We start from the raw sequence: 56,834 nt of genomic DNA, 5'->3' as shown, positions 1-56,834 counted from the left end.
CTAGCGATTAACGCTCCGACATTTTCTGATTTTGGGTCAAACCAACAGGCAATGCCTCTGTATCGAGTAGAACCTCGTTACCCAGCTAAAGCGCTGAAGCGTGGCGCTGAAGGCCATGTCATTATGTCTTTTACCATCGACGAAACGGGACGCCCAATTGACATTCAAGTCACTGACGCAAACCCACGTCGTATGTTTGAACGTGAAGCGATGAGAGCACTTAAAAAATGGAAATATCAACCAAAAGTCGTCGATGGAAAAGCGATAGCTCAGGTTGGTCAAACCGTGAAACTAGAGTTTAAGTTGGCAAAATGATGAAACAGATATGGATATTAGTGGGCTTGTTGTTAATGCCCCTTACAACACAAGCGCAAGAGCTATCTCAATATACTGCCATTCGTGTTCAAAAGGCGCATAAGCTTGCTCAAGATGAACATGTTAAACAGGCAATTGATGTACTTGCAAGTTTGGAGCTTTCTAAAGGTTACGACAAAGCATACGTAGCTCGTATGTTGGGTGTGTTTTACTGGCAAGATGGCAAAACTGACGTGGCGATTAAGCAGCTAACTTATGCCGTTGATACGAATTTGTTAGTCGATGAGCAGGCTTGGATAACCAAGCGAATGCTGGCTGATTTATTGTTGAACGATCAGCAGTTTAAAAACGCGCTTCCACACTACTACGAGTTAGTTAAAACAGCGCCAGAAAAAGAAAAGAAAGACACGCTTTGGATGCGAATTGCACAAGCTGAATACCAAATTGAAAACTGGTCGAAAGTCCTAGTGGCCATCGGTAATCACGACAAGTTCAATTCAAAACAAGAGTTATCACCTCTATCGCTAAAACTGGGCGCACAGCTTCAGTTAAAGCAGTGGAAACAGTCGATTCCTACACTGGAAAGCCTCATTGAACTCCAACCAGAAAAAGACAACTGGTGGCGTCAACTTGTGGGTATTCAGTTAAGACTAGAACGTAACCGCGATGCATTGAACACGCTAGCGCTAGCTGATCTACAAGGTGTTGATTTGAAGAACTCAGATCGCCGCTTGCTTGCACAGCTTTACGCGAAACGTGGTATTCCAGAGCGCGCAGCACAAGAAATTAGTAAGCTAGATGATGCGAGCAGCGACGTTCAACTTCTAGCAGAGCAAGCAACCTACTGGCAGCTAGCGAAAGAGTGGGACAATGCGATTGAAGTGTGGACGTTAGCGTCTAAAAAAGACACTCAGTATCATTGGAATGTGGCTCAGCTATTGGTTCAGCAAGGTTACTACGACCGAGCTCTGGTTGTTTTAGATAAAGTGAAAGACAAAAACAAACAAGCCGACGTTGCGTTAGCGAAAGTGCGTTCATGGTACAAGTTAAAGAATCTTGATAACGCCCTTGCTCAAGCCAAGCGTGCGAACAACATTGAGCCATCTTCTGAGGCAAAAGGCTGGATTAAATACCTGACTCAGCTTAGAACGGTAAGCGACAACGGAAACGTTTAACCGCTCATCGCAAACAGAAGACAAGAACAGCACATAAGAACCAACACAAGCAAAAGGGTGTCATTTGATCGTTCAAATGACACCCTTTTTAATTCTAGCGACTTAAGCTCATCTAGCGTTATTGCTCGGTTGGACTGGATTGACTAAGGCTCGCACATCGTGCCACTAAGCGTTGCACTTTGAATTGCGCCACTGGTGTTAGCGACCCAGTTAATGGTGCAGTCACGATAAGGGTTCTTAAAGGCATGTAAAGTGTAACCATTGTCTAGTGGTTTCTTCGTCTCAACCCAAGCATAGTTTCGAGATGCCCAAAAGCTAATAGGGCGTGAGCGTTCGGTTAGATACTGCTCTTGTGCATCGGTTATGTTTGAACCGATGTATTCTTGGACGTGCTCTTCTGTGTTGCTCATTTGGCTACTGCACGCTGTTACGAGCGCGGTAAAAGCCAAAACAATAATACGCATTTCAAAATCCCTTTAAGCCTAATTAGCTATCGTTAAATCGGTTATTCGTCTGTATTTAACAAACCGCATCAACCGAAGAGTCCGCCGTTTGTGTATGATCTTCAAAATGATCCAATAGCCCCAAAGGTTAATAGTCACGAAGCTTAAATAGTCCCAACTTTCATTCCTTAAAGCCACAACTGCTAACTTAAACCAACCTCAATCAAGCATGTTGATATTGAGACTTTTTGAGGTTTGACCTTACTATCGATGACCTCAAATACAAGCTATCCATTCCCTTTAGTACAAGTTAGCAAGAATATGCATACAGTTCGATTACTTCCCATGTAATGTTATGTAAATTTCCTTACGCCGCTCGGCAAACGTAAACAATGTAAATTGAATGCCAATACGAATGATTATCAACTAAATTGACGCCATAAAATTTATAGGTATTGGTTTGTATGTCGTTAAAAAGTAGGGCGGTTCAATCATGGGCTCGTCGACTTCATGTTTATATTTCAATGGCACTTCTGTTCGTTGTTCTTTTCTTCTCAGTGACAGGTATCACCCTGAATCGACCTGAGTTATTTGAGTCAAGCCAACCTAATATCCAACGCTCTACTTTAGAGCTTCCTACGAGTTTGTTCACGATCCAAGACGGGCGATTAAAAGCCGATGAAAATGCCTTCGAAGCATTTCTGTTTGAAGAGGCTAATTTATCCGGTGTTCCTTCTGGTTTAGACATCTACGCCGAAATTGAAGACGGTGAGTTGCTGATCGGTGAAGTGTCTATGGACTTCAAAGGACCAGGTTACAACGCGTCTGTATTTGTTGATGTGACATCTGAAATGGTCGAGGTCGAAACCACGAACTACGGCGCGATTGCACTGTTGAACGACCTACATAAAGGCCGTAACAGCGGTGAGGTGTGGAAATGGTTCATCGATATCACTGCACTATTGATGGTCTTCTTTGTACTTACCGGCGTGTGCTTACTGTTACCTAAGAAAAAAACACTCAACACCTCCATTAAATGGACGGTATTTGGCTCTGCAATCTCACTTGCTATCTATTTTGTCGCCGTACCTTAACCCTTAATTAGCTTGATGAAGCGGTTTGATGAATCAGCTTGAAGAACGAATTAAAGGTTAAACGGATTTAAAAGGTTGTTAAACATGAAAAAAATGAACTGGAGCAAGGCGCTTCTTGCTTTATCACTTTTGCCAAGCCTAGGTATGGCACAAGCGATTCCTGATACGGCAAAACTTGATGTCAGCTTCGAGCTTCCAAAGATTGATACCTCTATGTATGCGCGTCCTTATGTGGCGGTGTGGGTAGAGAACAGCGAACGAAAGTCAGTGAAAACCATTGAGCTTTGGGTCGGTAAAGATGAATGGCTGAAAGATTTACGCAGCTGGTGGAGAAAAGTTGGACGTTACGACCGTGAGCTCGTTGACGCCGTGACATCCGCAACGCGTCCTGCTGGCAAGTACCGCTTTGTTTGGGATGGTAAGAGCGATGACGGTCAAGATCTAGAGCAAGGCGAATACACGGTTCATATCGAAGTTGTTCGTGAACACGGCGGCCGTAACTATCTTCGTCAAAAAGTATCACTCACAGATTCAAACGCTTCTTATGAGCTAAAGGCAACAGAAGAGACGGGTGAAATCACACTGAATTACATCGCTAAATAGTAAGTGCGAACAGTAAAACCAAGCAGAACAGAATAGACAGTGGTCATCGTAGGCTCAGATAGAGCGACACGGCTAACAATTATAAATAATGGAATTGAACATGATGAAACAGACAAAAATCAAAGCACTTGCTCTAGCGGGTGTGATGGCATTCGGCCTAGTAGCAACGACAACGGCACAAGCTCACCCACGTTGGATTTTGCCATCACACTTTACCGTATCGAAAGAAGGCGGTGATTGGCTAACGTTCGATGTGACTGCGTCTCACGGTACGTTTGTTTTTGATAAGCCTGCAGGCAGCGAAAATGCACATGTCATCATGCCTGATGGCCGTAGCGAGCGTCCTAACTTTGTTGTTCGCGGTAAACGTCGTTCAATCTTCGATTTCTACTTTGAAGAAGAAGGCACACACAAAGTTGCAATTAACAACCAGCCATCTTACTACACACAGTACAAAGCGGGCCGTCGTGACACTGTGAAATGGATCAAAGCAAACAAAGCGGAACGTGACTCTGTACTTCCTGAAAAATCACGTGACGTGGTAACACAAATCAGCTTCACTCGTGCTGAAAGCTACATCACAGTAGGTAAGCCAACGGATTCAGTATTCAAAATTGAAGGGAAGCTTCTAGAAATGAAGCCTGTGACACACCCTTCAGACATCGTTGAAGGCGAACCAGTCACGTTCCAATTCTTCTACAACGGTGAAATTCAAAAAGACGTGAAAGCTGAGATCACTCGTGAAGGCACGCTTTACCGCAACCACCAAGAACAGATTGATGTAGTGAGCGACGAGAACGGCGAAATCACGTTCACTCCAGATGTAGCGGGTCGTTACGTAATGAAAGCGAACTACAAAGGTGAGTTGATTGACAACCCACTGGCAGACAAAGCAAGCGCGAACGTTCACCTAACGTTCGAAGCACTGCTTCAATAGTCTGTGATGTCGGGGCTAGATCCCTGATTAAGCAACCAAAAAACTTAAGGGCTCATTTGAGCCCTTTATCGCTCAGTTTACTACTGAGAATTAGCACTGTGGCTAGGGTACGAACCATGACAATAAAAACAAAACTAAAATCGATAATCACTCCATGCTTGGCTCTGGGACTTGGTTTCGCTGCATTACCTGCGCAAGCACACTTTCCATTGATGAGCTGCTGGTTTGAAGGCAAAACTGTGGCTTGCGAAGCGGGCTATTCAGACGGTAGTAAAGCGATTGATTACGCGGTTGAGATGTATGACTACGAAGACAACTTGATTGCAAAAGAGATGACGGATAAGCGCTCTATTGTTGAGTTTCCAAACCCTGACACTGAGTTCTACCTTGTGTTTGATTCAGGCCACGAGTTTCCTGTTGAAGTAGACGTTGTTGAGATCAGAGAAAAATGATGATTCAAGGCGTACGTGCTGACACGGGCGGCAGAGAAGGCAAATGGGTAGGGCTGATCATTGTGTTCATTCTGAGCTTTGCCACGGTTGCTATCCCATTTCATCAAGCAGAATCGCATATCAAAGCGGTACTTGATCATCAAATCTTAGTGACCGATGTCGAGCAAGAAAACTTGGCGATGTTATCAGAGCTTCGCTTGGCTCATGAAGAGATTCGCGACCTTCATATGGACTCTGACGGCGAATGGCCAAGTGTTGCGTCACTTAAAGAAGAATGGGTCGCGCCATTTGTAGAAGACCAGAGTTGGAAGCGCAAAGGTTCTCATACTTGGTTATTAGACGCTCGTGGTTATTACTTTTCTGCACCAAGTGAACAAGCTACGCCAACCGAACACGGCTTCGCTGATTCCTTTATTTTGAACGCCAACAGCGTTTCTCCTGAAATCTGGATTTACCTGGGTGGCGTAGCAAGTCAACCGACTAATTTTGATGAGAACGCACTTGAATCTGCGGGCTGGAAAATGGTCGTCAATGAATCAGAAGTTGAGCAGCATGATGCTTCTTCTCATTAAACAATCCGGCTTATAAAAATGCTCACTAATAATAAGAGAATTACTATGCGAATTATGACTCTATTGATGTCGTTATTGACGGTGTTAATGACACCCAATGCATTGGCAAAAGAATACAAGGTCGACAGCGATAAGCTGACGATTGGCATAACCCTTCAGCCTTACTACAGCTACGTAAAAGCCGTGGTGGGTGACAAAGTGAACATCCTTCCTTTGGTTGATGCTGGCTTTAATCCGCATAACTACTTGCCACAACCGAACGACTTGAAGCGATTGAGCCAGATGGACGCCATCGTGGTAAACGGTATTGGCCATGACGACTTCGCACTAAAAGTAATCTCAGCTGCGCAACGTGATGACTTAGTGGTGATCGAAGCGAACAAAGAAGTGCCCTTACTTCCAGCATTAGGCCAGTCTGTGGGTCAAGGCGCGGTGAATCCGCACACGTTTGTTGGACTTTCGACAACAATTCAAAAGGTTTACACCATCGCGAGTGAAGTATCTAAGCTCGACCCTGACAACGCGGCTTTTTATCGTAAGAATGCACGTAAATACGCAAAGCAATTTCGCTTTATGAAGCGCGATGCGATGTTGTCATTAGGTGAGCTAGATACATCAGGTATGAAGGTAGCGACTACGCACAATGCGTATGGCTACATTCTTCAAGAGTTTGGTGTGGATGTCGCGGCGGTTATTGAGCCTGCACACGGTGTTGAGCCAAGTGCGAGTCAGCTGCAAGAGACGATCGAAAAGATCCGCGCATCGGGCATTGATGTACTGTTCTACGAGCTAAACATGCCAAACCGTTTTGTTGACACGATTGAAGCGGAAACTGGCGTTCAGCTTTACCGTTTTTCTCACATGACGCACGGCGAATATCAAGACGACAAAGTTGAAGTTGAGATGAAAAAGAACCTAGAGACGTTAATAGAAGCAATGAAATTTGCGGCTGCGAACCAAGCTAAAAGCGGGAACGCATAATGTTAGGTCCATCGATTTCAATCAATCAACTCGGTCTGCAATATGACAACAACGTCATTCTTGACGATATCTCACTAGAACTTAAATCGGGTGAGTGCCATGTAATCATGGGGCCAAACGGCGGTGGTAAAACCTCTTTGCTGCGCTCTGTTCTTGGATTGACGCCTTTCTCTGGGCAAATCAATATTCATTGGCCAGAAAAGCCAAGTATTGGTTACGTTCCACAAAAAGCGACTTTCGAATCGAGCTTACCCCTGACGGTAATGGATTTCGTACTGCTTAACCAAACTCGAATCCCGCTATTTTGGCGTCGTAAGTCTAAGCAGTTGGATCTCGCACTCGCGCAATTGGATCGTGTGGGTATGGCGACACGTAGCGATCGCCGAATGGGACAGTTATCGGGTGGTGAGCAGCAACGTGTGTTGTTTGCTCAAGCGCTATTGGATAACCCAAGTCTACTGGTGTTGGATGAACCAACGACCGGTATGGATGAACAAGGCGTTCGTTATCTTGAATCGCTGATTCGTGAATGTGTTGACGAGGGTCGCACGATCCTTGCGGTTCATCACGATGTAACCGCAGTACGTCGCCTTGAAGCCAATGTACATGTTGTGAATCGATTCTTGGTGGATAGTGGTCCACACGAACAGGTACTACACCCAAGTAAGATTGAAAGCTTATTCCAGCACTACAGCAGTGGTGCTGCGATGAACAAACCGAAGGAGGTTGCGTAATGGATTGGCTACGACAACTTGCCGTAAGTGGTGTTGAAGCGGGTTGGTTATCTGACAGCTTCATGTATGCGTTCATGGTCAATGCACTGGTTGCTGCATTGTTACTGGGCCCGTTACTAGGTGGCCTTGGTACTTTGGTGATTGCTAAGCGTCTGGCGTTCTTCTCTGAAGCGGTAGGCCACGCGGCATTAACCGGCATCGCCATTGGTGTGTTGCTTGGCGAGCCACCAGAAAACCCAATTATTGGTCTGTTTAGCTTCTGTATGATCTTCGCGCTGCTTCTTCACTTTGTAAGAAACAGAACCAATGTGCCATACGATACCTTAGTTGGCGTTTTCCTTGCTTTAGCACTGGCAGTGGGTGCGGCGTTACTGATGTACGTGGCGCGCAAGATCAACATTCACATGCTTGAGAACGTACTGTTTGGTTCGATTTTGACGGTAACAGACCAAGACTTAGCAATTCTCGCGGGCAGCTGCGCGATCATTATTTTGCTCTTGATACCGACGTTCAACCGTATTCTTTTGACCTGTATCAGCCCTGATATTGCCAAGGTTCGTGGTTATAACACCAGTTTCTACGACTACTTGTTTGTCATGATGATCACCTTAGTGACGATTGCAGCGGTGAAGATTGTGGGTGCGGTACTCGTTGGTGCGTTATTGCTGATCCCAGGTGCTACCGCTCGATTGCTAACTAAACGCATGGGAAGCTTCGTTTTGCTGTCGGCTTTACTGGCAACGGTCGCGTGTTTAGTTGGAACCGTCTTACCTATGGAATTGAAACTACCAGTACCTTCGGGCGCTTCAATCATCATCGTTTCTGCGACATTTTTCTTAGCGGCAACGCTATACCGAATTGTAAGAAAGGCATAATCATGACTTCTTTAATGAATCGTATCTCAAGTTCAGTGAAGGCAACGACTCAAGTAGGCGCACTAACTAGCTTATTGTTGGCTGGCTCAATGGTGTCTATCAGTGCTAATGCCGAGGATATCCTCACCAGTACGCCTGTGACTTATGCCTTGGCGACAGAGCTAACCAAAGGCACTGACATTACCACCGAATATCTGCCACCAAAACGCTACGGCATTGATCGTCTGCCAAATTGGTTTGGTACAAAGGGCGCAAGCAAAGTCCTTCAATCAGGAGAAAAGGCGACCGTAGCATTAACGTTGTCATCCATCTGGCAAGCTGACCCAACTTTTGTTTACGCAAGACAGGGCAATATCCGTTTGGTTGAAGTGGATGCTGCTCAAGCGATCACACCGCGTGCTCAAGGTGTTGCCGCGCTGACGTTATCAAATGGCGTTGTGTCTAAATACGCATGGTTAAACCCAACCAACTTAACGCGCATGGCGGTGATTGTTGCTGATGACTTTAAGTTATTGTGGCCAGCGCAAGCTGAGACCATTGATAGCAACCTACAGCGTGTAATGCTTGATGTGCGTGAACTGATTAACAAGCAACAAGCAGTCTTACTGGATAACGATGTAGATTCAGTATTGTTGCTTTCAGAAAGCTTGGAAGATTTCGCTTCAGGTACTCAACTGTTTGTTGAAGAACGTATGTTCAAAGCTGAACTGGAATGGACAGAACAAGACAAAGCTAAACTCAAAGCGATGTTTTCAGAAGACGATGCACTATGGTTAGTCACAGCGAAAAAGCCAACTAACTTAATTAAGTCTCTAGTACCTAACGAGCGTATCTTAGTGGTTGATTCCGTTGACCGTTGGGGACGAGCGGGGATTAATGCAAAATCGCCGTTTGCACGCTGGGAAGTTCAGCCTTTCAAAGGTAAAGTGGCTAAAATAAGTTAGCTAATAAACCACGTAATGAAAAAAGTACGATCAAAAAAGCAGCCCAATGAGAGGCTGCTTTTTTTGTTCTTGTCTGTTGGCTCGTGGAAGAGTGTCAGACAAGAGAACTGCGAGTTTACAACTTACTCTGCAGCTTTTGTCTCTTCGGCTTCAACAGTCGCTTCAACTGTGCCTTCGGCTTGCTCTTGAGCGGCTTTAGCTTGTTCTTCAGCTTCCATTTTTGCACGGTCAGCTTTAGAAATGTAGCGAGGCTTGTTGCTACTATGCAGTTTAGAATTCGCCTGTTTCTGCTTCTTTTTTAGAATTTGATTGATTTTTTTCTTACGGTTCATTGCTGCATAGCCTTGTATTTAGTTTAGGCGGTGGAGGATAATCATTTTAGCTTTAGAACTCAATATTTACATGGTATTCAGCAAGGAAAATATCACTATGCAGGCCGTCGAGACCGAACGTTTACGATTAAGAATGATCACGCCTCAAGATGCGGCGTTTATTCAGCGATTATACAGCTCAGAAGATTTCCTGCGTTACATTGGAGACAAGGAAATCAGCGAAACTAACAAGGCAGTTGAATACATCAAAAACAACATTCTTAAGATGCATGAAGAGAAGGGTGTTTGCCTATTGATGGTCGAAATGAAGGGCTCATTAACCCCAATTGGTATTTGCGGGTTAATTAAAAGAGATACCTTAGACTCGCATGATATTGGCTATGGCTTTGTTCCAGAGGTGTATGGTCAAGGTTTTGCTCAAGAAGCGGCACAAGCAATAATCGAACAAGCTAAGCAGAATGCTGATATCGATCATTTAGTTGCCATCACCACCTCTGATAACATTCGAAGTATCGCATTACTGACTAAGTTGGGTTTTGCGTTTGAGCGAGTCGAAGACGTATTAAGTGAAAGCGTCAATCTCAACCTGTACGGTTTTTCTCTGGGCAATTAATCATGTTTCAACATAACAACATTCTTCAAGGTGAACTCGCAACGGAGTACAAAACCGTGATTGCGATGGTGCACATCTACTGTAAAGATCACCACGGTGCAGTGCGTCAGAATGGCGCGTTATGTGAAGAGTGTGAGCAACTGTTACGCTATGCCGAAACGAGACTTGACCGTTGCCCTTATGGTGAAGCCAAACCGACCTGCAATAAGTGTCCGATCCATTGCTATAAGCCCGATCCTAAAGAGCAGATGCGTTTAGTGATGCGCTATGCTGGGCCAAGAATGTTACTCAAGCATCCGATTTTAGCGATCAGACATTTGATACATGAAAAGCGAAAAGTGCCTGAGAAGCCGCTGCCGAACGTATCTAATCGTCATATCCGAATGAACAAGAAGTAAGTGGCGCTTGAAAGTAATTTCTAAAGAAACGAAAAAGGTCTGATTTCTCAGACCTTTTTTGATGTAGATACGATTTATCTAAGCTTGAATATAGCCAGGTAACTGTAACTTACGCCGCTTGTGGTTCTTCATAAGTAACCGTTAGGTTGTTGATCCAGCGTCGGCTTAGGTAGCGATGAGAACAAATTGCCAGTTTCACCACTTCTTCTACCAACATCAAACCATAGATGTATTTGAAATCCCATCCAGCGACAAACGCGCCGTAAACACATACTGGAATACCCACCATCCACATCGCGATGAAGTCCATGCGAAGGCAGAACGCATTATCACCACCAGCGCGAATGATACCGTTGATGATCACCATGTTCAGCATACGAATCACCACAGCAAAACACATAATGGTCATTGCAGGTGAAGCGAGTGGGTAAAGTCCATCTGTAGAAAGATTCAGCCATGTTAGAACATGCTCTTTGCCCATAAACAGTAGCAATCCAACAACCGCGCCAAATCCAACGACGGCTTTAATGAAGGTCAGCCCCATACTCATTGCGTCATCAAACTCATCACGGCCTAATGAATGACCAAGCAACACTGAACACGCTACCGAGATACCAAAGAAAATCGAATAACACAACGATTCAAACGGTGCGAGCATAGAGAACACGGCAAGTTCCGTTGTGCCCATGTGGCCGAAGATCATTTGGTACGCCATAGTGCCCATTGCCCATAACACGGCATTCATCGTTAGTGGCAAAGCAATACGACGGTAAGACAACCATAATGATGGACGATGTGGTGAGCTAGGCGTGGTTAACAACCAGTGTTTACGCATGCGCATGTAGCTATACATCAAGCCGACTTGAATTGCGCGAGCGAGTGTCGTCGCCAATGCTGCACCTGCTACGCCCATAGCAGGAATACCAAAGGCACCTTTGATTAGAACGAAATTAAGCGCAATGTTGAGTGCAATGGTCACCGCGCCCAATAGTAGCGGAGTTACGGTGTCACCTGAAGAGCGCATGCTTGCTTCTACTACGACAACAATGTGAGTCAGTAGTAGAACAGGGAAGCCATACCATAGGTAAGTCGCGCCAAGTTCAATCACGGTTTGATCGCTGGTTTGCAACATCATTAAAAACTGAGATCCAAGAGTGATGATTGCAGTAACAGGCAACAGAACTTTTAAGCCAAACACCATAGCGATAGATGATACTGTTCGCGCGCTTTTTCGGTCGTTCTTTCCCCAGTATTGAGCGACTAATGTTCCGTTTGCTGAGGCCAACCCTGCCATAATCATAATAGCAACGAAGTGCCATTTTGATGCAATTCCCACAGCCGCAGCTGCTTCCATACCATAATCACTGACCATTAATACGTCAGCAAGGGCAAGAATAGCGACAAGTGCACTTTGCAAAGCAACAGGTAAACCTAGTTTAACGATACGAGGTAAGATGCTCTCTGGCTTGTTATTCATAGATGAGTTAGGGTTGATGTTAGTTGTCATAAGCTCTCCGATTTATGGCAGAACTATAGTGATTTGAGCGAAGTAACAACATGTTTAAAAAACAACAAAACCTGTGCGAATCCGTCATTGATTCAATGAGACCAAAATCAACTTGGCATGATGATGTTTTTCTCGCTGAACAGTGCAAAGAACGTTTTTTGACCGTTGAAGATATTCCAGAGATGAAAAGCTTTGGTGTCTATATGGGCGGTATGGCGAAGCTATATGATGGCTACTGGGTTGAGCGCGAATCCGTTAATGTTCATACGTTGATTTTCACTATGGAAGGTGGCGGCATTCTAACAACCGCAATATCGGTACAAGCGATTACGCCTTATACACTCGTGGTGCTTCCTGCTGAAACCCCATTTCGTTTTGAACTCGATCCTCAATATAATTATTGGAAAATGGCGTGGATGTTGACGCCTGACACTAAGCAGTGGCAACACATAGCAAGTTTAGGACAGGGGATTGTGCCTTTTGGAGAGTGTGAGCAGATCTGGTCATTAATGAACTTGGTTTACTTTGAGATAGGCGGCAGAGCCAGTTACCGTAAGTTACTCTTGAGTGAAATTATCCGAACCTTGACGGGGTTTGAGCCTAAGTCGACCAGTACCACTGCACGTGTTCAAGCGCTCTATAATGAGATTGAAAGTAGTCTGCACCAGCCATGGACAGTGGCAGGGATGGCCGAAAGAGTGTTCATCAGTGAAGAGCAACTCAATAGAGTCACCAAGACGCTATTCAACCTCTCACCACGCAGTAAATTGATTCAATTACGCATGGATAAAGCCACTAGTCTGCTGAAATATCAAGATTGGTCAGTCTCTATGATTGCTAATCGCTTAGGCTACAAAGATCCTTATAACTTTTCGCATCGTTTCAAAAAGCATTTCGGTTTGTCACCCAGTCAATATCGAAAGAGTTATCGACTTCCTGGTTAGCCTTGCATGTTTCCTCGATCAATTACGCAAGATCAAACTTTTCAGTAATATTACTGTATTGAGCTATCTATCAATTTAGTATTTTTGCTCTATTCGATAGTATTGGAAATATCTCAGAAGACGACTGCTTATGCAACATGAGGAATTAATGCAACAAGTTATCAGCGAGACGGATGATTTAGATCTCCCGTCAAAGCTCATTTTAAACAACAAAGAGTTTCGTTCAGGCACTAAAATCGTACGTAAGCAGGGCTGTGGTTCGATTGTAGGAACGCTTTCAGGGCCACACCGTAAGGTACTTTTTTATCTTTATCAGAACAAAGGCCAAGTAGTCAGTAAGCAAATTTTGAAGCGTGTAGGTTGGGCCGGTAAAGCGGTGACTTGTGCTTCTGTATTGGTGGCTATTTACGAGATCAGAAGAGTTCTTGATTGTCGTTGTATTCAAACCGTTTCTAACGAAGGGTATGTTATGGCGGACTAAATAATCCTATATTTATATCCTGTTAATATCTTAATAATAAAAATTTAATCTCTTTACCGTACGAATTCCATTGATTATCGTCAAATCTAAAACGTCCAGTTATAAGCGACGTTATATAAATACGACTGAATCTGACTTTGTCGCTGGCTATATAGTAAGGGAATGATATAAAAATGGACTCTTATCCTGTAATAGAAACGAACCACTCTGAAAACAACGTAATACTTGAATTAAACGGTAAAATTGTTGAACTCAACACCAAACTTATTCGCAATGTAGAGAATGGCTACGTACTGGCTACCATGCCTTTGGCGTACCGAAAAATCATTTTATTTATGAATCGACATCGAGGTGAATTGTTCAGTGTTGGTCAATTGAAGAAGATTGGCTGGGAAAGTGAGAAAGTGACTAACTCTTCTGTGATTGTTGCTATATCTGAAATAAGATCATTATTCGGAGATGGACTAATCATTACCATTACTGGTGAAGGTTACGTATTTCAACCTTAACGTTCAGAGGTAATAGATTTTATCTTCTGATCGTTGATGTTTATTGTCGTTCTTTCCTCCAGACGACATAAACAAAAAGGGCCCTTCGTTTAGACATAAAATCTTAACTCGGAGCCCTAATGACACGCATCTGGTGTCTGTCTATTTAAGCTTACTCGCCTGCAATCTGTAGGTGAGAGCGCTTTAGGCTAGCAATCAACATGTAGATCGTTGTAGCAAGCAGAGACGCGAACAGGTATGTAAACAATCCTGCTTGTGAATCCATAAAGCTGTCTGCAACGATTGGTCCCGCAACAGAACCGATGCTGTAGCAAAGTAGCATGATTTGAGTCACTGACACCAAGTAACTTGGGTCAAGGTTACGGCAACCCAAGTTAATCGCGATTGGGTATAGCGCAAATGTCGCCATGCCTAATACGAACAAGCTCATACCTAGTACGTAGAAATCGTGATTGATCGTCAGCACACCAATGCTTGCAACCCCTAGCAGGCAGAACAGAGCCATTAATAGCACTTGTCCTACGTGGTGAGATAACCAAGTTACCATCGGCTGTACAGCCATGCCACCCATGATAACCAAAGCCATCAAACCACCAATGTCTTCGTGTGCAATGTTACGTTGAGCAAGTTCAACTGGCATCAAGCCGTAAATCGCACCTAGCGTTAATCCAGACACAATGCAGCCAATTAGCGCGCTGTGGCTTAATTTGCTGATCTGCTTTAAAGACAAAGATTGCGCATCGTGGATCTGTGGTGGTGTTGCTTGTCCGTACATCAAAACAATGATCGCACCAAACAGAAGGGTGAACATTGCGATGAAAGGTACGCCACCAGTAATACCTAAGTAACCGATACCAAGCTGACCAACTGCTGAACCGCCGTAAAGTGAACACATGTAGATAGCGAGACGTTTTGCGCGTTGTGACTCGTCACCGCTCATTAGCCAAGACTCTACAATCACGAAGATACCTGCAACCGCCACACCAGCCACAAAGCGAGCTAACAGCCATACTGCTTGATGTGGGATCAATGGCAATACAAGGATCGTTGCGATGAACACACTCAATGCGATGACGAAAGCGTCTTTGTGACCAACACGCGCAATGGCACGTTCAATCAATAATGTACCAGCCAGTAGCCCTGCATAGAATGCACTCGCCAACCAACTCGATAGATTTTTGTCTAAGCCATACTCAGACAGCATTAATGGTAATGAACTCATTAAGTAGCCTGAAGCGATCGCGTAAAAAGACAATGCAATAACAGGAACAGTTATGCGAGTTGTTGGTTGGATGTTGTCCAATGCAGGAGCCTCTGATAGTAAAAGAAACGATGAATTTTCCGCGACTATGGGGGAGAAACTGAATTGGGTAAAACGAATAAAAATGGTCGTTAAGATAAAAGAAATTTATCGACTAACGAAACTAAAATACGGTTGCGATATTTGGTGGTTTGACGAGATTTTATGCGGTCAAAAAGTCGTTAAGCCCTTGTTCATTGGTAGTTTAATTTAGAAAAAGATTGCAGCGTGATTGTCTGTTTCTAATTTGGATTGAATGGGAGTTTAAGTGTTAGGCCGTTTCTTTACGGTATTGGCGTGGCGAGTTACCACTCCACTTACGAAAGGCATGACGAAAGTTAGCGCTATCAGAAAAACCAACGCGTTCAGATATCTCTTCAATACTCATTCGAGTTGAAGAAAGGTAGTGCCGGGAAAGGTGAAAACGCACATGATCCAGTATCTTCTGATAGCTCGTATCCGCTGCTTTCAGGTGACGACGCAGTGTTCGAGAAGACATGCCCAGTTCTGAAGAAATGGATTCTATCGATGGGTAACATCCTGGCCTTTCTATCAGCATCTGAGAGACTTTCTCTTTGAGGCTAGTCGGAGCACTTACTTTTGCCAACATGTCATCACACGATTTTAAACACATCTGTAAAGTGATGGGGTTGGCGGTAGGAAGAGACGAATACAAGGTGGTTGCGTCGAACTCCCATTCAAGACGGTCACTATTGAATTCAACCGGGCAGCGGAAAATCTCTGTGTATAGATCGCCGTATTCAGGTTTTGGGTAAGGGAAGCGGATCACTTGAGAGGGAAAGGGCTGTTGCAAAACTTCTTCACATAAACTGTGTATCGCCGCAAACCAGTATTCACAACAAAAGGGCAGTAAAGAATCGAGTTCGATAAGTTGCTCTGCGCGAAAGTAGCCAACGTTGTCTTCTACAGACATGGTTTTCCTGAGGACAGGGCCAGCAAGTTGCAGATACTTGAACCCGATTAAAAAGGCATCGAGTAGTGTCTCGCTGCTAAACACCGCATAACCGAGCACGCCAAAGTCGCTGAACCTGGCTTGTTGGCCGACTTTAAGCCCCAAACCGTCTTCGTTGGAATTCGCTAATGCATTACTGAATACAGCAAGCTTTTGCGCCAAAGTGATGTGTGTATCAGGTGTGTTGAGTTGGAGAGCATCGATGTTACTGCCTTCGAGCAATTCTTCGATACTGAGAACAGGCGACAGGTAACGATGCAGCAACTGAAGATCCAGAATGCCGAATGCTTGCATATCGGGTTCGTAAACTGCGGTGTATTCCATAAACTGCCTCTTGCTGAATATCGATATCTTAACCGAACTTGTAACATTTACGTCTGTTGCTTGTTCTCACTTTTGCAAGCTTGTTCCAAATTTTGGTTTATGTGTGCAAGGTTTTATTTGGCTTGCGCAGGCTGTGTCCGAATATCACCGGTTTTTGTCTTTTTGAAACCTGTTCGAGATGTTATCAAAATGTTGTAATTTGTCGGGCTGCACATTGGAGCGTCACAAACATTATGCTCAATAACGACTCTTATCTACATGACACACCAATGTGCAGGCTCGTGATTACAATAAAGACACTTATTACAACGATTAGAACGTCTACGGTGACCGTCACAAACAGGTCTAAGCCGCATAAGGAGATCATGGATGCACAATCTTGCTGTTAATTTGGAGCGTAGCGCTTCACTTTTTCCAACTAAAGCCGCTCTGCGTATGGGATCGGACGAAATCAGCTTTTCTCAGTTCGAACAACTTTCTGGAAACGTGGCTGCTAACTTGAAAAGACTTGGATTGCAGAAGGGAGATAAGGTCGCATTGTCATGTCCGAATGTCACTTACTTCCCAATTGCCTATTACGGGATACTAAAAGCGGGCTGTGTAGTCGTACCTTTGAACGTGCTATTTAAGACCAGAGAGATCGCTTATCACCTTAATGACTCTGACGCGAAAGCCTATTTATGTTTTGAAGGCAGTGAAGAGCTTCCAATTGGTCGCTATGGTTTACAAGGTTTTGAGCAGGCAAACCACTGTGAACACTTTGTCGAGATGCCTATTCCAACAAGTGCGGACACTACTTCGGAAAGTAATGAGCAGCATGAATCAATAGCCGATTGGTTGGCACAACCTTTGACTCCTTTTGAATCTGTTGCTTGCCATGGTGATGATACCGCTGTGATCCTTTATACCTCTGGCACGACGGGTCAACCTAAAGGGGCAGAGCTTTCCCACACCAACATGCAGACCAATGCGATGTCGTCACAATATCTAATGAGATTGGAATACAGCGATACGACGATGGCTACGCTTCCTTTGTTCCACAGTTTCGGCCAGACAGTGATGATGAATGCGAGTGTGTTGACGGGTTCAACCATGGTGTTGATTCCTCGTTTTGAACCGTCATTGGTTATTGAACAGATCATTAGCCATAAAGTCAGTGTGTTTGCTGGCGTTCCTACCATGTACATCGCGCTGCTAAGAGCGGGAGAAGAATCTTTAGAGCGTTCTGAACAGGTTAAGCACAGTTTGAGGTTAGGCGTGTCTGGAGGTGCTTCTATGCCGCTTGAGGTTATTCGTCAGTTTGAATCTCGCTTTGAGTTACCGGTACTTGAAGGATACGGGCTTTCAGAAACGGCGCCAGTTGCGACATTTAACCATATTGATGGCGATCGTTTGTCGGGAAGTGTCGGTCAGCCTTTATGTGGCCACCTTATCAAGATTACTGATATACAAGGCAACTCTGTCGCTATGGGTGAACTGGGCGAAGTCTGCATTAAAAGTCCAAGTGTGATGAAAGGTTACTATCAAAGGCCAGAGGCGACAGCTGAATCCATTCGTGATGGTTGGTTCTTAACGGGAGATATCGGACGCGTCGATGAGCACGGTAATTTGTTCATTGTTGACCGTGTTAAAGACATGATTATTCGTGGCGGTTACAACGTTTATCCCCGTGAAGTCGAAGAAGTCTTGATGTGTCACCCGGATGTCGAGATGGTGGCTGTGGTTGGTGAGCATCATGAGCAGTTGGGGGAAGAGATTCATGCCCATGTGGTGCTTCACGAACATACGCAATGTGATAGTGCCGCCTTGATAGCATGGTGTCGTGAGCAACTCGCCGACTACAAATACCCGCGTAAGGTATTCATTCGTAAAGCCTTACCCATGACAGCAACCGGAAAAATCTTGAAGCGTGAGTTACACCCACTAGAAATAGCGGAGATGGCAAATGGATAGTTATGATTTTATTATTGTTGGCGGTGGTTCTGCGGGTTGTGTCATGGCTTCGCGGCTGTCGGAAGATCCTAATGTGACGGTTTGCTTGTTAGAAGCGGGTGGTAAAGACACGAGCCCATTCATTCACACACCTGTTGGCGTTGTCGCGATGATGCCAACCAAACTCAATAATTGGGCATTCGAAACGGTTGAACAGCCGGGTTTAAATGGTCGTAAAGGTTATCAGCCGAGAGGTAAGACACTTGGCGGCTCTAGCTCTATCAATGCCATGATGTACGCTCGTGGACACCGCTACGATTACGATACATGGGAAAGCTTGGGTAACACAGGTTGGAGCTATGATTCGTGTCTGCCTTACTTTAAGAAAGCCGAAAACAACGAAGTTCATCAAGATGAGTTTCATGGCCAAGGTGGTCCTCTTAATGTGACAAACCTCAGGTCGCCAAGCCCTATGTTGGAACGCTACTTAACAGCCTGTGAATCGATAGGCGTGCCTCGCAATGAAGATATTAACGGTGCGGCGCAGTTTGGGGCGATGCCGACGCAGGTAACTCAGCTGAATGGTGAACGGTGCAGTGCTGCCAAGGCTTACTTAACGCCAAACCTTTCGCGTCCAAATCTTACGGTCGTTACTAAAGCAACCACCCATAAGGTATTGTTTGAAGACAAGAAGGCGGTTGGCGTCGAATACGGATCGAGCGGCAAACGTTATCAGATTCGATGTAACAAGGAAGTGATTCTATCCGCTGGCGCGTTTGGTTCGCCCCAATTGCTATTACTGTCTGGTGTCGGTGCTCAAACTGAACTAGAGACGCATGGCATCAAACAAGTTCATGAATTACCTGGAGTGGGAAAGAACCTTCAAGACCATATCGACTTAGTGCACTCGTACAAATGCAGTGAAAAGCGTGAAACCTTCGGCATCTCGCTGCAAATGGCCTCTGAAATGACCAAAGCCTTACCGCTATGGCACAAAGAACGCCGCGGTAAGATGAGCAGCAATTTTGCAGAGGGGATAGGCTTTCTCTGCTCCGAAGATCATATCGCTGTACCGGATTTAGAGTTTGTATTTGTGGTCGCTGTTGTAGATGACCATGCCAGAAAAATCCATACCAGTCATGGCTTTACCTCTCATGTCACCTTGTTGCGACCGAGGAGCCATGGCACCGTAACGCTGAATAGCAATGATCCCTATGATCCGCCTAAGATCGATCCTGCGTTTTTCAGTCATCCTGAAGATATGGAGATCATGATTAAAGGCTGGAAGAAGCAGTATCAAATGTTAGAGAGTTCTGCGTTTGATGATATCCGTGGCAATGCTTTTTACCCTGTGGACGCCAGTGATGACAAGGGTATCGAGCAAGATATTCGCAATCGTGCAGACACTCAGTATCACCCGGTGGGGACCTGTAAAATGGGACCTAATAGTGATTCTTTAGCTGTGGTGGATAAAGATCTCAAAGTTTATGGTTTGGATAATTTGAGAGTCATTGATGCTTCTGTGATGCCGACACTGATTGGGGCAAACACCAATGCACCAACCATTATGATTGCTGAAAAAGTCGCAGATCAGATCAAACAGGAATACGGGGCAGGTAAGCAAGAAGCTGGCATTCAAGCGAAAGGCGAAGCTGTGGTTTAATTCAAGAACTTAAGTGATAACCATAAATAAAACAGTAGGTTAGATAGTCTTGGTTTGATAAGACTCTCTAACCTATTTTTGTGTGCTTACTTAGAATTAATTAATCCTAAATCAATAGTTTAACTAATAGTCTAAATAATAGTGTTATTTGGTTAGAGCTTGATTCAGCCACTGATCAAATTGACCTTTTGGCAGTGCACCGTTAATCGTATCGACACGTTTACCGTCTTTAAACACCATCACGGTCGGAATGCTTCTGATTTGATACATTGCCGCGAGCTGCTGCTGAGCTTCAGTATCAATCTTAACGAATCGAACATCTCCAGAGCGTTCTTTTGCAACGTCGCTGAACACGGGCGCGAAGCCCACACATGGGTTACACCATGTTGCCCAGAAATCGACAACTACAGGTTGTGAACTGTTCAAGATAGATTGAAAATTAAGTGACGTTCCCTCGACAGGAGCGCCATCGAGCAGTGCGGTTTTGCACTTACCACAAGTTGGGCTTTCTGAAATTCTTTCTGAAGGAACTCGGTTTACGCCATTACAAGAAGGGCAGCGTGTGTTGAATGTAGACATAACTTTCTCTTTTTATTGCAACTCCGTGGCTAACGCGATTTACGAATCACGCACAGAGCGCTTATACTGTTTAAAACAAGAATACGATACTTAAATAAAAACAAACAATAAACAGGTAAATGATGACAAAATTTTACGCCGAAATTACTGGCTGGGGAAAGTGTCTGCCACCAGCCGTGCTGTCCAATGATGATCTAAGCACTTTCATTGATACGTCTGACGAGTGGATTCGAACTCGAACTGGTATCGAAAACCGTCGTATCAGTCATGTAAATACCTCTGAGCTAGCAACTGTTGCTGCGAAACATGCCATGGCGTGTGCTGGTCTAACGGCTGAAGACATCGACCTCGTTATCATCGCAACGTGCAGCCCTGATTCTCTTATCCCAAATACCGCGTCTAAGGTTCAACAGAACTTAGGCATTAAAAGTGCAGCGGCTTTCGACCTTAACGCAGCGTGTACTGGCTTCATCTACGGTGTTGAAACAGCAACTCGACTGATTCAAGCGGGCAACTACCGCAATGCAATCGTAGTGGGTGCAGAACGTCTTTCATTCTTCATCGACTGGACCAAGCGTGATACTGCGGTTCTTTTCGGTGACGGCGCTGGCGCTGTGGTTTTATCGCGTACTGAAGAGCAAGTGGGTTTACAAGAAGCTCAAATCGGTTGTGACGCAGAGGGCCGTTACATTCTAGCAGTACCAAAATTCGGTACTTCTATGGACCGCTTTGCTGCTGATAACGGTTACTGGGACTTTGATTTCGTAGGCAAAGAGATCTTCAAGCGTGCAGTAAAAGGCATGGGCGCTGCAGCACATACAGTATTGAGTCGCACTGGCATCTCAACCGACAACATCGATGTTGTGATTCCGCATCAAGCGAACATCCGAATCATTCAAACTTTGTGTGACATGGCGGGTATTGAGCGCGAAAAAGCATTTGTTAACATCCAAAACTACGGTAATACATCGGCTGCAACCGTACCAATTGCACTGTGTGAATCGCTAGAGCAAGGCTTCGTTAAGCCTAACGACAACATTCTTGTTGCAGCATTTGGTGCTGGTTTAACTTGGGGTGCTGGCCATATTAAGTGGGGCAGCCGCGTTGAACCGCTAGGTCAATCGGATGCTAAGCTTCCAGAAGCTGATAAATCGGCTTTAGAGCTTCTAGAAAGAGCCATTTTACACTGTAAAACGCGTCCTAATTCTCAGAGCGAGTAGCTGCATGACTCAAGTTCGTTTTATGACAGAAGCCGACCTCGATGGGGCGGCTTTGGTTCATCAATCTGCCTTTGTTCGACAGAAAAACTCACGTGATTGGTTACAATGTAACTTAAGCGCTTCACCACGCTTTCTTAACTTTGTTGCTGAAAGCGAAGGTGAAGTTATTGGCTACATTATTTGGGTGCAGAAAAGCGGGTTTAGACCTGAAGCTGTTTTAGAACTAGAGCAACTTGCCGTGTTACCAACTGCGCAGGGGAAAGGATTGGGTAAAAAGCTGATTCTTGACTCCTTGCCGCAAGTGAAACAGAAGCTAGCAGAGCAAGGCTCGACACTAAAACATGTGCTAGTGACGACCAGAGCGGATAACTTTGCACAAAAGCTCTATCAGTCGACATTAGGCGCTGAAGTCGAAACTACGATTTTAAACCTGTACTCTGCTGATGAAGTGCTTATGATAGCTCGCAATGTAGGTGAGCGAATCTGATCGCTGAGTGATTAGAACTCATTATAATCAGCGATATAAGTCGACCACGATCGATAAACGTTTTATTAGGGGCTAAGTTAGTCCCTTTTGTTATTTCTTAGGAAGTGTTTTGAAGAAAGTTTTAGCAATTGGCTACGTTTGGCCAGAACCGAATTCATCGGCGGCTGGCAGCCACATGATGTCTCTTTTACGTCTATTTAAGAGACAAGGTTGGTCAGTCGAATTTGCAACACCCGCTCAAGAAACCGAGCACATGATTGATCTCTCTGAAGAGGGCATCACGAGCCAATCTATACAGTTGAATTGCGATAGCTTTGACCAGTACATTGAAGAGCTGCAGCCCGATGTCGTGATGTTTGACCGTTTTATGATGGAAGAACAATTTGGCTGGCGTGTTGAGAAGGTATGTCCGAACGCGTTTAAGCTGTTGGATACCGAAGACTTGCAGTTCCTGCGTAATGCGCGCCACGAAGCCGTTAAGAAAGAAACTGAACTGACTAAAGCACACTTATACAGTGACTTAGCCAAACGTGAAATTGCCGCGATTCTGCGCTGTGATCTTTCGTTGATCATTTCAAGTTACGAGATGGAACTGCTTCAATCTGAGTTCAATATCGATCCCAAACTGCTTCATCATCTGCCTTTCATGGTTGATCTTAATACGCTGCCTGAAAGCACGAAAAGCTTTGAAGAACGTAAGCATTTCATGACGATAGGTAACTTTAGACATGCGCCTAACTGGGATGCTGTGCTTCAGTTACAAAAGATTTGGCCGAAGATTCGCAAACAGCTGCCTGACACCGAACTTCATATTTATGGATCGTATCCGCCGCCAAAAGCGACCGCATTACACAACCCTAAAACCGGTTTCCATATCAAAGGTTGGGCAAAAGACGCTCAAGAAGTGATGGAGCAGGCACGTGTGTGTGTCGCGCCACTGCGTTTTGGTGCGGGCATTAAAGGTAAGTTGCTTGATGCAATGAAGCTTCAAACTCCAAACGTGACCAGTGAAATTGGTAGTGAAGGCATGTTACCGCAAGGTGAATTGCAATGGCCGGGCGCGGTAGCAGACGATATCGACGCGTTTGTTGAACAAGCTGTTGCTCTTTATAAAGATGAAGAGAAGTGGCTTAAGGCTCAAAGTCAGTGTCATTCAATTCTTGAAGCGCACTATGAACAGAATCAACTGGGCGATAAATTGATCGAGCGATTGATTGCGCTAGAGTCTGAGCTTGAGTCTCATCGGCTGGATAACTTCTTTGGCTCTATGCTGAAGCACCATAGCATGGCGAGCACTAAGTACATGTCGCAGTGGATTGCTGAGAAGAACAAGATCAAATAGCTGTTCTTTACCACCAAAGACAGAATAAATCTTAAGCCCTTAGGTTAACGCCTAGGGGCTTTTTTCATGGGGGAAGTTTTTTGGCTTTTGTCTTTAGACACTAGACTTTCAAACCGAAACACATTTGCCTTACATTAGCATTGACTAATTTATATTTATTAGTAAACTCTAATTTAAATGGTGGTGAGTTAGATTTGAGTTTGTGGATAGGAGAGGTCGGTGATTAGTTTTATACCTTGGGATGCGTTTTTCGGTGGCATGCTGCTAGGCGCGTCGGCAATTATTCTGATGTTGGGCATCGGGCGAGTAGCAGGAATCAGCGGAATCGTTAGCCGCTTATTGCCGTCTAAAAAGCAAAAACGCTTAGAATCAGGATCTGAATCCAGCTCGGATACACGTATTGAAAAAACCGAGAAACATTGGCGACTTGCCTTCGTTGTCGGAATGATTGTCAGCGGTTGGTTGTTGATTCCAACTGGTTATCAACTTCCTCAGTTAGAAGAGATCAACTTCGCAGTGGTTATCATAGCTGGCCTTTTGGTGGGCTTTGGCACTAAGGTTGCAAATGGCTGTACGAGTGGCCATGGCATTGTGGGAATGGCTCGTTTGTCTAAACGTTCAATTGTCGCGACTTGTGTGTTTATGGGTGTGGCAATGGCAACTGTGTTGGTTAAGAATATGATTGGTTTGGGGGCGTAATGAAAAACTCTTCATTTACTATCGTTATTGGCTTGCTCGCAGGTCTTCTTTTCGGCGCTGGCATGATCATTTCAGGCATGGTTGATCCAAACAAAGTACTTGGCTTTTTAGACATTACTGGCGATTGGGATATCAGTTTGGCATTCGTCATGGGTGGCGCGTTATTGGTCTTCGCTCCGTTTTATCATTTGGTCATTAAAAAGCGCGCTCAAGCCATCAATGGCGAGTCGTTAGATAGCCGTAACAACCCGCTAATCGACAGAAAGCTGATTCTAGGTTCAACTGCCTTTGGTTTAGGTTGGGGGATTGCAGGCTTTTGCCCGGGCCCTGCAGTGACAAGTCTTAGTGGTGGTAACCCAACGGTATGGCTGTTCGTCTTAAGTATGCTGGTGGGAATGTGGCTGGCGGGACGAGCGAATAAAACCTGTTAGTAGTGCGCCTATCGTATATCAGATAGGCTTGATATGACCATTTGAGAGGCTGACACGCTTTAACCCAAAAGCCAGTCAGCCTCTTTTTTATATCTATCTGATAGTCGTTGAAACTGGGCAATGGTCGCTAAGTTTGTAATCAAGCACATCTTGCGTTTCAAATACCACCTGTTTCGCAGAAGATGCATTTAGTGACTTACTCACCACAATATGATCAATGACAGAACGGAATTGGTGCGTGCGATGGTTATTGCGGTTAGAGCGCACCTTACAATCTGCTCGAGTTTTTCTTGTTGCCAACTGAGCATCGGTATTTTGCGTCATATGTTTCCACATCCAATCTCTTGAGTAGGATAGGTTATGGTTGAAGTCGCCTAGTATCGCGTAATCCTGACCGTTTCTTTCTCTTTGCTGTATCCACTTATTAAGTTGTTGTGCTTGGTCTTTGAGCCTTGAACAATCTCGGTTCGACTTGTAAGCACCGCTGCAACCCGCCTTTAAATGCACAGACAACATGTGAATCGGCTTGCTTTCCGTTTCTACGACCATGTAACTGGCAAACCTAAGCTTGCTGTTAGCGCTCGACTCCAGTGGGAAGTCAGCGTAGTCGGTGAGTGTGATTCCTCTACGAACCGCGAACCCTGTGTATTGGTTCACTTCTTTGAACTGATGGTTGCTGTTTTCTGGTAATGCTCGGTCAGACATCAATATCTTGTATTGATCGCCGGCGATGCGCTGAATGGCATTTACGTCGTCGACTTCTTGAAAGGCGACCACATCCGCATCTAAGGATTGAAAGTATTCTTCAAGTTTGTCGAAATCAGTTTGATCACGTTGGGCAGAAAACTTATTCACAGCCTCGTTGGTTGACAACCATTCGATATTCCAACTGGACATGGTCAAAGGTTCAGCAAATGTCTGGCTACTGAGTAAGCAACCTAACATTATCCAGTTTTGAAGTCGTTTCATCCCAAATATCCCTAATTTTGTCGTCCAATATAGTTGAGCCGTTATCCTACAACACTTACCAAAAATTCAACTCTTTTTAGCAGTTTTTTTATTGTTACATTGTTTCTTTTCGACTTGAGAACTAGCGTAATAATATTGAATTGATCTTAGTCAGCGTGAGAGTTTTATTGATCCAAATCAATACTCAAAGTTGGTGGTTCTCGTTAAATACGCCACAATATCTAGTGTTAGTTAAACGATAAATCGCTCTATATAGTGTGTTTGTGGATAAGTCTGTGAATACCTCAAGAGTAAGGAGAAGTGGTGAAATCAATCGTAATCAAGCGTGATGGCTCAAGAGCTCCATTCAGTAGAGATCGCATCCAAGCTGCAGTGGAAGCAGCATCAGACAAAGCCGATAAGGAAATTGCTATTTATGCACTGAATGTGGCATTAGCAGTTGAGTTGAAGCTCGAAGACTACGATGAAGTTCATATCTCTGAAATTCAAACCATGGTCGAGAACGAGCTAATGCAGGGGCCATACAAGTCTCTGGCTCGTGCCTACATTGAATATCGTCATGACCGCGACATCGCCCGTGAGAAGCAAAGCGCTTTAACTCGCGAGATCGAAGGTTTGATCGAAGAAAGCAATGTTGATCTGATCAATGAGAATGCCAACAAAGACGGTAAAGTTATCCCAACTCAGCGTGACTTGCTGGCGGGTATCGTGGCTAAACACTATGCAAAAACTCACATTTTGCCGCGTGACATCGTACAAGCTCACGAGTGTGGTGACATTCACTACCACGACTTAGACTACGCACCGTTCTTCCCAATGTTTAACTGTATGCTTATCGACTTGAAAGGCATGTTAACGCATGGCTTCAAGATGGGTAACGCGGAAATCGACACACCTAAGTCGATTTCTACAGCGACAGCGGTAACCGCGCAGATCATCGCGCAAGTGGCGAGCCACATTTACGGCGGTACAACGATTAACCGTATCGACGAGGTTCTAGAACCTTACGTGATGGCGAGTTACGAAAAGCACTTATCGCTAGCGAAAGAGTGGGACATCCATAGCCCAGAAGCTTTTGCTATCTCTCGTACCGAGAAAGAGTGTTACGACGCGTTCCAATCTTTGGAGTACGAAGTAAACACGCTACACACGGCTAACGGTCAAACACCATTCGTTACGTTTGGTTTTGGTCTAGGCGAAAGCTGGGGTTCAAAACTTATCCAGCAATCTATCTTGAAGAACCGCATCGCAGGTTTGGGTAAGAACCGCAAAACAGCGGTTTTCCCTAAACTGGTGTTTGCAATCAAAGATGGTTTGAACCACCAGAAGCAAGATCCAAACTACGACATCAAGCAATTAGCGCTTGAGTGTGCGTCTAAGCGTATGTACCCAGACATTCTTAACTACGACAAAGTAGTAGAAGTGACAGGGTCATTTAAAACGCCTATGGGTTGCCGTAGCTTTTTGAATACTTACGAAGAAAACGGTGAGTTAATTCATGAAGGCCGTAACAACTTAGGTGTTGTTAGCTTGAACTTGCCACGTATTGCGATTAACGCAAAACAAGATATGACTAAGTTCTACGAACTGCTTGATGAAAAACTGAAGCTGGCTCGTCGTGCGCTAGAAACTCGTATTTCTCGTCTAGAAAACGTGAAAGCGCGTGTTGCTCCAATCCTATACATGGAAGGTGCTTGTGGCGTTCGCTTGAAAGCAGACGACTCTATTGCAGACATCTTCAAGAACGGTCGTGCGTCTGTTTCTCTTGGTTACATCGGTATCCACGAAGCAATGACTGCGCTTTATGGCACAGACGTTCACTTGTACGACGACGGCGAAATGCGCGCTAAAGCGCTTGAGCTGGTGGAGTACATGAAGCGTGAAGTGGAATCTTGGACGAAAGAGACAGGTTACGCATTCAGCTTATACGGCACACCAAGTGAAAACCTATGTAGCCGTTTCTGCAGCATCGACACTAAAGAATTTGGTGTGATTGATGGCGTAACAGACCGTGGATACTACACCAACAGCTTCCACCTAGATGTGCAGAAGAAGGTGAACCCATACGACAAGATCGATTTCGAGATGCCTTATCCAGAAATCTCTAGCGGTGGTTTCATCTGTTACGGCGAATTCCCGAACATGCAGAAGAACATCGAAGCGCTAGAAAACGTCTGGGATTACAGCTACACACGTGTTCCTTACTACGGCACTAACACACCGATTGATGAGTGTTACGAATGTGGTTATAACGGTGAGTTCGACTGTACAAGTAAGGGCTTTACGTGTCCTAAGTGTGGCAACCACGACTCAACCAAAGTATCGGTAACACGCCGTGTTTGTGGTTACCTTGGTAGCCCAGATGCACGACCATTTAACTTCGGTAAGCAAGAAGAAGTTAAACGCCGAGTGAAGCATCTTTAGTAAGCTCTAAGATTATTAGCTAGCTTACTTAGAAGAGCTACGTTTCAAGAAATATGATTGGTATCGGCGCTATGTCGATACCAATTCATTTGTTTCAACTCTCGCTACTTTTCGAGTTAAACCATTAAGCCATCACGAGTTCTCAATACTGCCTTATGAATTATCATCAATATCACCCAATCGACGTTGTAAATGGCCCAGGAACACGCTGCACTTTGTTTGTGTCGGGTTGTGTGCACCAGTGTCGCGGGTGTTATAACCAATCGACGCAACGATTGGACTCAGGGCATTTGTTTACTCAAGAACTGCAAGACCACATTATTGCTGATCTCAATGATCCGCGAATCAAGCGTCGTGGTTTGTCGCTTTCTGGTGGTGATCCTCTGCATCCTGCAAACGTGTCTGAAGTTCTTAAGTTGGTTCAGCGTGTGAAAGCAGAATGTGAAGGTAAAGACATCTGGATGTGGACTGGCTACGAGTTAGATGAGCTTGATGAAAAACAGAAGCAAGTACTTGAATATGTTGATACTTTGATTGATGGTCGTTTTGAACAAGATAAAGCAGACCCAATGTTAGATTGGCGTGGTAGTTCAAACCAAATCATCCATCGATTTACCGACTTATAGCTTTACTGACTTATAAGCGTGTTCTGACTCAGGACTCTCGTATAAGAAACAGAAAAAAGGGCTTCATCGTTAGCGCAATGCTACAAATCAGCCCTTGGGTGTGAGTTCTTTTGAATCGATCGCCAGCACGTCAGTGTCAGTTTGGCGCTTGCTTAAATAGGAATGTGCTCAGGCTCGTCGATTAGGTTGTTTATCCATTTCTTAGATTGAATCCTATGACTGGTCAGAATTATTTTGGCTAGCTCTTCCAGTAACACTATCATCAAAACCCATTCTAGCGGCCAACCCAACACCAGCGCAGTAAAGTAGGCAAGGGGGATACCGATTGCCCATTGGCCAAACAAGTCGATGAATATACTGTAGTTGATGTCTCCACCGCTTTTTAGTACGCCACCAATGCCAACCATATTGAAGACTCTTAGTATCATGCCGAGTGCCATAACTAAGGTGACGTTAACGGCCGTGTCTTTAAGCTCTAAGTGAGTAAGACCGATCATGTATACGATCGCGGGTTTAGCAAACCAGCACAACAAGGCTAGTAAAGCCGCAAGCCCACAGCTGAGCAATACATACCCCCAAGCAGTATTCTCAACACGTTGATAGTTCTTCGCGCCGATCTCGTTGCCTAAAATGATCGAAGCCGCGACTGCAAATCCCATGAACGCCGAGATCAAGATGCTTTCCACTGGTGATAACAGTGAGATTATCGCTAGCTCGCCAACGCCCATCTGACCAACAATAACGTTATAAATCAGTATTCCACCCGCCCAAGCCGTATCATGAACCAGCATCGGAATAGCTACCTTGAAATACTTCTTTCTATGCTTGGGAAGTATTGCATCGCGCCAATTAGTCAGTGTTGGAAACAGGTGAGCGTAGTGTCTCTTCGCCATAACAAGCAGGGCAATCGTTTGAAAGAATCGAGATATGGTGGTGCCAATTGCTGCACCAACCACACCCAGTTCCGGGAAGCCAAATAAGCCGAATATCAGCAATGCATTGAGAATCGCGTTGACGATGATCGCCCAGATACTGATTTTGGTGGGTAGCTTGGCTTCGCCCACCGAGCGCAGCGCGCTTTCTAGCGGCACAACCACGGCGGTACCAATAAGGCTGGCTCCTGTTATCCAAAGGTAATCCGTTGCCAAGCGGACGTAATCAGGATCTGAGGCCACCACAGACACGACTGATTCAGGAGCCAATGTATAAATCAACACAAAGGGGATGATGGCAAAGACAGACAATGCCCATGACTGCGCTAATGTGCGTCTAATTCCGTTGAAATCTCCCGCACCGAAATATTGCGAAGCTAGCACACTGACAGCGCCGCTAATCCCAGATACCATGATTAAGTTGAAGAAAAATATACGGTTACCCACGCCAACCGCTGCGGTTGCAGAGTCACCCAGTTGGTTAACCATAAAAATGTCGACCACGCCGAGTAATGAAAACAACATAGTTTGCAGCGATACAGGCAAACCGATGTGTAACAGCTTTTGCCAAAAATCTTTGTCTAGATGACGATATGTCGAGCGCATCGCATTTCCCCTGTGGTTAATATGCGAGAAGTTTATCGGCATTTGTTTTAGCTGTATTGTTCAGGCTCATCACAAACTTTTGTCAAACTATCCACTTTGGTGGTTTGGCAACATGAATGAGCTAGTAATGGAATGAGCGAGAAACAAGAACGGTATGAGATCTCTGAAAAGACCCATCAAGAGTTTGTCGATCAAAGCCATGTATTGGCATTCGAAGAGCTCGGTATCGTTCAATGTGGGACAGCATCGTGCCGTGATTTCTTTTCTGTCTATCGAAAGAACCAACAAAAACACATGCTGCTGTACACCGTGAGAGGCAAAGGGTGGCTCGAAAGCGAAGGATGTCGATACATTCTAGAGCCGGGGTCGTGCATTACTGTGCCCGCAGGCGTTGAGAACGGTTTTGGTATTGAAGAAGAGACATGGCAGATAGCCTGGATCTTTCTATCGCCTGATAAGCCTTGGGAAAATGTCGTCAGTGATGAGGTGAGTTATACGCTTTCTCCTGCAGCCGAAGTCGTCTCGTCTTGTATTCATACCTTGCTGAGAAGTATTGCCTTGCCCATTGATCTAGGCGGAGCGATTGCCATTCATAGTGTGGCCCAAATAGAATTCATGATTAATGCTCCCGTCCCGCAGCAACAATCTCGAAATTTGATTCGCTTGAGACGTGTGTTCAACAGCGTGCAAAAACAGCTTCATAAAGAGTGGAACGTGCATGAGCTAGCAAATCTATTTCCGTGTTCAGAGCCGCACTTCCATCGCTTGTGCCAACGTTATTATTCTCATAGCCCGATGACTCATATTATGCGTATGAGGATGGAATACGCTGCAAGGCTGCTCAGGTCGAGCGATTGGTCGATTCAACATATTGGCGAGATCGTGGGTTACCCGAATGCAGCTAACTTTAGTACTCGATTTAAAGCTTGGTCGGGCATGACACCAAGGCAATTCAAACAAGGTATTTAGCCGAAAATCAACAAGGTACTTCTTAAACAAGCCACTGATCTTTTGATAAAGCACTAAAAGTGTTCGAAATTTGCTCTTTTTCATGACGTAAAATGACCAATCTCTGATTACTTATTCTAACTAAGCGCTTCTATTAAAAAATGTTTCTGATTTGTCTACGATAATGTTAACGTGAAACTCATTACTTGAATTTCAAAGGGTTGTGACTTTCATGTTTTCACATCTACCAAAACCAACTTTAGATCCAATTCTATCTCTTTCTGTTGCTTACCGCGGCGATACTCGTACTGATAAAGTCGACTTAGGCATTGGCGTTTACAAAAATGACCAAGGCGAAACTCCGATCATGAAAGCCGTTTCTATGGCTCAGGATATTGTTGTTGAAACGCAGAAAACCAAAGCTTACGTTGGCCTAGCAGGCTGTGAAGAGTTCAACCAGAGCATGGTTGATCTACTGCTTAAAGGAACTTCTGCAATGGATCGCGTTGCTGCGATTCAAACACCAGGTGCAAGTGGTGCACTTCGTATGTTGGGCGACTTAATGAAAGTTTCTCAACCAGACACCACGGTTTGGATTTCAAACCCAAGCTACGTTAACCACAAACCGGTGATGGAAGCGGCAGGCTTAAAAGTTCGATACTACAATTACTTCAGTCCTGAAACGAAGCAAGTGGATACTGCAAGAATGTTGGATGACCTTTCAAAAGCGGGTCCATCGGACGTGGTACTACTGCACGGTTGCTGTCATAACCCAACGGGTGCTGACATCGACTTTGAGGCGTGGCAGGAAATCACCAAATTATCTCAGAAGAATGGTTTCTTACCGTTCGTTGATATTGCGTACCAAGGCTTTGGTGATGGCCTAGAAGAAGATGCAAAAGGCCTTCAACACATGGCTAACAACGTCGAAGAGATGTTGATTACGACATCGTGCTCGAAGAACTTCGGTTTATACCGTGAAAGAACGGGCGCTGCGATCGTGATTGGCAAGAACAGTGAACACGTTGGCAATGCTAAAGGTAAGCTTCTAACGCTTGCTCGTTCAACTTACACAATGCCGCCAGATCATGGTGCAGCTTTGGTTAAAACAATTCTTCAGAATCAAGAACTAACCTCGATTTGGAAGCAAGAATTGAGTGAAATGCAGCAACGTTTGTTAAATCTGCGCCAAAGTTTATGTGATGAATTGCGAAATACTTATAACACGTCACAATTTGACTTCATTGAAAGCCATAAAGGCATGTTTAGTGTACTAGGCTTTAAAGAAACTCAAATGAATCAATTACGTGAAGAATATGGAGTCTATGGTGTTGGTGACGGACGCATCAATATCGCAGGCCTTTCCGAATCTCATATTCCTTATGTAGCTAAAGCGATAGCCAACGTTTCAAAATAGAAGGTGACTGAATGTATAACTGGAAAGCGATTGTAGTTTTAATGCTAAGTGGTGGCCTGTTTGCTTGTTCGACGACGACTCAAGTTCCTGTCGAGCCAGAGCAAAAGCCTCAAGTAGAACAACCTGTTGTGGATGAATCTTCAAAGACTGACGCAACTGAAGGCGAGAAAGTAACGGAACCTACGGAAAAGCCTGAAGAAGTAAAACCGACTGAGCCAGAAGCGAAACCAAAGCCTGAAGAAAAGCCAGCTCCAAAGCCGACTAAAACAAGCGATGGCAAACTGATTCTTGGTGAAGAAGAGTGGGTGTATGTTCCTGGTTTGAAAGAAGCGTTTAAAGCACGTGTAGATACAGGTGCAACAACATCTTCAATCAGTGCGGTTGATATTGTTGATTTTGAACGTGACGGAAAAGACTGGGTTAAGTTCAAAATTGAACATGACGGCATCACAACGGAAGAGGTCAGCTTACCGGTAGAGCGTTGGGTTAAGATCAAGCAGTCGAGCGCAGAAGGTACACAACGACGTGCTGTGGTTGTTGCTTCAATTCAAATCGGTGATCTAAAAGACAAAACTGAGTTTACTCTAGCGGACCGAACGCATCTTTCTTTCCCACTTCTGTTGGGTAGAAGCTTCTTTAGAGATGTTGCGGTAGTAGATGTAAGCCAAAAATACGTTCAAAAGAAAATTACTAAATAACAGTTCTGCTCACCATCAAAGCTTTTCGTTTTGAATCGCTATAGTTTCAAAGGTGGCGAGCTTAAAAGACTTTTAGTGTTGATAAATGAAATCCCTGCCAGTTCTGCTGGTGGGGATTTTTCTATTTACACCCCAATAACGTATGAAAAGCATCTAAATGGTCTATGTTTACTATTCGTTTACTGTTTAGCCTCGACAACGTGATCGAGATCTCTATATAATCCGCGCTTCGATTTTTGTTTAATCCATACTTTCGTACTTCTTATTTAGGTTCTTGAAATAGCCTAATAATTATCTGTCAGTACACGCTTAGGAATTAGTTCTTTGATATCTACCGCGAACATCACAATGCAATTTGGCGCAGAGCCGCTGTTTGAAAACATCTCTGCTAAATTTGGTAACGGCAACCGTTATGGTTTGATCGGCGCCAATGGTTGCGGCAAATCAACGTTCATGAAAATCCTAAGTGGCGCATTAACGCCAAGCTCGGGCAACGTTTCTATTACTCCAGGAGAAAAACTGGGTGTGCTAAGCCAAGATCAGTTCGCTTTCGAACAGTACAGCGTTATCGACGTTGTGATCATGGGCGACAGAAAACTGTGGGAAGTAAAACAAGAACGTGACCGCATTTACTCTTTACCAGAAATGAGCGAAGACGACGGCATGAAAGTCGCAGAACTTGAAAGTGAATTCGCGGAAATGGATGGCTACACAGCAGAAAGCCGTGCTGGCGACATCCTAATTCAAGCGGGTATTGAAGAAGAGTTCCATTTCGGCTTGATGCAGCAAGTAGCTCCAGGTTGGAAACTGCGTGTGCTATTGGCACAAGCTCTGTTTGCAAACCCAGATATCCTGCTTCTTGATGAACCAACCAACAACTTGGACATTCACACGATCAACTGGCTTGCTGAAGAGCTAAACCAGCGTAAATGTACAATGATCATCATTTCGCACGATAGACACTTCCTGAACTCTGTGTGTACACACATGGCAGACATCGACTACGGTGAGCTACGTGTCTACCCTGGTAACTACGAGTACTTCCTAGAAGCATCTGGCTTGATTCGTGAACAGCTTTTAGCAAGCAACGCTAAGAAAGCGGCTGAAATCAGCGAGCTTCAAGATTTCGTAAACCGTTTTGGTGCTAACGCATCTAAAGCAAAACAAGCAAGCTCTCGTGCCAAGAAAATGGATAAGATCACGCTTGATGAAGTGAAATCATCGAGCCGTATGAGCCCATCTATTGATTTTGGTGAAGGTAAGAAACTGCACCGTCAAGCGCTTGAACTTCAAGACCTTGGTCACGGCTTCGATGGCGAAACATTGTTTGCTGGTGGTAACTTGTTGCTTGAAGCGGGTACACGCCTTGCGGTAATCGGTGAGAACGGTGTGGGTAAAACCACGCTGTTACGTTGCCTAGTTCAAGAGCTAGAGCAAAATGAAGGTATCGTTAAATGGTCAGAAAACGCATCGGTAGGTTACTGTCCACAAGACAGCACGGCTGACTTTGATAACGATCTGAGCATCTTCGATTGGATTTCACAATGGCGCACTGCCAAGCACGATGACCTGATGGTACGTGGCATTCTAGGCCGTTTATTGTTTACTGCTGATGATGCAAACAAGAAAGCGCGTAACTGTTCTGGTGGTGAAAAGAACCGTCTGTTATTCGGCAAGCTAATGATGCAAGACATCAACGTGCTTGTAATGGACGAACCAACTAACCACATGGACATGGAGGCAATCCAAGCCCTTAACGACGCGTTGAAGGTTTACACGGGCACGCTGATCTTCGTAAGCCATGACCGTGAGTTCGTTTCTTCACTAGCAACACACATCATCGATGTAAAAGATCAACAGCTAGTGAGTTTCCAAGGTACTTATGAAGAGTACTTAGATCATCAGAAAAAGATGCTGATGGTTAATTTATAAAGCAAGTCGCTGGCTCAGGTCGTGAACGACTAAAAGCCAGCGAAACTAACAAACAAAAAAGCCCCGAACATTAATATGTTCGGGGCTTTTCTATGTAATACGTATAGCTATTTATTACTCAGTAATTGAAATCTAGATTAGAATCCGAATCGAGCCGACATTAAGATTTGGTGGCCATATGTGCCGTTATTGCGCATATCAAGACCAACAGACAGTTGATCAGTAGAATGGAAACGAGCACCGATACCCACAATTGAACGAGTGTCATCGTTGTCGATCAGTTGACCAAGGCGTGCGTTAACTTCAACGTTTGCCATTAACCACGCTCTCAAACCGATGTTGATTTCAGTCTTGATGTGATTGTCGTCATTACGTTCAATGTTGTGCAGTAACATTTGGCCAGTAACGTCAGCAAATTGACTGATTGGGCCGTTGAATCCCATACCCACCGCTGCATCCCAATCACTTTCAAATTCTGAATCGATACGAGCAACAAAGTGAGAGTTCTGAGTGAACATTGTTGTGACTTCACCACCGAAAGTACTTGGGCTAGTACCCATGCGCAGCTCGAATGTGTTGTAGTTAAAGTTGTTTGCAGACGCAGAGAATGAACACAGTGCAGCGAGTCCTAAAAGGACAGTCTTATTCGTGCAACCTAGCATGGTGACTCCATATAAATTGTATTTTTCGGCAGTATAATACAAAAAAGCCTGCAATATGCAGGCCAATTATTTGAAGTCAGTATTTTTATATTAGTCGCTTATAGAACCTGGATGTGGTCCACTTCGATTTCTGGTGTCTTGCCGCCTTCATATTCGCCGAAGATACGAACTTTTGTATCAGCGGTCAGTGGTTGTGCTAGGCGGATATCATCATCCAGTTCGATTTGAATTTCACTCTGGCCATCAGAGAAGACAAACGTGTCATTCTTTAGTTGACGAACAATCTTGCCATCCACAATTGCTTCTTGCTCTGCGAACATGCTTGTGTCGGCAAGTAGTGTCGCAACAGAAACGGTTTCAATCGGTCCAGTGTAAGCAATAGCGCTTTCGTGCTTGTTGCTGTTGTGGTCACTAGCCATTGCGAAAGTAGGAGCAAGGATAATAGTAGATGCGATAGCTAATACAGTTTTTTTCATGGTGAATCCCTTAATGTTGTTTTTAGTAGAAACGTTTTTCTGAATTTGAAACGTTTCTTTTCGTTAGTACGTTTTTGTTGAGTCGCCTGTTATCGTTGACAAGCTTCGTTTCGATGGAGCTATTAAACAACACAGGGGTTGAATCCAGAGTGAGTAACACATTCATTTTCCATTCATTTTATTGAGCATCTACTCGGCAATGACGTTAAGATGGTCGCAGAGAAATATTGTCCATAGCTAAAAATTAAGAAATTAAGAAATTAAGAAATTAAGAAATTAAGGATTTAAGTACAAATGCGAGCACCATTAAGTGCCCTTATGGTTCAAGGGACAACGTCAGATGCCGGAAAAAGTGTTTTGGTGGCAGGTTTATGCCGTGTTTTGGCAAGGAAAGGAATCAAGGTGGCACCTTTCAAGCCACAAAACATGGCGTTGAACAGTGCTGTGACAAAAGATGGTGGCGAAATTGGTCGCGCTCAAGCGGTTCAGGCGCAAGCTTGCAATATTGAGCCAACCGTTCACATGAACCCTGTATTGCTAAAGCCTAATTCAGATACCGGCGCTCAAGTGATTTTGCAAGGCCGAGCGCTGAGTAACATGGAAGCGACGGGCTATCATGATTACAAGAAAGTCGCGATGGATACAGTTATCGATTCGTTTGACCGACTTTCTGAAGAATATGAAAGCGTGATGATTGAAGGTGCGGGGAGCCCAGCCGAAATCAATCTTCGCGAAAATGATATCGCTAACATGGGATTTGCTGAAAAAGCGGACATCCCAGTGATCATCGTTGCTGATATTGACCGTGGTGGCGTTTTTGCGCACCTCTACGGCACATTGGCGCTGTTGTCTGAATCTGAACAAGCTCGCGTAAAAGGCTTTGTGATAAACCGTTTTAGAGGAGATATCGCACTGCTTCAATCTGGCCTAGATTGGCTAGAGGAAAAAACCGGAAAGCCAGTCATTGGTGTCTTGCCATATCTGCATGGTTTTAACTTAGAAGCGGAAGATGCCATTACCTCTGCTCAAGAGTCTGACGGAGAAGCTAAGCTTAAGGTGGTGGTGCCAGTGTTAACCCGAATCAGCAACCATACAGACTTTGACGCGTTAAGACTGAATCCTTCGATTGATTTACGTTATGTCGGTAAAGGTGAACGTGTAAACAACGCTGATTTAATTATCTTGCCGGGTACAAAGTCGGTAAGAGCAGATTTGGATTACCTAAAACAACAAGGCTGGGATAAAGATATTCAACGCCATCTGCGCTTAGGCGGCAAAGTGATGGGTATCTGTGGCGGCTATCAAATGTTAGGTAACATCATCCACGATCCTGATGGCGTTGAAGGGGAACCCGGCAGCAGCGAAGGGTTAGGGTACCTGGATACTGAAACGACCCTTACACAGCAGAAAACCTTAACCAACGTACGCGGCACTATGACGCTGGATGGCAAAACAGCACAAGTAAAAGGGTATGAAATCCACGTAGGCAAGACTGATGTCAAAGAAACAACCTTACCGGTTCAGTTAGAATCTGGCAGCCTAGATGGCGCTGTGAACCAAGATAACTCGATTTTTGGTACTTACCTGCATGGCGTATTCGACAACAGTGATACGTTGTCGCTTATTTGTGAATGGGCAGGAGCCAACGATGTGACCGCGATTGACCACGAACAGCTTAAAGAGCTGGGTATTAATCGAATCGCTGATGCCATCGAAGAGTACTTAGATCTTGACCTGCTTTGGCCAGAATTAACCGCTTAAGCTGCCATTTAGAAGTTAGCTAAAGAACCTAAACGAACAATAGATAAGTGATAACAATGAAAAAGCGAGTCTTCCTTTTAACCATGGCCTTAACTTCGGCACTGACTTCTACTCATCTTTTGGCTGCGGAAAAGCTACGAGTTTACGCTGCATCGTCCATGACCAATGCGGTTAACCTGTTGGTTGAAGAGTTTGAGAAAGACCATTCTGTCGATGTGATTCCTGTGTATGCGAGTACGTCATCTTTGGTGCGACAAATCGAAAGAGGAGCTCCAGCAGACATTTTTATCTCGGCAAATGAGAAATGGATGACGCATTTAGTCGACCGTAAATTGGTTTCTAGTGACAATGTCACAAATCTATGTGAAAACGAACTGGTGCTGATTTCCCCTAAAGAGACATCGGTAACTTTAGACCTATCAAAAGGTGAACAATGGGCTGAACTGCTTACTAATGAAAGGCTTGCAGTGGGTAACACCATGTCGGTTCCTGCTGGTATCTATGCGAAAGAAGCGTTAGAAACGTTAGGTGTGTGGGACGATGTGAAGACTCGATTAGCACCAAGTAACAATGTTCGTATGGCCTTAGCCTTAGTCGAGCGCAGTGAAGCTAAGCTTGGCATTGTCTACAAAACGGATGCGTTGCTTTCTAAAGAAGTAAACCTAGTGTCGACCTTCCCATCAGATCTGCACACACCAATACGTTACCCTGTAGCTAAGTTGAGTGATAAAGTTGTGGCAGAAGAGTTCTATACTTTCCTTAAGAGCGAAAAAGCGAAAGACACCTTGAACAGTTTTGGATTTGAAGTGCGTTAGATGATGTATTTATCGGAATACGAATACCAAGCCTTAATGCTGAGCTTAAAAGTCGCTGGGTTTGCCATCTTATGGCTTATTCCTATCGGTATTGGTTTAGCGTGGCTGCTTGCTAAGAAACAATTTGTAGGCAAAAGCATTGTAGAGAGCATTGTCCATTTACCCTTGGTACTTCCACCAGTGGTCATCGGCTATTTACTGCTAGTGATGATGGGCAGGCAAGGCATCATCGGCTCGTGGCTTAATGACGTGTTTGGTATTGTGTTCAGCTTTAGCTGGAAGGGCGCAGCACTCGCTTGCGTGGTTGTGGCGCTGCCATTGATGGTTCGCTCTATCCGACTGAGCCTAGAAACCATAGACAGTAAACTTGAAGAGGCGGCTGCAACATTAGGTGCGTCACCTCTTCGTGTATTTTTCACGATCACTCTGCCCTTGATGATCCCTGGGATCATTACCGGCACTATGCTTTCATTTGCAAGAAGCCTAGGGGAGTTTGGCGCGACCATCAGCTTCGTTTCAAATATTCCCGGTGAAACTCAAACCATTCCATTGGCTATGTATACCTTTATTGAAACCCCTGGTGCGGAAATGGAAGCGGCGCGTTTGTGTGTTATTTCTATTTTGATAGCGCTGGGTTCATTGATGCTATCCGAGTGGCTCAACAAAAAGTCAGCACAACGCTTGGGAGGCAATGCATGAGTGCTTTGATCCTACAATATCAGCAACAACTTGGTGAAACGTTCTTTGATATCGACTTGGAATTACCAAGTAGTGGCATTACGGCAATTTTTGGTCGTTCTGGCGCGGGTAAAACTTCACTTATCAATGCGATCAGTGGCCTTAAACAACCCGATAAAGGTTTGATCAGCGTATCTGGCACCACACTGTTCGATAGTGAAAATGGCATTAATTTGCCGACTCACAAACGCAACGTCGGTTATGTGTTCCAAGAGTCGCGATTGTTCCCACACATGAAGGTGGCGGCGAACCTTAAATACGGCATGAAAAGTGTCGATAAAGCGCACTTTGAGCAAATTGTCTCGCTGTTGTCCTTGGGTTCATTGCTGGATCGTTATCCAGCTCGTTTATCTGGCGGTGAGAAGCAGCGTGTGGCGATTGGCCGCGCATTGTTATCCAAGCCGAGTATTTTGTTGATGGATGAGCCTTTAGCGTCTCTCGACTTGCCTCGTAAGCGCGAAGTGATGCCATTTCTGGAAAACTTATCCGAAACCGTCCAAATCCCGATCATCTATGTCACTCATAGCCTCAATGAAATTTTACGCTTGGCAAATCACCTTGTGATTATTGACCAAGGCAAAGTGATTTCGTCGGGTGTGACGGAAGATGTGTGGGCATCGAGAGCCATGCAACCTTGGCAATCTTTCTCAGAGCAAAGCTCGTTGTTTGAAGCGACATTAGCGGAACACAATGACGATTATGCGCTGTCTCGCCTGATGTTAGGAAAGTCGACGTCGTTATGGGTTCAGAAAGTGTCGAGTGAGCTTGGTACGACAGTGAGGCTACAAGTTAGGGCAAATGATGTCTCTATCACGCTAGAACAGCCGAAAGGAACCTCGATACGTAACATCCTTCCTGTCAGCATTAAAAGCGTAGAGACGCACCAGCAAGGCACAAATAAGCAGAGTGTCGCTGTCGCGCTAGAGTTAGAGTCCGGATGCTACTTATGGGCAACCATTACTTTGTGGGCGCTGGATGAATTGAATCTAGAAATCGGGCAGCGTGTTTACGCACAAATTAAAGGTGTGAGTGTCGCTCAAAGAGATATCGCGGTAACGCATTAACCTGAGAAGGTCAGCTTTTCGATATTGTCGCGATACTGCCGATTCTAGGTTCTGAAAATACGATCTTGATTCCATGAATGGATACATGCGTCATTTTTATACGGTATAACTGCCAGTTTTGCGCCACACTGTATGAGTGTTAAAGCATATTATTTGTCGAATCATACTAACATTAGCAACAAGAACATACAGACGTAACGATCGACGAACAGATAATAGCGGATATAAAAAAGCCGCGTGTTTAAAGCAACATGCGGCTTAATCTTAAGTATTACTGTTAGCGCTTAGCCTAGTTTTAGGCGATGAGCGACTTACTTAGTAAAAACTTCTTTGAAATCACGCTTCAAGATTGCATCACGACGCGCTTTCTTGATTTGTTTAACCATGTCTTTTACACAGTTGTGTAGAACTTGGTCTAGCAGTTGAGCACGGTACTCTTCTTTTTCTTCGTCAGTCATGTCTTCTGGAAGTTTAAGAGTAGGGAACTCTTCCATCACGTTAACACCAGCAAAAGCTTGGCTAACTGAGATTAGAGCGTGAAACTGCTCGAAGTTGTCTAAAACATTTTGTGCGCTTGCTGGAAGGCTGTCCCAAGCTTCGCGTACTGCTTCTTCAGACACTTCGTGAATAGAAGTAACCATAAAGTGCATCTCTTTTGGCACGCCATCAAATTCGATAACTTGACGAAGTTCTGGTGAGATGGTGGTTAAATCGATTTCTTGTTGTTCGTTGTTTGTAGCGTCTGACATAGTATTTCTCTTTAAAAAGAAACAATGCTAAAAAGATCTGTAAAAAAGTCAATATAATATAGAGATTAGGGCATGATTTAAGCCCAAATTTGAGCTACTTTGAATATTCAACACTAGATAAAGGTGATGTGATGATAGAAAAGGGATCTTCAATGCGCATATTGCTGGTTGATGATGTTCAACTAGACAGGATGCAACTTGCTATCCGACTCAAGCAACTGGGTCATATTGTAGAAGCTGTCGGTAGCGGAAAAGAAGCCCTGAGTGTTTATTCTGATTTTGATCCTGAACTCGTGTTACTTGATATCAGCATGCCAGAGATGGATGGTTTTGAAGTCGCTAATGAGGTTCGAAGCCGATTTCCAGAATGGGTTCCCATCATCTTTCTTAGTGGTCACGAAGAACCTGAGATGATCGCGAAAGCGATTGACGCTGGTGGCGATGATTACCTGATCAAGCCGGTAAACAAGGTCGTTTTGAATTCTAAGCTGATTGCGATGCAACGTATCGCGCAAATGCGACGAGAGTTAAAACAAAGCACAGCCAAACTCGAAGAACTGAACATCCTTCTGCAGCAACAAGCCAACGAAGATGGCCTGACCAAATTGTATAACCGTCGATATATGGATACTAAGCTTGAAGAGAGCATAGCGTGGCACGGAAGACGTAATATATCCATGACAGTCATACTTCTAGATGTAGACTTCTTTAAGCCTTACAACGATAATTATGGACATATTCAAGGGGATAAGTGCTTACAAGGGCTTGCTAATACCTTGAAACAGCTGTTTGTTCGTGCGGGAGAATTTGTCGGTCGTTATGGCGGTGAAGAGTTTGTTCTGATTCTTAGCGATACAGATAGTGAAGGAGCTAAGGTACACGCGACTCGAGTTAAAGAGGCATTGCATGAGATGAACTACGCTCATGACCACTCAACGGTATCGGATAGAGTGACAGCGTCACAAGGTGTGTTGTCATTTGTGCCAGAAGGTGGTGAATCTATCGCCTCTATTTATGAAAAGGTCGATCAAGCGCTTTATCAAGCTAAACAGAGTGGTAGAAATACCTTTGTACAACGCAACATTTTGGAGCTTGCTCGTTAGTTGGTGAGCTCTTTTAGATATTTGAATTTATACTTCTAATAGCGTTTGAGCTAGGAAGTGCTTTAAGTGATAAAAGAAATGCCACATTCGAAGTCATTTTCTATGACTAACACATCTTGGACGCTTGCGGTTCCTCTATTTTTTACCGCTTTGCCGACCACTGTTAATGCCAATTCGCTGTCTGATCTTTTCCGAAAGGATCTAGAGCAGAGCTTTGCCACCAGTGTATTGCTCAACGACACCGATGTTTTCACTTTTGGCATCAACAACTTTGATCCCAATAAAGTATTTAGTTTGGATAATGAAGACATCGGTTCGAATGATTCGGTGAGTCGTCGACAAAACATTACCTCCCTGAGTTTGCCTTACACATTTGAGCTACCAAGTTACATTGAAGGCAACCATCAAGAGGTGACGCTGCGCTTGTCTGCATTGCGGATCGAGAACGATGTTAAGTACGCTGCAGAAAGTAAAAACGATTTTCAAAAACAATCGGTAGTATCGGGCTACGTGGAATTCGCTAATGTGTCCCAGTTAGACGAATATTGGAGCTTCAGCTCTGCAATCGGTAACCACATCTCTTACTACCGCAATGATTATGAATATCGCGCTTCGTTGCTAAAGCCCATTCAAGACCAACTGGATGGCGTATATCTCAATACTGATGCTTGGGCTTACATCATCGAGCCTAAAATCAAGCTGATGTACGAAGATAAGAATGACTGGGGAAAGTATAAATTGAGCACCAGTTGGCATTACTTTAATGGCATCGGCTGGGGCGAGGCGAATAATGGCAATGTCGGTCATCCTGAAGGGTGGTATATCGCCAATGAAGCCAAGGTTTTCTATGATCTCGTGCGTTGGGATAAGAACATCACATCGATGTACTCGAGTATAAGACGAATTGATATTGGTGGTGACACGGTGGCATCTATGGGCACCACATCTTACTACGAGGGCAGTGTTGGTTGGTTGCTTAACCCAAACCTGTTTAATGAGTGGGTCGATAACGTGGGAATAGGTTTTACGATTAACTACGGAAGTAGCTTAAAAGGTGGCAGCTTGGTTATCTTCTTCAACCAAGATTAAGTTCTCTTTTTCCACTTGAGCTATACGGCCTCAAATCAATGAGGCTCGTTGAACTTGGAAGTGATAGTTATTGAAGCAGTTCGCTATTAATGGCTTAAGCTATTTAGATCTCTAGCACTCAATATCTTTCGCTATCAACTATTGTTTACGGTTAATACACAGTTTGTTTCGACCGGTTTCTTTCGCTTTATACAGCGCTTGGTCAGCAAGCTTCAACACCTCTTCAGGATGTCTGGTGGTTGTGCTATCGGATAATCCAATACTCACCGTTACATTCACTACTTCTGATGGTTTGCCGTTCTTGCCACGCTTTTTCATACCCACTTCATGATCGTCAGGGCGCTCGTGACTATTCCGAATCGTCATGTCGTAGTTTTGAACCTCGGAAATCAGAGCTTGAAGGTGCTCTTTAACTTGTTCCGAATGTTTGCCTTTGAAGATAATCGTGAACTCTTCTCCACCATAGCGATAAGCTTTACCGCCGCCTGTGGTTTCCCTCAGAATGCGCGCCACCAGTTTTAACACATCGTCGCCAATGTCATGTCCGTAGGTATCGTTAAATTGCTTAAAGTGATCGATATCGACCATCGCCATCGAATACTTACGCCCCAAGTGCTTCATATCGACTTCTAAGGCGTGTCGACCGGGGATGTTAGTCAGTTGGTCATTAAAGGCCATATCGTGACTAGCAGACATCACATAGACGATGATCAACGTGCCTGATAAGGAGAACATGGTGCTAGAGATGTACTGCACGTCAAAGAAGATGAACGTACAAGAGGACAGCAAGATAGTGCTATAAACGACAACATCAATAGAACGGTTGTACACCAGCACTAGGATGGCTGTAAGGCCAAGCAAGCAAAGGCTATACAACACCAAAATAAAAGGCAGTTTGGAGAAGTCTCTAACAATGAACAGTAGGCCTTCACTCCATGATTCAAAACCGCCAGCGTGGAAATGAGAAACGATCAATTGTGCCCAAACCATAAACAGCACGAGAACGATGGCGTAGAGGAGCATCGACTTTGAGTTTACGCCGTTATCAGGGAAGGCATAAACAAGTAAGCAAGTGACCGGTACTAATGCCGCAAGTAACGAGAGCTCTAATAGCGTTGTGCCAGTATTGAGAGGCGTTTGTAAGCGAATTTGGATGATCAGATAAGCGACGAGCATGGTCACCGATACCATCGCCATTCGACCTTGTCTGAATGTGTGGCATAGCAGAACCGCAACGCTCAATAAAATGTAAGGGAGGTTGCTAGCAAACCCTAAATTTGAGTCCGTCACGAGGATGACGTTGTCCATACCAACGAGCAAAATTGTTAACAGGACTAAAGGGAAGCAAAATCGAAACATGCTCGACGTTACAAAAGATGATGCCATTTATGTGGTGAGCCTAACTATAATGATGTTCTTATTAATTAATACTATACGTAGGATACGGTTAAACAAGCAATTGCCAAGCATTTTGCTTAAATGAGAGCAAAAACATAGCCATAGCTCGCTATTGGTGCAACCATTTTTATATGTATTTGAGTTGCTATTAACCATAGAACGAACTAAACAGTATATATGAGAAATTAATTAGTCGTTATAGATACTTAGCAAAATCTAGGTGGTTTGTACTTAATGGTTACATGATGACCAACAAGCGAGAACTGTAAATCTGTAATGAAGTTCGAGTAAGGTCTAGAACGGAATTAATGTAAGTTCTGGGATAAGGTTGTTGATTGATCAAAACTAGGTCATAAACAACCGCTACAAATGGAGGTGTGGTATGCAAATTAGTGTTGATGTACATAACTATATGGAAACTCTGGTAGGTCATGTTTTGGCTACGGAGGAATATGTGTCTAGTTATACCAATGAACAGTTGGCCGACCTCGCGTGCTTGGCTTTAGGTCAGCTAAAACCTATCTATATTCGTTTTGATATCGATTTTCTCTCAGCATTGCCAGAAGACAAATTGGTGCTCTATAAACGCAATAGTGAGATCGCGGTCAAAAATGCAGAAAGTATGATTATTGACGATCGAAGACGTGAACGTGACGACAATGTGCCTGTTATATTTAGTCAACACAATTTTGACGATGACGTAGAATTGCAATGGTATGAAAAGCCGTTGTTGAACCGTAAACAGTCATGATAGTTTAGGGTGAATACGGTCATTTAAGGAGTAAAAAACGTGGGATTCTTTTCTAGATTATTTGGTGGCAAAGAAAAAACCGAACAAAAAGTAGAGATTGAGCCAGTCGAATATAAGGGTTTCAATATCTATCAAGATGCCATTGCAGAATCTGGTCAATACCGTGTTGCTGGGCGAATCGAGAAAGAATTCGATGGTGAAATCAAAACTCACCGTTTTATTCGTTCAGATGTTGTTTCAAACAAACAAGATGCCGATGAATTGATGCTCAAAAAATCGCAGATGTTCATCGACCAAATGGGCGACAATATATTTAGCTAACCAATTAGGGTTAGAATTGATGTTGGTCATAATTTAGAGAGCTTTCAGTGTATATGCTGAAAGCTCTTTTTAGTTTTAGGGACAAAGAACAGCTAGTAGGTTGTTATTAAAAGGATTATTTGCAAGTGGTTTGACCTCTTCGTTCGAGACGGTCGTCATTTATCCAAATGAAGCGCTCAAATTCCATCCAAATCGTTATAAGTAATAACTTTTACTGTTCTTTGAACAAAACGCTTGAAGTATTAGTTGTCGTTAGATACAAACGAATAAGTCATTCGTGCCAATAGTCAAGGAATAGCTATGCAAATTGGTGTACCAAGAGAAACGCTCGCAGGTGAAACGCGAGTCGCTGCTTCACCGAAATCGGTAGAACAGCTTCTAAAATTAGGATTTGAAGTTTGTGTTGAATCACAAGCAGGTGCGTTAGCAAGTTTTGAAGATGCAGCTTATGAACAAGCTGGAGCAAAAGTTGTCACCGCAGATGAAGCTTGGAAATCCGATATTATCTTTAAAGTTAACGCTCCGATCGTTGACGAGTCTAAAAATGAAATCGATCTTCTTAAAGATGGCGCAACATTGGTCAGCTTTATTTGGCCTGCTCAAAATCCAGAGTTAATGGAACAATTGTCCAGTCGTAACATCAACGTGATGGCGATGGATTCTGTACCACGAATTTCAAGAGCTCAGGCGTTAGATGCATTGAGCTCTATGGCAAACATCGCGGGTTATCGTGCTGTTGTTGAAGCGGCGCACGAGTTTGGTCGATTCTTCACGGGTCAGATTACGGCAGCGGGTAAAGTTCCACCAGCAAAAGTACTGGTTGCAGGTGCAGGTGTTGCTGGTCTAGCAGCAATTGGCGCTGCAGGTAGCTTAGGTGCGATCGTTCGTTCATTCGATGTTCGTCCAGAAGTTAAAGAACAAGTTGAGTCGATGGGCGCTGAATTCTTGGAAGTGGATTTCAAGGAAGATACCAGTGCTGGTGACGGCTACGCAAAAGAGATGTCTGAAGCCTTCAATAAGAAAGCTGAAGAACTTTATGCAGCTCAAGCGAAAGACGTCGATATCATCATTACAACGGCGCTGATTCCAGGTCGCCCGGCTCCTAAGCTGATTACCAAAGAGATGGTAGACAGCATGAGTGCAGGTAGTGTGATTGTAGACCTTGCGGCGGCCAATGGCGGTAACTGTGAATACACGGTTGCGGATCAAGTCATTACAACGGCTAACGGCGTGAAGGTGGTTGGTTACACTGATATGGTTGGTCGACTGCCGACTCAATCATCTCAACTGTATGCAACGAACCTAGTTAACCTTCTGAAACTGCTGTGCAAAGAGAAAGATGGCAATATCAATATCGACTTTGAAGATGTTGTTCTGCGTGGTGTTACTGTGGTTAAAGAGGGCGAGGTCACTTGGCCAGCTCCACCAATTCAAGTTTCAGCTCAACCACAACAAGCTAAGCCAAAAGCGGCCAAACCAGAGCCTAAAGTTGAAGAACCTGTTTCTCCAATGAAGAAAGCGGCAGGTATGGCGGTAGCTGTTGGTGCATTCGCTTGGGTAGCTTCGGTTGCTCCAGCTGCGTTCTTATCTCACTTTACCGTTTTTGTTCTCGCTTGTGTGGTGGGTTATTACGTAGTTTGGAATGTAAGTCATTCTCTGCATACGCCTTTGATGTCCGTGACTAACGCGATTTCAGGCATCATTGTAGTAGGTGCACTGTTACAGATCGGACAAGGAAGTGGCGTCGTCACGTTCTTATCATTTATTGCCGTATTAATTGCAAGTATCAATATCTTTGGTGGCTTTACCGTGACCAAACGTATGCTTGAAATGTTCCGTAAAGACTAAGGAGTAACAGATGTCTGAAGGATTAGTACAAGCAGCTTATATTGTTGCTGCTGTATTCTTTATTATGAGCTTGGCTGGGTTATCGAAACAGGAATCTGCGCGTGCGGGTAACTATTACGGTATCACGGGTATGGCAATCGCGTTGATCGCAACGATCTTTGGCCCTCACTCTGCTGGTATTGTGTGGATCATCATTGCTATGGTGATCGGTGGTGGTATTGGTATCCACTACGCAAGAAAAGTAGAAATGACTGAAATGCCAGAGCTGGTTGCAATTCTGCACAGCTTCGTAGGTATGGCTGCAGTACTTGTAGGTTACAACAGCTACATCGATCCACCTGCTGCTGTTTCTATCAACCCTGCAGATATTCATGCAGAGCACGTTATCCACCTAGTGGAAGTGTTCCTTGGCGTGTTTATCGGTGCGGTGACGTTCACGGGCTCTATTGTTGCGTTTGGTAAGCTGCGCGGCGTTATCTCTTCGTCTGCATTGAATATTCCTCACAAGCATAAGTGGAATCTAGCGGCTATCGTAGTTTCTACATTGCTGATGATCATGTTCGTTAAAGCGGACGGCAGCATGTTCGCGCTAATGGTGATGACACTTATCGCATTCGCATTCGGTTACCACCTAGTGGCATCGATTGGCGGTGCAGATATGCCAGTAGTTGTCTCTATGCTTAACTCGTACTCTGGTTGGGCAGCAGCTGCGGCAGGTTTCATGCTTGCAAACGATCTGCTTATCGTAACTGGTGCATTGGTTGGTTCGTCAGGTGCGATTCTGTCTTACATTATGTGTAAGGCGATGAACCGCTCTTTCATCAGCGTAATTGCTGGTGGATTCGGCCAAGAAGTGGTTGTCTCTGATGGCGATGAAGAGCAGGGTGAACACCGCGAAACATCAGCTGAAGATGTGGCTGATATGCTGAAAAACTCAAAGTCAGTAATCATCACTCCTGGATACGGCATGGCAGTAGCTCAAGCTCAATACCCAGTGCATGAAATCACTGAGAAGCTACGAGCGCAGGGCATTAATGTTCGATTTGGTATCCACCCAGTTGCTGGTAGGTTACCGGGTCACATGAATGTACTGCTTGCTGAAGCAAAAGTGCCTTACGATATCGTTCTGGAAATGGACGAAATCAACGATGACTTCGATGAGACAGATACTGTATTGGTAATTGGTGCGAATGACACCGTAAACCCTGCAGCACTTGAAGATCCAAACAGCCCAATTGCTGGTATGCCAGTGCTTGAAGTTTGGAACGCTCAGAATGTTATCGTATTCAAACGTTCGATGAACACAGGTTACGCCGGTGTGCAAAACCCACTGTTCTTCAAAGAGAACACGCAGATGCTGTTTGGCGATGCTAAAAAGAGCTGTCTAAGCATCTTAGAGCATCTATAGAGATCACCTCTAAGCAATCTGTAATAACTCGATAAGGAGCTCATTTGAGCTCCTTTTTTATCTTATGAAAGCGACTTTATGTGTGAGCTTAGTTGATACGAAGTTAACGAAACTTATGCTGAAACTTGTCGCAATTGAGGTTGGGCTTGCCAATCAGCCTACAAGTACGTCTGTACAATGTGGCCGTAATATATCGGACTTTATCTCTGTAACTCGTCATTCTCACTGTTTTTCATGCGGTTAAAAATTTATCTTTGATAGCGAATGGTATATATTTGGTTGATCTATATGAATTTGCGTTGGTTTGTGATCATCAAAAGAACATTTACTCTTCTTATCGCTACGTTGTCTGTGTCTGCAAACGCATTTGCTGACTCTTTACCTGAGCGTATCGATAATTTCACCAAACTCTTTGATCATGAAACGGCAATCGAATCTTACGATATTCGAGTGCTACAGGCTGATTATCCAACACGTTTGATCATGCCGTCTTCTATGCTGCCACAAACAGCAGAGTATCCATTAAAAGACATCCAGCGCTTATACCAGTTATCAAAAACCTGTAGCGGTAAACTGCCGTTAAGCCCTTTGATTACTGAGCCTTTAGTTTTTACTCGTGCAATGTGTAAAGGCACCAAGCTTTCTGACCGTTGGTTTAGCCGTAGTGGTTTGATTCACCCTGGCGGCGGTTCTTATGCGGCACGATACGTTGAGAAGTACCCAGAAAAATTCGACTCTCTGAAGCGCTTTATGCATATTCAAGAGCGACCAAACACCGAACACGATGAACTACTGTCTCGCTTGCAACAAATGGATAGTGAAGCAATCACCGCGCTGTTAGCGGGTGCGAGTATGTTTGTTGAGCTTGATGAGATGTGGGTAAAACGTGGCGACAGATATTACCTGTATAAAAAATCCGTCTGGAACGAAAACGCCACGCTTGCTGGGTTATCGTTTAGCTTGTCTTCAGAAGGCAATAGCTGTTTTGTCCAGCGTGGTAATGTGTGTTGGGAAATAGAAGATCATTCAGAGCTTCTGCAAGTCGCCATGTTTATCTTGGTTATTGCCAACATCATGCTTGTCTTAGGTTGGGCGATTTACCGCTGGAACAGCAAGAAACAAGAGATGAAGAGTCGCATGCTGGTTCTTCAAATCCTAACGCACGAATTAAGAACGCCGATTGCGAGTTTGTCATTGACGGTGGAAGGGTTCAGACGTGAGTTCGAACACTTACCAGAATCGGTATATGATGAGTTCCGTAGGCTGTGTGAAGATACACGCCGTTTAAGACAGTTGGCGGAAGCAAGTAAAGATTACCTGCAATCAGATAACCAACCGCTCGCAACAGAGTGGGTGCCAAGTGTTGAAGAGTGGCTCCAATACAAAGTTGAAGAAGATTTTGCACCGGGAATTGAACTGCGTGTAAACAAAGATATTGCTGCAAAAGTGAACGTATATTGGTTAGGAACGTGTATCGATAACCTAATCAGAAATGCCGTGAAATACGGTGTGGCTCCAGTAATTCTAGAACTGAATACTTCTGACAAGAAGCTGACATTCAAAGTTATAGATAATGGAGACTTGTCTCGCAAAGATTGGGGGCAACTAAGAAAGCCATTCGTAAGTAAGAGTGGACTCGGTTTAGGTCTGACGATAGTGGAATCTATGGTCGGAAAAATGGGCGGTCACATGACGCTTATCGGCCCCCCAACAACATTTATTTTGGAGATACCTTGTGAAACAGACATTGCTTCTCGTTGAAGATGATAAAAATTTAGCTGACGGTTTATTAGTTAGCCTTGAGCAAGCTGGATATGAATGTTTGCATGCAGAACTGATCTCTGAAGTTGAAGGCTACTGGGAACAAGCGGATCTAGTGATTCTAGACCGTCAACTTCCTGATGGCGACTCAGTAGATTCACTTCCAGGTTGGAAGAAAAAGAAAGATATCCCAGTTATTTTGCTTACGGCTCTCGTGACAGTCAAAGACAAAGTAGCGGGCCTAGATTCAGGTGCAAACGACTACTTAACAAAGCCATTCGCAGAGGCTGAGCTATTTGCTCGAATTCGTGCTCAACTTCGCCTGCCAGATTCTGAAGAACAAGATGCATCAAAAGTTATCGCTCAGAATCTTGTTATCGATAAAGCGACACGTGAAGTGTTTTTCAATGAACAGGAAGTAACGTTAACGCGCACTGAATTTGACCTTCTATTGTTCTTGGCAAGTAACCTTGGACGTGTGTTTACACGTGATGAACTGCTTGACCATGTATGGGGTTACAACCATTTCCCAACAACACGTACGGTAGACACACACGTTCTGCAACTAAGACAGAAACTGCCGGGGCTAGAAATTGAAACGCTGCGTGGCGTTGGTTACAAGATGAAAGCGTAATGAGAATAGCCTTACTTCCACTATTAATGTTTTCTTGCGTAGCGAATACCGCGCAAGCAACGGATTGGTTCAAGAGTAGCGATGCTCTGACTCAAGTTCATAAACATCTGCTAGATAATGATTTACCTCAGATGTTTGATTCATTAGTGGAAGTTTGGCAAATCAACTCTTCTCAATCACGAGAAGATCACCTCAATGAACTGTTCGATCAAGCATTGAACAAAGATTGTGGTAAAACGCTCACCAGAAAAACACTCCCAGATTGGATCAGTTCCGTAGTCGTCAAAAGACACATCATTCAAAGCCCTGGCCGAGATACCTTTCGTGTATCGATTAATGTCGAATCCGAAAACAACATTCAAGACATTACCTTCGAGAAGTGGGTCGATAAGATCGTTTCTTCGGACAGTGAGTTAACCAAAGACAGTGAAGTGGTAAACAATGCATCGGTGAGTCTATACCGCAAGCGTTACAATTTAGCCTCTCAACTTGAATCCGGTTTATATCGTTTAAGCGTAAAAGATGATGGCGGAAAGTCTTGGAGCACTTGGATTGTTTTGGGTGAAGTTGCCATGCGTCAACAAGTTCGCTGGGCATCAAAAGACACGTGGCGAATCGATAAAAAAGAACTACTCAATCCTTATTGTCCACTTCCTAAGCTCGAAATCGGTTTGTACGATTACGTTGATGAACACTATGAACAGGTGTGGGGCAAGAGCTACGAATCTGATTATCCAATGAACCTCACTGGCGAAGAACTTCCCAATGATCGCTATGTTTTGGCGGTTTCAATGGTACATTCACGCTGGCAAGGTGACATAGCGATAGAACAAGCACAAACTATCAGTAAAACTTATGATATTTCTAGCGAAGAAGAGTTAAAGTAATTTAAAATTGTGCCGTTAACTATGTAAGGGATCTAACAAAGATAAACGGCATGAAAAAAACTACAAAACTACTCGCAGCGTCAATTGCATTCGCCAGTCTTCCTCTTTCAGCAGCAAACTACGCCATTGAAGCGCGTGGTGATGCGATGGGTGGTGTTGGTGTTGTTTCAGCAAACTTCCTAACTGCTCCATTCTATAACCCAGCACTTGTTGCCATTTATCGTCGTAATGATGACATGGGAATGATCACGCCAAGTTTTGGCGGTAATTATAATGACCCTAACGACATGAAATCGAATATCGATAGTGTCGTTGATGCGTCAAACACCGCAGACTTAGATGCAGCGCTTAACAAACTTGATGGCAACCAAGCTAATGTAGAACTCGGTGGTGTTGTCGCGTTTGCTCTTCCTAATCAGTTTGTTGCGGCAAACCTTTTCGCTAAAGCTTATACAGAATCCTTTGCGACTCCTAATGTTTATACGACAGGTTCAGATGAAGACAAAGTAGAACTGTCTACTGTTGAAGCGGTTTCAATCGGTGTAGCAGAAGTTGGCCTTTCTTTAGCAAAATACCAAACCTTTATGGGTCAACATATCTCATTTGGTATCACACCTAAGATTCAACGTATTTACACGTACAACTATGTTGCGTCGGTCAATGATTACGATTTGTCTGACGTTAGAGAAAACAGCGATGGCGACACAGCATTCAACATGGATGCCGGTGCGCTTTGGTTCTTCGGCCCGTTCCGAGTGGGTGTTGCAGCAACTAACTTGATCTCTAGAGATATCGAAACAAAAGACACAACAAGAACACTTACCAGCAGCACAAGTAGTGCGACACACCAAGTTGGTGGTAAATACACTTACCAACTAGAGCCGGTATACACTGTTGGTGCGGGGATCGTTTCTGATTACTTTACGTTGAGTGTTGATTATGATTTGAATGAAGCAGAGAAGTTTACTCCGTTCGAAGACAACGAACAGATGATTCGTGTTGGTACTGAAGTCGACCTGTTACGTCAGCTTAAGTTAAGGGGAGGGTACTACAAGAACCTGGCTTACTCTGATTCAGAAGGAACAGTCACAGCCGGTATTGGTATCTCGCCACTCAACTTGTTTCAGTTAGATCTAAGTGCAAACTACACAAACGAAAATGCAATGGGTGCTTCAATCAATTTCCTTGCTAGTTACTAACAGTCCTTATATAGTTCTGCTCCTAAATAAAGGAGCAGAGCATGCTAAACGACTTACCAACCCTTTCTCACGAAGAACAACAGAAAGCTGTTGAACGAATTCAAGAAATGATGACCCAGGGCATCAGCACAGCACAAGCTATCAAAATCGTTGCTGAGCAAATTCGTGAAGAAATGAGTAATAAAGAAGAGTAGGGCATCAGCCCTTCTTTTTTAACCCTTTAGTGCACTATAACTATATATATTACCCTCTAGTATATTATCTCGTCCATACCTACTCTTTAGTTACCCTAAATTCCGACCTGCCCAAAATCCTTAAATACCGCTTATTCAATAAGTTACGTCAGAGTAATTAACTTTTCAGGCTTCCCTTGGTCTTGGGTTGTAATTAAATTACAGCAAGATCTGAAAGTAAAACAATCGCCATTTTAGGTGTCAGCATTTATGTCACCACATCTAAGTGCTTAAATATATGGCGTTTTTTAAGGCTAGTGACGTTGTGACTTCTATTTTTAGCGGATACGAGTGCATGAATGCTCAGAAGCAGACAAATGAGGACTTCATCGAAGAACAAGCCACAGCGTTAATAATAATGACTCCCAGGGAGAGTGACTTACAAACGGCTTAGAGCAAGCTGCGTTGCCACATATGTGCTGTACAGAATAAGTTACGAGGAGTAAAGGAGTTGTATAGAAGTCGATTAAGCAACGACGCGTATCAATTTGAGAATGCTAATGATGGCGGTATTACGGATAGTGTGTGTGCGAATCGAATAGAATTCTGATGAGAGAGCAAAGCTCATGGACTTGTTTAGTCAGCCGTTAAAAGTGTAATTGCTGACTAAATAGAGAGTAGATATCGACGGGGTATTGATTGTGTGTTGATAGAGCATTGAATATTGAGCTGTAGGCCAGTCTGGCGAGGCTTAGTCAAACGTAACGACTTGGTTTCGTCCGTTGTCTTTAGCTTGATAGAGTGCTTTGTCTGCACGCTTAATAGCTGAACGAATCGATTCATTCTGTGTAAGTTGGGTAAAACCAACGGATGCGGTGATGCGAAGCCCTTTAGGCCAAGTGGTTTCGTCCATTGAGGAGTAGAGTTGAGCAATAGTCTCGTTACACTGTAGCGTTGTTTGTTCTATGCAAACTAACAAGAACTCCTCGCCGCCCCAACGATACAATAAGTATTGCTCACCAAGGTTGTCGATCACCGTTGAGACAAACAGAATAAGAACTTGATCGCCGGTTTCATGTCCGTAATGGTCGTTGACCTGCTTAAAATGGTCCAAATCAAATAGAGCAATGTGAATTGTCTTTCCTTGTTGTGCAAGACGCTCAAAATCATAAAAGGTATCTAACGCTTCGGTTCTGTTACGACAGCCAGTTAGAGGGTCGGTAGTCGCCTTTATTTTTAACTCTTCGATTTCTTGGGCTAACAAACGCTGTTGCTCTACTGAAAACATTTTCGCTCGTCTAGCTACGTATGACGCCCCACAGACATAGCAGACCGCGTAGATTACCCATAAGCTAATCAAGATCTTCCATAACATAACCTTATTTATAATCTTACCGTGGAAAACAATGCTCTCGACCGTCAGAGTATGGTGGCCATCGAGCGTGCTAGCTCCCAGCCCCAATTCAACTGAAACAGCGTTAGTAATATCGACAGCGCTGTTGGTTATCGGGTGGTTGTAGTAGTCAATCCACCATAAAGGGACATTGAAGTAGTCTAAGTCGATGTGTCTTTTATCGGGGAGTGAGAAATCTAGGCGATTGAACTTGTTAGAAATAGGGTCGCCTTTAACGCTGTAGTTGTCGTCGTGGTTACGTATGTAGAATCGAAACCTTGGATCCTCTTGACCTTCATATTCCATATTGATGGTCACAGAATCAAATGTGGAAAGATCTAAGCCTTTACCTTCAGTTGAAAGAACAAATTCAACCTCACAGAAAGGTGAACTATAGGTGCGATTAAAGTCACACTGTAACTCAATTTTGTCCTTTGACTTGTATAATGACCCTATGGTACCGCCATCATGGTCTCTGTCAGTGTTTCTGCGTGTAGGGTACCTGTCTGGTGTGATAATGTAGTTCTTATCCATGATGGTATGGAAAGAGATCAGCGACAGCACGGTAATTGCCAGGCAAAAAACAGAGAAGAAGATGTTGAGTTGTCTGAATGCTTTGTCGCTCATGATATATTTCGTACGTAAACCTGTAACATTATGCGTGATGGAGTATGCAGGCGCAACTAGGGATTCGATTTTGGATTGAGTTTGGCTAGAATCGTTTGGTCAACAAGCCAGATACAGTCGTTCTTCACCAAAAAATACGCGCCCAGCGATCGATATATGCCTAAATAGCGTTGTTTTTGTTCGGTATTTATACGAAAGGTGACGTTTTTAATGGGTTAATAATATAACTGTATAAACACACAGTTATTGTTTGGGCTCTTTATTTTGTGTGTTCCATAGGACCAAGCTTTACCAGTACAGCTAGCTACAGTGTCACTTTATTTGTTAATTACATGTGTCGATAAACCAATAAACGCTTTCTAAGTTTTTTAGTCTCAGGTGGTAACACCATTGCGACTTCAAAAGCGGGCATATCAGCTAGAGAAAACAGATAAAGCAAAACAAAGAGCAATGGGTTTCAAGCAACTCTTAGGTTTATTACCAAAGCTACCTAAATCCAATTGAACGTAATTTCATGGTAAACCGTGATTATGGATCTACCAAGTATCGGTGTTGTGTACCAGCGT

At 44.1% G+C, this 56,834-nt stretch carries 58 protein-coding genes (1 of these 58 running past the window's edge); 45 read left to right on the top strand and 13 right to left on the bottom strand.

Translation table 11 applies throughout. The features are described from left to right. Positions 1–315 carry the 3' portion of an energy transducer TonB gene (locus MSG35_RS14125; protein WP_048612627.1) on the top strand. 306 nt of this gene lie to the left of the window's left edge, so 315 of the gene's 621 nt are visible here — the last part of the coding sequence; its start codon lies beyond the left edge, outside the window; the stop codon is at positions 313–315. Beyond that, on the top strand, positions 312–1,490 hold the full coding sequence (locus MSG35_RS14120) for a BTAD domain-containing putative transcriptional regulator (RefSeq protein WP_248384352.1): 1,179 nt from the start codon (positions 312–314) through the stop codon (positions 1,488–1,490). The genes MSG35_RS14125 and MSG35_RS14120 overlap by 4 nt, the downstream gene beginning before the upstream one ends. A gap of 143 nt (positions 1,491–1,633) precedes the next feature. On the opposite strand, the gene MSG35_RS14115 is transcribed toward MSG35_RS14120, so the two are convergent. Further along, complete coding sequence (locus tag MSG35_RS14115; RefSeq protein ID WP_050642847.1) at positions 1,634–1,954, bottom strand: hypothetical protein; 321 nt, start codon at positions 1,952–1,954, stop codon at positions 1,634–1,636. A gap of 443 nt (positions 1,955–2,397) precedes the next feature. Between MSG35_RS14115 and MSG35_RS14110 the strand changes: the two genes are divergently transcribed. The 9 genes from MSG35_RS14110 to MSG35_RS14070 all read left to right on the top strand — a co-directional run bounded on the left by MSG35_RS14110 (position 2,398) and on the right by MSG35_RS14070 (position 9,125). Beyond that, a complete protein-coding gene (locus MSG35_RS14110; RefSeq protein WP_050642846.1) occupies positions 2,398–3,027 on the top strand; it encodes a PepSY-associated TM helix domain-containing protein in 630 nt (209 codons plus the stop codon). Positions 3,028–3,111: 84 nt separating this feature from the next. Beyond that, positions 3,112–3,630 (top strand): DUF2271 domain-containing protein, encoded by a 519-nt coding sequence (locus MSG35_RS14105; protein ID WP_248384350.1) that lies wholly within the window; start codon positions 3,112–3,114, stop codon positions 3,628–3,630. A 100-nt stretch (positions 3,631–3,730) separates the two neighbouring features. Then, a complete protein-coding gene (locus MSG35_RS14100; RefSeq protein WP_248384349.1) occupies positions 3,731–4,567 on the top strand; it encodes a DUF4198 domain-containing protein in 837 nt (278 codons plus the stop codon). A gap of 116 nt (positions 4,568–4,683) precedes the next feature. Continuing rightward, positions 4,684–5,019 (top strand): hypothetical protein, encoded by a 336-nt coding sequence (locus MSG35_RS14095; protein WP_102314044.1) that lies wholly within the window; start codon positions 4,684–4,686, stop codon positions 5,017–5,019. Next, positions 5,016–5,591, top strand: coding sequence for a hypothetical protein (locus MSG35_RS14090; protein ID WP_248384348.1), 576 nt, complete (start codon positions 5,016–5,018; stop codon positions 5,589–5,591). The genes MSG35_RS14095 and MSG35_RS14090 overlap by 4 nt, the downstream gene beginning before the upstream one ends. Before the next feature lie 45 nt (positions 5,592–5,636). Then, entirely contained in the window at positions 5,637–6,572 is a 936-nt protein-coding gene (locus MSG35_RS14085) for a zinc ABC transporter substrate-binding protein (RefSeq protein ID WP_248384347.1), read from the top strand. After that, positions 6,572–7,306, top strand: coding sequence for a metal ABC transporter ATP-binding protein (locus MSG35_RS14080; protein WP_248384345.1), 735 nt, complete (start codon positions 6,572–6,574; stop codon positions 7,304–7,306). The genes MSG35_RS14085 and MSG35_RS14080 overlap by 1 nt, the downstream gene beginning before the upstream one ends. After that, complete coding sequence (locus MSG35_RS14075) at positions 7,306–8,181, top strand: metal ABC transporter permease (protein ID WP_017067856.1); 876 nt, start codon at positions 7,306–7,308, stop codon at positions 8,179–8,181. The genes MSG35_RS14080 and MSG35_RS14075 overlap by 1 nt, the downstream gene beginning before the upstream one ends. Before the next feature lie 2 nt (positions 8,182–8,183). After that, positions 8,184–9,125 carry an ABC transporter substrate-binding protein gene (locus MSG35_RS14070; protein WP_248384344.1) on the top strand — a complete coding sequence of 314 codons (942 nt, stop codon included), beginning with the start codon at positions 8,184–8,186 and terminating at the stop codon, positions 9,123–9,125. 122 nt (positions 9,126–9,247) lie between these two features. Here the strand turns inward: MSG35_RS14070 and MSG35_RS14065 are convergent, their stop codons facing one another. Continuing rightward, positions 9,248–9,457: a DUF2986 domain-containing protein gene (locus tag MSG35_RS14065; RefSeq protein WP_048608234.1), complete on the bottom strand. Its 210-nt coding sequence runs from the start codon at positions 9,455–9,457 to the stop codon at positions 9,248–9,250. 97 nt (positions 9,458–9,554) lie between these two features. Between MSG35_RS14065 and MSG35_RS14060 the strand changes: the two genes are divergently transcribed. Continuing rightward, positions 9,555–10,070 (top strand): GNAT family N-acetyltransferase, encoded by a 516-nt coding sequence (locus MSG35_RS14060; RefSeq protein WP_248384342.1) that lies wholly within the window; start codon positions 9,555–9,557, stop codon positions 10,068–10,070. Positions 10,071–10,072: 2 nt separating this feature from the next. Then, a complete protein-coding gene (locus MSG35_RS14055; RefSeq protein ID WP_050622357.1) occupies positions 10,073–10,468 on the top strand; it encodes a nitrous oxide-stimulated promoter family protein in 396 nt (131 codons plus the stop codon). 109 nt (positions 10,469–10,577) lie between these two features. Here the strand turns inward: MSG35_RS14055 and MSG35_RS14050 are convergent, their stop codons facing one another. Beyond that, the gene (locus tag MSG35_RS14050) at positions 10,578–11,975 is read right to left on the bottom strand and encodes an MATE family efflux transporter (protein ID WP_086968084.1); all 1,398 of its coding nucleotides are present in this window, start codon (positions 11,973–11,975) and stop codon (positions 10,578–10,580) included. Between the two features lie 50 nt (positions 11,976–12,025). Here MSG35_RS14050 and MSG35_RS14045 point away from each other — a divergent pair, with 50 nt between their 5' ends. The 3 genes from MSG35_RS14045 (at position 12,026) to MSG35_RS14035 (ending at position 13,909) form a co-directional block, all read left to right on the top strand. Continuing rightward, entirely contained in the window at positions 12,026–12,919 is an 894-nt protein-coding gene (locus MSG35_RS14045; RefSeq protein WP_248384341.1) for an AraC family transcriptional regulator, read from the top strand. A 148-nt stretch (positions 12,920–13,067) separates the two neighbouring features. Next, positions 13,068–13,400, top strand: a complete 333-nt coding sequence (locus MSG35_RS14040; RefSeq protein WP_048608241.1) for a winged helix-turn-helix domain-containing protein — start codon at positions 13,068–13,070, stop codon at positions 13,398–13,400. Positions 13,401–13,573: 173 nt separating this feature from the next. Then, positions 13,574–13,909, top strand: coding sequence for a winged helix-turn-helix domain-containing protein (locus MSG35_RS14035; protein WP_048608244.1), 336 nt, complete (start codon positions 13,574–13,576; stop codon positions 13,907–13,909). A gap of 151 nt (positions 13,910–14,060) precedes the next feature. Here MSG35_RS14035 and MSG35_RS14030 read toward each other — a convergent pair whose 3' ends face one another. After that, positions 14,061–15,212 carry an MFS transporter gene (locus MSG35_RS14030; protein ID WP_248384340.1) on the bottom strand — a complete coding sequence of 384 codons (1,152 nt, stop codon included), beginning with the start codon at positions 15,210–15,212 and terminating at the stop codon, positions 14,061–14,063. Between MSG35_RS14030 and MSG35_RS14025 the strand changes: the two genes are divergently transcribed. After that, on the top strand, positions 15,184–15,423 hold the full coding sequence (locus tag MSG35_RS14025) for a hypothetical protein (RefSeq protein ID WP_048608246.1): 240 nt from the start codon (positions 15,184–15,186) through the stop codon (positions 15,421–15,423). The two genes, MSG35_RS14030 and MSG35_RS14025, sit on opposite strands and share 29 nt — an antisense overlap. Before the next feature lie 57 nt (positions 15,424–15,480). Here MSG35_RS14025 and MSG35_RS14020 read toward each other — a convergent pair whose 3' ends face one another. Then, the gene (locus MSG35_RS14020) at positions 15,481–16,506 is read right to left on the bottom strand and encodes an AraC family transcriptional regulator (RefSeq protein ID WP_248384339.1); all 1,026 of its coding nucleotides are present in this window, start codon (positions 16,504–16,506) and stop codon (positions 15,481–15,483) included. 369 nt (positions 16,507–16,875) lie between these two features. Between MSG35_RS14020 and MSG35_RS14015 the strand changes: the two genes are divergently transcribed. Next, positions 16,876–18,459: a long-chain fatty acid--CoA ligase gene (locus tag MSG35_RS14015; RefSeq protein WP_248384337.1), complete on the top strand. Its 1,584-nt coding sequence runs from the start codon at positions 16,876–16,878 to the stop codon at positions 18,457–18,459. Continuing rightward, positions 18,452–20,101, top strand: coding sequence for a GMC family oxidoreductase N-terminal domain-containing protein (locus MSG35_RS14010; RefSeq protein ID WP_248384336.1), 1,650 nt, complete (start codon positions 18,452–18,454; stop codon positions 20,099–20,101). The genes MSG35_RS14015 and MSG35_RS14010 overlap by 8 nt, the downstream gene beginning before the upstream one ends. Positions 20,102–20,245: 144 nt before the next feature. Here MSG35_RS14010 and trxC read toward each other — a convergent pair whose 3' ends face one another. Further along, positions 20,246–20,680 (bottom strand): thioredoxin TrxC, encoded by a 435-nt coding sequence (trxC, locus tag MSG35_RS14005; protein WP_050650372.1) that lies wholly within the window; start codon positions 20,678–20,680, stop codon positions 20,246–20,248. Positions 20,681–20,802: 122 nt separating this feature from the next. On the opposite strand from trxC, the gene MSG35_RS14000 reads away from it, so the two are divergent. From MSG35_RS14000 to MSG35_RS13980, 5 genes are all read left to right on the top strand, one after another. Next, on the top strand, positions 20,803–21,900 hold the full coding sequence (locus MSG35_RS14000) for a ketoacyl-ACP synthase III (protein WP_248384335.1): 1,098 nt from the start codon (positions 20,803–20,805) through the stop codon (positions 21,898–21,900). 22 nt (positions 21,901–21,922) lie between these two features. Beyond that, positions 21,923–22,387 carry a GNAT family N-acetyltransferase gene (locus tag MSG35_RS13995; protein WP_248384375.1) on the top strand — a complete coding sequence of 155 codons (465 nt, stop codon included), beginning with the start codon at positions 21,923–21,925 and terminating at the stop codon, positions 22,385–22,387. 109 nt (positions 22,388–22,496) lie between these two features. Beyond that, complete coding sequence (locus MSG35_RS13990; protein ID WP_248384334.1) at positions 22,497–23,729, top strand: glycosyltransferase; 1,233 nt, start codon at positions 22,497–22,499, stop codon at positions 23,727–23,729. A gap of 222 nt (positions 23,730–23,951) precedes the next feature. Next, positions 23,952–24,428, top strand: coding sequence for a YeeE/YedE family protein (locus tag MSG35_RS13985; RefSeq protein ID WP_248384374.1), 477 nt, complete (start codon positions 23,952–23,954; stop codon positions 24,426–24,428). After that, a complete protein-coding gene (locus MSG35_RS13980; RefSeq protein WP_050650375.1) occupies positions 24,428–24,859 on the top strand; it encodes a YeeE/YedE family protein in 432 nt (143 codons plus the stop codon). Before MSG35_RS13985 ends, MSG35_RS13980 begins: the two co-directional genes overlap by 1 nt. 93 nt (positions 24,860–24,952) lie before the next feature. Here MSG35_RS13980 and MSG35_RS13975 read toward each other — a convergent pair whose 3' ends face one another. Continuing rightward, positions 24,953–25,828, bottom strand: a complete 876-nt coding sequence (locus tag MSG35_RS13975; protein ID WP_248384332.1) for an endonuclease/exonuclease/phosphatase family protein — start codon at positions 25,826–25,828, stop codon at positions 24,953–24,955. 303 nt (positions 25,829–26,131) lie between these two features. Between MSG35_RS13975 and nrdD the strand changes: the two genes are divergently transcribed. Together nrdD and nrdG are read left to right on the top strand one after the other, a co-directional pair. Next, a complete protein-coding gene (nrdD, locus tag MSG35_RS13970) occupies positions 26,132–28,252 on the top strand; it encodes an anaerobic ribonucleoside-triphosphate reductase (RefSeq protein ID WP_048613547.1) in 2,121 nt (706 codons plus the stop codon). A gap of 155 nt (positions 28,253–28,407) precedes the next feature. Next, positions 28,408–28,878 carry an anaerobic ribonucleoside-triphosphate reductase-activating protein gene (gene nrdG, locus MSG35_RS13965; protein ID WP_017058260.1) on the top strand — a complete coding sequence of 157 codons (471 nt, stop codon included), beginning with the start codon at positions 28,408–28,410 and terminating at the stop codon, positions 28,876–28,878. 152 nt (positions 28,879–29,030) lie between these two features. Here nrdG and MSG35_RS13960 read toward each other — a convergent pair whose 3' ends face one another. Continuing rightward, positions 29,031–30,458: an MATE family efflux transporter gene (locus MSG35_RS13960; protein WP_248384331.1), complete on the bottom strand. Its 1,428-nt coding sequence runs from the start codon at positions 30,456–30,458 to the stop codon at positions 29,031–29,033. Between the two features lie 90 nt (positions 30,459–30,548). Here MSG35_RS13960 and MSG35_RS13955 point away from each other — a divergent pair, with 90 nt between their 5' ends. The 4 genes from MSG35_RS13955 (at position 30,549) to MSG35_RS13940 (ending at position 35,411) form a co-directional block, all read left to right on the top strand. Continuing rightward, positions 30,549–31,385 carry a helix-turn-helix domain-containing protein gene (locus MSG35_RS13955; RefSeq protein WP_248384330.1) on the top strand — a complete coding sequence of 279 codons (837 nt, stop codon included), beginning with the start codon at positions 30,549–30,551 and terminating at the stop codon, positions 31,383–31,385. A gap of 211 nt (positions 31,386–31,596) precedes the next feature. Beyond that, positions 31,597–32,781: an amino acid aminotransferase gene (locus MSG35_RS13950; protein ID WP_017060118.1), complete on the top strand. Its 1,185-nt coding sequence runs from the start codon at positions 31,597–31,599 to the stop codon at positions 32,779–32,781. 11 nt (positions 32,782–32,792) lie between these two features. Continuing rightward, on the top strand, positions 32,793–33,479 hold the full coding sequence (locus MSG35_RS13945; protein ID WP_248384329.1) for a RimK/LysX family protein: 687 nt from the start codon (positions 32,793–32,795) through the stop codon (positions 33,477–33,479). Positions 33,480–33,803: 324 nt separating this feature from the next. After that, complete coding sequence (locus MSG35_RS13940) at positions 33,804–35,411, top strand: ABC-F family ATPase (RefSeq protein ID WP_282449885.1); 1,608 nt, start codon at positions 33,804–33,806, stop codon at positions 35,409–35,411. A 137-nt stretch (positions 35,412–35,548) separates the two neighbouring features. On the opposite strand, the gene MSG35_RS13935 is transcribed toward MSG35_RS13940, so the two are convergent. Together MSG35_RS13935 and MSG35_RS13930 are read right to left on the bottom strand one after the other, a co-directional pair. Beyond that, a complete protein-coding gene (locus MSG35_RS13935) occupies positions 35,549–36,073 on the bottom strand; it encodes a hypothetical protein (RefSeq protein WP_019822713.1) in 525 nt (174 codons plus the stop codon). A gap of 98 nt (positions 36,074–36,171) precedes the next feature. Then, positions 36,172–36,549 (bottom strand): NirD/YgiW/YdeI family stress tolerance protein, encoded by a 378-nt coding sequence (locus MSG35_RS13930; protein WP_048608277.1) that lies wholly within the window; start codon positions 36,547–36,549, stop codon positions 36,172–36,174. 294 nt (positions 36,550–36,843) lie between these two features. On the opposite strand from MSG35_RS13930, the gene MSG35_RS13925 reads away from it, so the two are divergent. From MSG35_RS13925 to modC, 4 genes are read left to right on the top strand one after another with little or no spacing between them, the layout of a single operon-like run. Then, the gene (locus tag MSG35_RS13925) at positions 36,844–38,310 is read left to right on the top strand and encodes a cobyric acid synthase (protein ID WP_248384328.1); all 1,467 of its coding nucleotides are present in this window, start codon (positions 36,844–36,846) and stop codon (positions 38,308–38,310) included. Positions 38,311–38,366: 56 nt separating this feature from the next. Then, a complete protein-coding gene (gene modA, locus MSG35_RS13920) occupies positions 38,367–39,125 on the top strand; it encodes a molybdate ABC transporter substrate-binding protein (protein ID WP_248384326.1) in 759 nt (252 codons plus the stop codon). Beyond that, entirely contained in the window at positions 39,126–39,824 is a 699-nt protein-coding gene (gene modB, locus MSG35_RS13915) for a molybdate ABC transporter permease subunit (RefSeq protein ID WP_248384325.1), read from the top strand. Continuing rightward, the gene (modC, locus tag MSG35_RS13910; protein ID WP_248384324.1) at positions 39,821–40,927 is read left to right on the top strand and encodes a molybdenum ABC transporter ATP-binding protein ModC; all 1,107 of its coding nucleotides are present in this window, start codon (positions 39,821–39,823) and stop codon (positions 40,925–40,927) included. Before modB ends, modC begins: the two co-directional genes overlap by 4 nt. A gap of 311 nt (positions 40,928–41,238) precedes the next feature. On the opposite strand, the gene MSG35_RS13905 is transcribed toward modC, so the two are convergent. After that, on the bottom strand, positions 41,239–41,676 hold the full coding sequence (locus MSG35_RS13905) for a DUF3069 domain-containing protein (protein ID WP_017069091.1): 438 nt from the start codon (positions 41,674–41,676) through the stop codon (positions 41,239–41,241). A gap of 131 nt (positions 41,677–41,807) precedes the next feature. Here MSG35_RS13905 and MSG35_RS13900 point away from each other — a divergent pair, with 131 nt between their 5' ends. Beyond that, positions 41,808–42,779 (top strand): diguanylate cyclase, encoded by a 972-nt coding sequence (locus tag MSG35_RS13900; protein ID WP_248384323.1) that lies wholly within the window; start codon positions 41,808–41,810, stop codon positions 42,777–42,779. Positions 42,780–42,857: 78 nt separating this feature from the next. Further along, the gene (locus MSG35_RS13895) at positions 42,858–43,868 is read left to right on the top strand and encodes a Solitary outer membrane autotransporter beta-barrel domain (protein ID WP_248384322.1); all 1,011 of its coding nucleotides are present in this window, start codon (positions 42,858–42,860) and stop codon (positions 43,866–43,868) included. Between the two features lie 138 nt (positions 43,869–44,006). Here MSG35_RS13895 and MSG35_RS13890 read toward each other — a convergent pair whose 3' ends face one another. Then, positions 44,007–45,254, bottom strand: a complete 1,248-nt coding sequence (locus MSG35_RS13890) for a GGDEF domain-containing protein (protein WP_248384320.1) — start codon at positions 45,252–45,254, stop codon at positions 44,007–44,009. 394 nt (positions 45,255–45,648) lie between these two features. On the opposite strand from MSG35_RS13890, the gene MSG35_RS13885 reads away from it, so the two are divergent. From MSG35_RS13885 to MSG35_RS13845, 9 genes are all read left to right on the top strand, one after another. Next, positions 45,649–46,017 (top strand): late competence development ComFB family protein, encoded by a 369-nt coding sequence (locus MSG35_RS13885; RefSeq protein WP_017060104.1) that lies wholly within the window; start codon positions 45,649–45,651, stop codon positions 46,015–46,017. A gap of 39 nt (positions 46,018–46,056) precedes the next feature. Next, on the top strand, positions 46,057–46,338 hold the full coding sequence (locus MSG35_RS13880) for an HlyU family transcriptional regulator (protein ID WP_004731023.1): 282 nt from the start codon (positions 46,057–46,059) through the stop codon (positions 46,336–46,338). Between the two features lie 300 nt (positions 46,339–46,638). Beyond that, complete coding sequence (gene pntA, locus MSG35_RS13875) at positions 46,639–48,186, top strand: Re/Si-specific NAD(P)(+) transhydrogenase subunit alpha (RefSeq protein ID WP_048608291.1); 1,548 nt, start codon at positions 46,639–46,641, stop codon at positions 48,184–48,186. Positions 48,187–48,196: 10 nt separating this feature from the next. After that, on the top strand, positions 48,197–49,594 hold the full coding sequence (pntB, locus tag MSG35_RS13870; RefSeq protein ID WP_017064580.1) for a Re/Si-specific NAD(P)(+) transhydrogenase subunit beta: 1,398 nt from the start codon (positions 48,197–48,199) through the stop codon (positions 49,592–49,594). 288 nt (positions 49,595–49,882) lie between these two features. After that, positions 49,883–51,355, top strand: a complete 1,473-nt coding sequence (vxrA, locus tag MSG35_RS13865; RefSeq protein WP_248384319.1) for a sensor histidine kinase VxrA — start codon at positions 49,883–49,885, stop codon at positions 51,353–51,355. Next, complete coding sequence (vxrB, locus tag MSG35_RS13860; RefSeq protein WP_017060099.1) at positions 51,330–51,989, top strand: response regulator transcription factor VxrB; 660 nt, start codon at positions 51,330–51,332, stop codon at positions 51,987–51,989. Before vxrA ends, vxrB begins: the two co-directional genes overlap by 26 nt. Further along, entirely contained in the window at positions 51,989–52,876 is an 888-nt protein-coding gene (locus MSG35_RS13855) for a DUF2861 family protein (RefSeq protein ID WP_050650390.1), read from the top strand. Before vxrB ends, MSG35_RS13855 begins: the two co-directional genes overlap by 1 nt. A gap of 50 nt (positions 52,877–52,926) precedes the next feature. Further along, positions 52,927–54,075, top strand: coding sequence for a conjugal transfer protein TraF (locus MSG35_RS13850; RefSeq protein ID WP_248384317.1), 1,149 nt, complete (start codon positions 52,927–52,929; stop codon positions 54,073–54,075). Between the two features lie 41 nt (positions 54,076–54,116). Beyond that, positions 54,117–54,269: a YoaH family protein gene (locus MSG35_RS13845; RefSeq protein ID WP_004731009.1), complete on the top strand. Its 153-nt coding sequence runs from the start codon at positions 54,117–54,119 to the stop codon at positions 54,267–54,269. Positions 54,270–54,999: 730 nt separating this feature from the next. On the opposite strand, the gene MSG35_RS13840 is transcribed toward MSG35_RS13845, so the two are convergent. Continuing rightward, complete coding sequence (locus MSG35_RS13840) at positions 55,000–56,268, bottom strand: GGDEF domain-containing protein (RefSeq protein ID WP_248384316.1); 1,269 nt, start codon at positions 56,266–56,268, stop codon at positions 55,000–55,002. Between the last annotated feature and the right edge of the window lie 566 nt (positions 56,269–56,834).

Source organism: Vibrio sp. 1CM23M, from assembly GCF_023161755.1.
In the GTDB taxonomy this organism is placed as follows: Bacteria; Pseudomonadota; Gammaproteobacteria; order Enterobacterales; family Vibrionaceae; genus Vibrio; species Vibrio coralliirubri.
This window is presented reverse-complemented; position numbering and strand designations above follow the sequence as displayed.

Coding starts and splice junctions, on each gene's coding strand:
- modB (WP_248384325.1), top strand. CDS start 39,126: ATGATGTATTTATCGGAATACGAATACCAAGCCTTAATGCTGAGCTTA.
- MSG35_RS13975 (WP_248384332.1), bottom strand. CDS start 25,828: ATGAAACGACTTCAAAACTGGATAATGTTAGGTTGCTTACTCAGTAGC.
- MSG35_RS13895 (WP_248384322.1), top strand. CDS start 42,858: ATGCCACATTCGAAGTCATTTTCTATGACTAACACATCTTGGACGCTT.
- MSG35_RS14075 (WP_017067856.1), top strand. CDS start 7,306: ATGGATTGGCTACGACAACTTGCCGTAAGTGGTGTTGAAGCGGGTTGG.
- MSG35_RS13945 (WP_248384329.1), top strand. CDS start 32,793: ATGTATAACTGGAAAGCGATTGTAGTTTTAATGCTAAGTGGTGGCCTG.
- MSG35_RS13845 (WP_004731009.1), top strand. CDS start 54,117: ATGCTAAACGACTTACCAACCCTTTCTCACGAAGAACAACAGAAAGCT.
- MSG35_RS14090 (WP_248384348.1), top strand. CDS start 5,016: ATGATGATTCAAGGCGTACGTGCTGACACGGGCGGCAGAGAAGGCAAA.
- modC (WP_248384324.1), top strand. CDS start 39,821: ATGAGTGCTTTGATCCTACAATATCAGCAACAACTTGGTGAAACGTTC.
- MSG35_RS13980 (WP_050650375.1), top strand. CDS start 24,428: ATGAAAAACTCTTCATTTACTATCGTTATTGGCTTGCTCGCAGGTCTT.
- MSG35_RS14100 (WP_248384349.1), top strand. CDS start 3,731: ATGATGAAACAGACAAAAATCAAAGCACTTGCTCTAGCGGGTGTGATG.
- MSG35_RS14105 (WP_248384350.1), top strand. CDS start 3,112: ATGAAAAAAATGAACTGGAGCAAGGCGCTTCTTGCTTTATCACTTTTG.
- MSG35_RS13930 (WP_048608277.1), bottom strand. CDS start 36,549: ATGAAAAAAACTGTATTAGCTATCGCATCTACTATTATCCTTGCTCCT.
- MSG35_RS13905 (WP_017069091.1), bottom strand. CDS start 41,676: ATGTCAGACGCTACAAACAACGAACAACAAGAAATCGATTTAACCACC.
- MSG35_RS14040 (WP_048608241.1), top strand. CDS start 13,068: ATGCAACAAGTTATCAGCGAGACGGATGATTTAGATCTCCCGTCAAAG.
- MSG35_RS13850 (WP_248384317.1), top strand. CDS start 52,927: ATGAAAAAAACTACAAAACTACTCGCAGCGTCAATTGCATTCGCCAGT.
- MSG35_RS13885 (WP_017060104.1), top strand. CDS start 45,649: ATGCAAATTAGTGTTGATGTACATAACTATATGGAAACTCTGGTAGGT.
- MSG35_RS14015 (WP_248384337.1), top strand. CDS start 16,876: ATGCACAATCTTGCTGTTAATTTGGAGCGTAGCGCTTCACTTTTTCCA.
- MSG35_RS13900 (WP_248384323.1), top strand. CDS start 41,808: ATGATAGAAAAGGGATCTTCAATGCGCATATTGCTGGTTGATGATGTT.
- MSG35_RS14085 (WP_248384347.1), top strand. CDS start 5,637: ATGCGAATTATGACTCTATTGATGTCGTTATTGACGGTGTTAATGACA.
- MSG35_RS14120 (WP_248384352.1), top strand. CDS start 312: ATGATGAAACAGATATGGATATTAGTGGGCTTGTTGTTAATGCCCCTT.
- MSG35_RS14115 (WP_050642847.1), bottom strand. CDS start 1,954: ATGCGTATTATTGTTTTGGCTTTTACCGCGCTCGTAACAGCGTGCAGT.
- MSG35_RS14070 (WP_248384344.1), top strand. CDS start 8,184: ATGACTTCTTTAATGAATCGTATCTCAAGTTCAGTGAAGGCAACGACT.
- MSG35_RS14010 (WP_248384336.1), top strand. CDS start 18,452: ATGGATAGTTATGATTTTATTATTGTTGGCGGTGGTTCTGCGGGTTGT.
- pntB (WP_017064580.1), top strand. CDS start 48,197: ATGTCTGAAGGATTAGTACAAGCAGCTTATATTGTTGCTGCTGTATTC.
- MSG35_RS13995 (WP_248384375.1), top strand. CDS start 21,923: ATGACAGAAGCCGACCTCGATGGGGCGGCTTTGGTTCATCAATCTGCC.
- pntA (WP_048608291.1), top strand. CDS start 46,639: ATGCAAATTGGTGTACCAAGAGAAACGCTCGCAGGTGAAACGCGAGTC.
- MSG35_RS14025 (WP_048608246.1), top strand. CDS start 15,184: ATGCGAGTTGTTGGTTGGATGTTGTCCAATGCAGGAGCCTCTGATAGT.
- MSG35_RS13960 (WP_248384331.1), bottom strand. CDS start 30,458: ATGCCGATAAACTTCTCGCATATTAACCACAGGGGAAATGCGATGCGC.
- MSG35_RS14095 (WP_102314044.1), top strand. CDS start 4,684: ATGACAATAAAAACAAAACTAAAATCGATAATCACTCCATGCTTGGCT.
- MSG35_RS13925 (WP_248384328.1), top strand. CDS start 36,844: ATGCGAGCACCATTAAGTGCCCTTATGGTTCAAGGGACAACGTCAGAT.
- MSG35_RS14050 (WP_086968084.1), bottom strand. CDS start 11,975: ATGACAACTAACATCAACCCTAACTCATCTATGAATAACAAGCCAGAG.
- MSG35_RS14055 (WP_050622357.1), top strand. CDS start 10,073: ATGTTTCAACATAACAACATTCTTCAAGGTGAACTCGCAACGGAGTAC.
- MSG35_RS14110 (WP_050642846.1), top strand. CDS start 2,398: ATGTCGTTAAAAAGTAGGGCGGTTCAATCATGGGCTCGTCGACTTCAT.
- MSG35_RS14020 (WP_248384339.1), bottom strand. CDS start 16,506: ATGGAATACACCGCAGTTTACGAACCCGATATGCAAGCATTCGGCATT.
- modA (WP_248384326.1), top strand. CDS start 38,367: ATGAAAAAGCGAGTCTTCCTTTTAACCATGGCCTTAACTTCGGCACTG.
- trxC (WP_050650372.1), bottom strand. CDS start 20,680: ATGTCTACATTCAACACACGCTGCCCTTCTTGTAATGGCGTAAACCGA.
- MSG35_RS14045 (WP_248384341.1), top strand. CDS start 12,026: ATGTTTAAAAAACAACAAAACCTGTGCGAATCCGTCATTGATTCAATG.
- MSG35_RS13950 (WP_017060118.1), top strand. CDS start 31,597: ATGTTTTCACATCTACCAAAACCAACTTTAGATCCAATTCTATCTCTT.
- MSG35_RS14035 (WP_048608244.1), top strand. CDS start 13,574: ATGGACTCTTATCCTGTAATAGAAACGAACCACTCTGAAAACAACGTA.
- nrdG (WP_017058260.1), top strand. CDS start 28,408: ATGAATTATCATCAATATCACCCAATCGACGTTGTAAATGGCCCAGGA.
- MSG35_RS14000 (WP_248384335.1), top strand. CDS start 20,803: ATGACAAAATTTTACGCCGAAATTACTGGCTGGGGAAAGTGTCTGCCA.
- vxrA (WP_248384319.1), top strand. CDS start 49,883: ATGAATTTGCGTTGGTTTGTGATCATCAAAAGAACATTTACTCTTCTT.
- MSG35_RS13890 (WP_248384320.1), bottom strand. CDS start 45,254: ATGGCATCATCTTTTGTAACGTCGAGCATGTTTCGATTTTGCTTCCCT.
- MSG35_RS13855 (WP_050650390.1), top strand. CDS start 51,989: ATGAGAATAGCCTTACTTCCACTATTAATGTTTTCTTGCGTAGCGAAT.
- MSG35_RS14080 (WP_248384345.1), top strand. CDS start 6,572: ATGTTAGGTCCATCGATTTCAATCAATCAACTCGGTCTGCAATATGAC.
- MSG35_RS13935 (WP_019822713.1), bottom strand. CDS start 36,073: ATGCTAGGTTGCACGAATAAGACTGTCCTTTTAGGACTCGCTGCACTG.
- MSG35_RS13955 (WP_248384330.1), top strand. CDS start 30,549: ATGAGCGAGAAACAAGAACGGTATGAGATCTCTGAAAAGACCCATCAA.
- MSG35_RS14060 (WP_248384342.1), top strand. CDS start 9,555: ATGCAGGCCGTCGAGACCGAACGTTTACGATTAAGAATGATCACGCCT.
- MSG35_RS14065 (WP_048608234.1), bottom strand. CDS start 9,457: ATGAACCGTAAGAAAAAAATCAATCAAATTCTAAAAAAGAAGCAGAAA.
- MSG35_RS13840 (WP_248384316.1), bottom strand. CDS start 56,268: ATGAGCGACAAAGCATTCAGACAACTCAACATCTTCTTCTCTGTTTTT.